The 57671-nt window shown below is 39.8% G+C and carries 61 protein-coding genes and 2 riboswitches (1 of these 63 running past the window's edge); of the genes, 20 read left to right on the forward strand and 41 right to left on the reverse strand.

Annotation, left to right across the window (positions count from 1 at the left end; translation table 11 throughout):
- Positions 1-323: 323 nt before the first annotated feature.
- Complete coding sequence (locus tag AS180_RS06460) at positions 324-617, forward strand: WXG100 family type VII secretion target (RefSeq protein WP_025909237.1); 294 nt, start codon at positions 324-326, stop codon at positions 615-617.
- Positions 618-805: 188 nt separating this feature from the next.
- Positions 806-2266 (forward strand): catalase KatA, encoded by a 1461-nt coding sequence (gene katA, locus AS180_RS06465; RefSeq protein WP_025909238.1) that lies wholly within the window; start codon positions 806-808, stop codon positions 2264-2266.
- A gap of 386 nt (positions 2267-2652) precedes the next feature.
- Here the strand turns inward: katA and AS180_RS21560 are convergent, their stop codons facing one another.
- From AS180_RS21560 to AS180_RS06475, 3 genes are all read right to left on the reverse strand, one after another.
- On the reverse strand, positions 2653-2787 hold the full coding sequence (locus tag AS180_RS21560; protein WP_076512530.1) for a YjcZ family sporulation protein: 135 nt from the start codon (positions 2785-2787) through the stop codon (positions 2653-2655).
- A 174-nt stretch (positions 2788-2961) separates the two neighbouring features.
- Positions 2962-3897, reverse strand: coding sequence for a nucleoside hydrolase (locus tag AS180_RS06470; RefSeq protein ID WP_025909239.1), 936 nt, complete (start codon positions 3895-3897; stop codon positions 2962-2964).
- Between the two features lie 45 nt (positions 3898-3942).
- Positions 3943-4042, reverse strand: a riboswitch (purine riboswitch).
- A 68-nt stretch (positions 4043-4110) separates the two neighbouring features.
- Positions 4111-5652: a histidine kinase N-terminal 7TM domain-containing diguanylate cyclase gene (locus AS180_RS06475; RefSeq protein WP_062686568.1), complete on the reverse strand. Its 1542-nt coding sequence runs from the start codon at positions 5650-5652 to the stop codon at positions 4111-4113.
- Between the two features lie 242 nt (positions 5653-5894).
- Positions 5895-5981: riboswitch (cyclic di-GMP riboswitch) on the forward strand.
- Positions 5982-6007: 26 nt separating this feature from the next.
- On the opposite strand from AS180_RS06475, the gene sinI reads away from it, so the two are divergent.
- The 4 genes from sinI (at position 6008) to ftsZ (ending at position 7962) form a co-directional block, all read left to right on the forward strand.
- The gene (sinI, locus tag AS180_RS22345; RefSeq protein WP_139109160.1) at positions 6008-6139 is read left to right on the forward strand and encodes a DNA-binding anti-repressor SinI; all 132 of its coding nucleotides are present in this window, start codon (positions 6008-6010) and stop codon (positions 6137-6139) included.
- A gap of 141 nt (positions 6140-6280) precedes the next feature.
- The gene (locus tag AS180_RS22350; protein WP_156413441.1) at positions 6281-6424 is read left to right on the forward strand and encodes a hypothetical protein; all 144 of its coding nucleotides are present in this window, start codon (positions 6281-6283) and stop codon (positions 6422-6424) included.
- A 127-nt stretch (positions 6425-6551) separates the two neighbouring features.
- On the forward strand, positions 6552-6806 hold the full coding sequence (locus AS180_RS06480) for a hypothetical protein (protein ID WP_062686569.1): 255 nt from the start codon (positions 6552-6554) through the stop codon (positions 6804-6806).
- Between the two features lie 202 nt (positions 6807-7008).
- On the forward strand, positions 7009-7962 hold the full coding sequence (ftsZ, locus tag AS180_RS06485; RefSeq protein ID WP_062686570.1) for a cell division protein FtsZ: 954 nt from the start codon (positions 7009-7011) through the stop codon (positions 7960-7962).
- Positions 7963-7997: 35 nt separating this feature from the next.
- On the opposite strand, the gene AS180_RS06490 is transcribed toward ftsZ, so the two are convergent.
- The 13 genes from AS180_RS06490 to iolG all read right to left on the reverse strand — a co-directional run bounded on the left by AS180_RS06490 (position 7998) and on the right by iolG (position 23713).
- Entirely contained in the window at positions 7998-10475 is a 2478-nt protein-coding gene (locus AS180_RS06490; RefSeq protein WP_226372936.1) for a GGDEF domain-containing phosphodiesterase, read from the reverse strand.
- A gap of 141 nt (positions 10476-10616) precedes the next feature.
- Complete coding sequence (locus AS180_RS06495; RefSeq protein ID WP_062686571.1) at positions 10617-11225, reverse strand: ABC-2 transporter permease; 609 nt, start codon at positions 11223-11225, stop codon at positions 10617-10619.
- Positions 11206-12087 carry an ABC transporter ATP-binding protein gene (locus tag AS180_RS06500; RefSeq protein ID WP_061785303.1) on the reverse strand — a complete coding sequence of 294 codons (882 nt, stop codon included), beginning with the start codon at positions 12085-12087 and terminating at the stop codon, positions 11206-11208. Before AS180_RS06500 ends, AS180_RS06495 begins: the two co-directional genes overlap by 20 nt.
- Positions 12087-12464 (reverse strand): GntR family transcriptional regulator, encoded by a 378-nt coding sequence (locus tag AS180_RS06505; RefSeq protein WP_025909247.1) that lies wholly within the window; start codon positions 12462-12464, stop codon positions 12087-12089. The genes AS180_RS06500 and AS180_RS06505 overlap by 1 nt, the downstream gene beginning before the upstream one ends.
- Positions 12465-12614: 150 nt before the next feature.
- Positions 12615-12758 (reverse strand): hypothetical protein, encoded by a 144-nt coding sequence (locus AS180_RS22355; RefSeq protein ID WP_156413455.1) that lies wholly within the window; start codon positions 12756-12758, stop codon positions 12615-12617.
- 121 nt (positions 12759-12879) lie between these two features.
- Complete coding sequence (locus AS180_RS06510) at positions 12880-15219, reverse strand: immune inhibitor A domain-containing protein (protein ID WP_062686572.1); 2340 nt, start codon at positions 15217-15219, stop codon at positions 12880-12882.
- A 515-nt stretch (positions 15220-15734) separates the two neighbouring features.
- Entirely contained in the window at positions 15735-16256 is a 522-nt protein-coding gene (locus AS180_RS06515; RefSeq protein ID WP_062686573.1) for a hypothetical protein, read from the reverse strand.
- Positions 16257-16363: 107 nt separating this feature from the next.
- Entirely contained in the window at positions 16364-17155 is a 792-nt protein-coding gene (locus tag AS180_RS06520) for a 5-deoxy-glucuronate isomerase (protein WP_062686574.1), read from the reverse strand.
- 27 nt (positions 17156-17182) lie between these two features.
- A complete protein-coding gene (gene iolE, locus AS180_RS06525; RefSeq protein WP_025909251.1) occupies positions 17183-18079 on the reverse strand; it encodes a myo-inosose-2 dehydratase in 897 nt (298 codons plus the stop codon).
- A 36-nt stretch (positions 18080-18115) separates the two neighbouring features.
- Positions 18116-20050: a 3D-(3,5/4)-trihydroxycyclohexane-1,2-dione acylhydrolase (decyclizing) gene (iolD, locus tag AS180_RS06530; RefSeq protein WP_025909252.1), complete on the reverse strand. Its 1935-nt coding sequence runs from the start codon at positions 20048-20050 to the stop codon at positions 18116-18118.
- Between the two features lie 81 nt (positions 20051-20131).
- Complete coding sequence (locus AS180_RS06535; RefSeq protein ID WP_025909253.1) at positions 20132-21589, reverse strand: CoA-acylating methylmalonate-semialdehyde dehydrogenase; 1458 nt, start codon at positions 21587-21589, stop codon at positions 20132-20134.
- A 21-nt stretch (positions 21590-21610) separates the two neighbouring features.
- A complete protein-coding gene (gene iolC / locus AS180_RS06540) occupies positions 21611-22621 on the reverse strand; it encodes a 5-dehydro-2-deoxygluconokinase (RefSeq protein WP_025909254.1) in 1011 nt (336 codons plus the stop codon).
- Positions 22622-22687: 66 nt separating this feature from the next.
- Positions 22688-23713 carry an inositol 2-dehydrogenase gene (iolG, locus tag AS180_RS06545; protein WP_025909255.1) on the reverse strand — a complete coding sequence of 342 codons (1026 nt, stop codon included), beginning with the start codon at positions 23711-23713 and terminating at the stop codon, positions 22688-22690.
- Positions 23714-24052: 339 nt separating this feature from the next.
- On the opposite strand from iolG, the gene AS180_RS06550 reads away from it, so the two are divergent.
- Positions 24053-25327 (forward strand): MFS transporter, encoded by a 1275-nt coding sequence (locus AS180_RS06550; protein WP_025909256.1) that lies wholly within the window; start codon positions 24053-24055, stop codon positions 25325-25327.
- A 50-nt stretch (positions 25328-25377) separates the two neighbouring features.
- Here the strand turns inward: AS180_RS06550 and AS180_RS06555 are convergent, their stop codons facing one another.
- The 8 genes from AS180_RS06555 to AS180_RS06590 form a co-directional block, all read right to left on the reverse strand.
- Positions 25378-26418 carry a Gfo/Idh/MocA family oxidoreductase gene (locus tag AS180_RS06555; protein WP_025909257.1) on the reverse strand — a complete coding sequence of 347 codons (1041 nt, stop codon included), beginning with the start codon at positions 26416-26418 and terminating at the stop codon, positions 25378-25380.
- Positions 26419-26433: 15 nt separating this feature from the next.
- Positions 26434-27438, reverse strand: a complete 1005-nt coding sequence (locus tag AS180_RS06560; RefSeq protein ID WP_025909258.1) for a LacI family DNA-binding transcriptional regulator — start codon at positions 27436-27438, stop codon at positions 26434-26436.
- Between the two features lie 144 nt (positions 27439-27582).
- Positions 27583-28536, reverse strand: a complete 954-nt coding sequence (locus tag AS180_RS06565) for a sugar ABC transporter substrate-binding protein (RefSeq protein WP_025909259.1) — start codon at positions 28534-28536, stop codon at positions 27583-27585.
- A gap of 51 nt (positions 28537-28587) precedes the next feature.
- Positions 28588-29583, reverse strand: a complete 996-nt coding sequence (locus tag AS180_RS06570) for an ABC transporter permease (protein ID WP_061785308.1) — start codon at positions 29581-29583, stop codon at positions 28588-28590.
- A gap of 5 nt (positions 29584-29588) precedes the next feature.
- Complete coding sequence (locus AS180_RS06575; RefSeq protein ID WP_035320431.1) at positions 29589-31097, reverse strand: sugar ABC transporter ATP-binding protein; 1509 nt, start codon at positions 31095-31097, stop codon at positions 29589-29591.
- 215 nt (positions 31098-31312) lie between these two features.
- Entirely contained in the window at positions 31313-31636 is a 324-nt protein-coding gene (locus AS180_RS06580) for a hypothetical protein (protein WP_139109161.1), read from the reverse strand.
- Positions 31637-31733: 97 nt separating this feature from the next.
- Positions 31734-32504 (reverse strand): EAL domain-containing protein, encoded by a 771-nt coding sequence (locus AS180_RS06585; RefSeq protein WP_025909263.1) that lies wholly within the window; start codon positions 32502-32504, stop codon positions 31734-31736.
- A 173-nt stretch (positions 32505-32677) separates the two neighbouring features.
- Positions 32678-33859, reverse strand: a complete 1182-nt coding sequence (locus AS180_RS06590; protein WP_062686575.1) for an amidase — start codon at positions 33857-33859, stop codon at positions 32678-32680.
- A gap of 192 nt (positions 33860-34051) precedes the next feature.
- On the opposite strand from AS180_RS06590, the gene AS180_RS06595 reads away from it, so the two are divergent.
- From AS180_RS06595 to AS180_RS06610, 4 genes are all read left to right on the forward strand, one after another.
- Positions 34052-34762: a M50 family metallopeptidase gene (locus tag AS180_RS06595; protein ID WP_062686576.1), complete on the forward strand. Its 711-nt coding sequence runs from the start codon at positions 34052-34054 to the stop codon at positions 34760-34762.
- A gap of 791 nt (positions 34763-35553) precedes the next feature.
- Positions 35554-36564: a L,D-transpeptidase family protein gene (locus AS180_RS06600; protein ID WP_062686577.1), complete on the forward strand. Its 1011-nt coding sequence runs from the start codon at positions 35554-35556 to the stop codon at positions 36562-36564.
- A gap of 49 nt (positions 36565-36613) precedes the next feature.
- Positions 36614-36811, forward strand: a complete 198-nt coding sequence (locus tag AS180_RS06605) for a peptidoglycan-binding domain-containing protein (RefSeq protein ID WP_062686578.1) — start codon at positions 36614-36616, stop codon at positions 36809-36811.
- Between the two features lie 313 nt (positions 36812-37124).
- Positions 37125-37313, forward strand: coding sequence for a hypothetical protein (locus AS180_RS06610; RefSeq protein WP_025909267.1), 189 nt, complete (start codon positions 37125-37127; stop codon positions 37311-37313).
- 30 nt (positions 37314-37343) lie between these two features.
- On the opposite strand, the gene AS180_RS06615 is transcribed toward AS180_RS06610, so the two are convergent.
- Entirely contained in the window at positions 37344-38246 is a 903-nt protein-coding gene (locus AS180_RS06615; protein WP_062686579.1) for an NAD(P)/FAD-dependent oxidoreductase, read from the reverse strand.
- A 100-nt stretch (positions 38247-38346) separates the two neighbouring features.
- Positions 38347-40233 (reverse strand): hypothetical protein, encoded by a 1887-nt coding sequence (locus AS180_RS06620; protein ID WP_025909269.1) that lies wholly within the window; start codon positions 40231-40233, stop codon positions 38347-38349.
- Between the two features lie 139 nt (positions 40234-40372).
- On the opposite strand from AS180_RS06620, the gene AS180_RS06625 reads away from it, so the two are divergent.
- On the forward strand, positions 40373-40966 hold the full coding sequence (locus tag AS180_RS06625; RefSeq protein ID WP_025909270.1) for a YdbC family protein: 594 nt from the start codon (positions 40373-40375) through the stop codon (positions 40964-40966).
- Between the two features lie 32 nt (positions 40967-40998).
- Here AS180_RS06625 and rpiA read toward each other — a convergent pair whose 3' ends face one another.
- Positions 40999-41667, reverse strand: coding sequence for a ribose-5-phosphate isomerase RpiA (rpiA, locus tag AS180_RS06630; RefSeq protein ID WP_062686580.1), 669 nt, complete (start codon positions 41665-41667; stop codon positions 40999-41001).
- A 15-nt stretch (positions 41668-41682) separates the two neighbouring features.
- Positions 41683-43191, reverse strand: a complete 1509-nt coding sequence (gene cls / locus AS180_RS06635; protein WP_061786236.1) for a cardiolipin synthase — start codon at positions 43189-43191, stop codon at positions 41683-41685.
- 254 nt (positions 43192-43445) lie between these two features.
- Here cls and AS180_RS06640 point away from each other — a divergent pair, with 254 nt between their 5' ends.
- Both AS180_RS06640 and AS180_RS06645 read left to right on the forward strand, forming a co-directional pair.
- Positions 43446-43979 carry an NUDIX hydrolase gene (locus AS180_RS06640; RefSeq protein ID WP_226372937.1) on the forward strand — a complete coding sequence of 178 codons (534 nt, stop codon included), beginning with the start codon at positions 43446-43448 and terminating at the stop codon, positions 43977-43979.
- Between the two features lie 55 nt (positions 43980-44034).
- Positions 44035-45144 carry an AI-2E family transporter gene (locus AS180_RS06645; RefSeq protein WP_062686582.1) on the forward strand — a complete coding sequence of 370 codons (1110 nt, stop codon included), beginning with the start codon at positions 44035-44037 and terminating at the stop codon, positions 45142-45144.
- Positions 45145-45175: 31 nt separating this feature from the next.
- On the opposite strand, the gene AS180_RS06650 is transcribed toward AS180_RS06645, so the two are convergent.
- From AS180_RS06650 to AS180_RS23145, 3 genes are all read right to left on the reverse strand, one after another.
- Positions 45176-45835, reverse strand: a complete 660-nt coding sequence (locus AS180_RS06650) for a haloacid dehalogenase type II (protein WP_062686583.1) — start codon at positions 45833-45835, stop codon at positions 45176-45178.
- Positions 45836-45926: 91 nt separating this feature from the next.
- Positions 45927-46400, reverse strand: a complete 474-nt coding sequence (locus AS180_RS06655) for a hypothetical protein (RefSeq protein WP_025909276.1) — start codon at positions 46398-46400, stop codon at positions 45927-45929.
- 452 nt (positions 46401-46852) lie between these two features.
- The gene (locus AS180_RS23145; RefSeq protein WP_165932531.1) at positions 46853-47020 is read right to left on the reverse strand and encodes a hypothetical protein; all 168 of its coding nucleotides are present in this window, start codon (positions 47018-47020) and stop codon (positions 46853-46855) included.
- Between the two features lie 159 nt (positions 47021-47179).
- On the opposite strand from AS180_RS23145, the gene AS180_RS06660 reads away from it, so the two are divergent.
- Positions 47180-47641, forward strand: a complete 462-nt coding sequence (locus AS180_RS06660; protein WP_062686584.1) for a staygreen family protein — start codon at positions 47180-47182, stop codon at positions 47639-47641.
- Between the two features lie 16 nt (positions 47642-47657).
- On the opposite strand, the gene AS180_RS06665 is transcribed toward AS180_RS06660, so the two are convergent.
- The 7 genes from AS180_RS06665 to pgsB all read right to left on the reverse strand — a co-directional run bounded on the left by AS180_RS06665 (position 47658) and on the right by pgsB (position 54308).
- Positions 47658-49217 carry a gamma-glutamyltransferase family protein gene (locus AS180_RS06665; protein ID WP_062686585.1) on the reverse strand — a complete coding sequence of 520 codons (1560 nt, stop codon included), beginning with the start codon at positions 49215-49217 and terminating at the stop codon, positions 47658-47660.
- On the reverse strand, positions 49207-49455 hold the full coding sequence (locus AS180_RS06670) for a hypothetical protein (RefSeq protein WP_062686586.1): 249 nt from the start codon (positions 49453-49455) through the stop codon (positions 49207-49209). The genes AS180_RS06665 and AS180_RS06670 overlap by 11 nt, the downstream gene beginning before the upstream one ends.
- A gap of 145 nt (positions 49456-49600) precedes the next feature.
- On the reverse strand, positions 49601-49798 hold the full coding sequence (locus AS180_RS06675) for a CapE family protein (RefSeq protein ID WP_025908231.1): 198 nt from the start codon (positions 49796-49798) through the stop codon (positions 49601-49603).
- A 16-nt stretch (positions 49799-49814) separates the two neighbouring features.
- Positions 49815-51377 carry a gamma-glutamyltransferase family protein gene (locus tag AS180_RS06680; protein ID WP_062686587.1) on the reverse strand — a complete coding sequence of 521 codons (1563 nt, stop codon included), beginning with the start codon at positions 51375-51377 and terminating at the stop codon, positions 49815-49817.
- Positions 51378-51398: 21 nt separating this feature from the next.
- Positions 51399-52628, reverse strand: a complete 1230-nt coding sequence (locus AS180_RS06685) for a CapA family protein (protein ID WP_025908233.1) — start codon at positions 52626-52628, stop codon at positions 51399-51401.
- A 32-nt stretch (positions 52629-52660) separates the two neighbouring features.
- Complete coding sequence (gene pgsC / locus AS180_RS06690; protein ID WP_025908234.1) at positions 52661-53110, reverse strand: poly-gamma-glutamate biosynthesis protein PgsC; 450 nt, start codon at positions 53108-53110, stop codon at positions 52661-52663.
- Positions 53111-53126: 16 nt separating this feature from the next.
- Positions 53127-54308, reverse strand: coding sequence for a poly-gamma-glutamate synthase PgsB (gene pgsB / locus AS180_RS06695; RefSeq protein ID WP_025908235.1), 1182 nt, complete (start codon positions 54306-54308; stop codon positions 53127-53129).
- A 751-nt stretch (positions 54309-55059) separates the two neighbouring features.
- On the opposite strand from pgsB, the gene AS180_RS06700 reads away from it, so the two are divergent.
- From AS180_RS06700 to AS180_RS06715, 5 genes are all read left to right on the forward strand, one after another.
- Positions 55060-55659, forward strand: a complete 600-nt coding sequence (locus tag AS180_RS06700) for a hypothetical protein (RefSeq protein WP_224840043.1) — start codon at positions 55060-55062, stop codon at positions 55657-55659.
- A gap of 118 nt (positions 55660-55777) precedes the next feature.
- Entirely contained in the window at positions 55778-55930 is a 153-nt protein-coding gene (locus AS180_RS22360) for a hypothetical protein (protein WP_156413456.1), read from the forward strand.
- A 24-nt stretch (positions 55931-55954) separates the two neighbouring features.
- Positions 55955-56293, forward strand: a complete 339-nt coding sequence (locus AS180_RS06705) for a DMT family transporter (protein WP_025908237.1) — start codon at positions 55955-55957, stop codon at positions 56291-56293.
- 1 nt (position 56294) lies between these two features.
- On the forward strand, positions 56295-56609 hold the full coding sequence (locus tag AS180_RS06710) for a DMT family transporter (RefSeq protein WP_025908238.1): 315 nt from the start codon (positions 56295-56297) through the stop codon (positions 56607-56609).
- A gap of 58 nt (positions 56610-56667) precedes the next feature.
- A complete protein-coding gene (locus tag AS180_RS06715; RefSeq protein WP_025908239.1) occupies positions 56668-56853 on the forward strand; it encodes a twin-arginine translocase TatA/TatE family subunit in 186 nt (61 codons plus the stop codon).
- Positions 56854-56915: 62 nt separating this feature from the next.
- On the opposite strand, the gene AS180_RS06720 is transcribed toward AS180_RS06715, so the two are convergent.
- The 3 genes in view from AS180_RS06720 to AS180_RS06725 are tightly spaced (at most 6 nt apart) and all read right to left on the reverse strand, a layout consistent with a single transcriptional unit that may run on beyond the window.
- Positions 56916-57158 (reverse strand): helix-turn-helix domain-containing protein, encoded by a 243-nt coding sequence (locus tag AS180_RS06720; RefSeq protein WP_025908240.1) that lies wholly within the window; start codon positions 57156-57158, stop codon positions 56916-56918.
- A gap of 6 nt (positions 57159-57164) precedes the next feature.
- Positions 57165-57305 carry a YvrJ family protein gene (locus AS180_RS21565; RefSeq protein ID WP_224840046.1) on the reverse strand — a complete coding sequence of 47 codons (141 nt, stop codon included), beginning with the start codon at positions 57303-57305 and terminating at the stop codon, positions 57165-57167.
- Positions 57298-57671 carry the 3' portion of a sigma factor-like helix-turn-helix DNA-binding protein gene (locus AS180_RS06725; RefSeq protein WP_025908241.1) on the reverse strand. It continues 235 nt past the right edge of the window, so only the last 374 of its 609 coding nucleotides appear in the window; the start codon falls outside the window, past its right edge — the gene reads right to left on this strand; its stop codon occupies positions 57298-57300. Before AS180_RS06725 ends, AS180_RS21565 begins: the two co-directional genes overlap by 8 nt.

Genomic DNA, 57671 nt, shown 5'->3' on the forward strand with positions numbered 1-57671 from the left:
CTGAGATCCCGCAGTTTACGAGGAAGCTCAGGCCGAGCCCTGCGGAAAGCGAGCAAGCCGGAGTGAAAATCATGACCCGTTGCGTGCGTTCTCCCTTACTTCCTGCACACACTTCTTCCAATCTAAGAATCATTAGACCTACTTTACCGGTGGGAATAAAGACCAAAACACCCAGGTTTAATCGTTCTTTATAAGCATAAAAACTTCTATTATCTAGAACTATTGATTCGTTTTTGCTAATTTTTTCAAATTTCTTTTGACTGTTACTGGAATTTTTTTTTAAAATAGTAAATGAAAATACATATTAAAGGAGATGTTTTTCCATGTCAGGAATCATTCGCGTAACGCCTGCTGAACTTCGTGAAATGGCAGCTCGCTACAATAACGAAAGTGGTCAAGTACAAGATCTAGTAGGTCGCCTTGACACTATGAGAAACCAATTACAAGATATGTGGGAAGGTTCTTCTAGCCAAGCATTCATCGCTCAATACGAAGAATTAAAACCATCATTCGTTGAAATGTCAAACCTGCTTAACAAAATCGCTAAGCAACTTGACGACTCTGCGAACGTTCTTGAAGACACAGACAACCAAATCGCTAGCCAAATCCGTGGCTAATAAAAAAATGCTCTATCTTTTGATAGGGCGTTTTTTTTGTTAATGTTTTTCCCTCTTTGCCCATACCCATGAAAATAGGAAACACATTGCAAAATTTCAGTTATTTATAATTATTATAAAAAAATATTGATTTTTATCTGATATATGGTATTATCAAACTATCAACTAAAACTTTACGAGGTGATCTTATGACTGAAAATAACAAAAAATTGACGACTAGCTGGGGTGCTCCTGTTGGTGATAACCAAAACTCGATGACAGCGGGATACCGTGGCCCTACGTTAATTCAAGACGTTCATCTATTAGAAAAACTAGCTCACTTTAATCGCGAACGCGTACCAGAGCGTGTTGTTCATGCCAAAGGTGCTGGTGCACACGGTTATTTCGAAGTAACAAACGACGTTTCAGCTTATACAAAAGCAGACTTCTTATCTGAAGTTGGAAAACGTACACCCATGTTCATTCGCTTCTCAACAGTAGCTGGCGAAAGTGGCTCAGCTGACACGGTTCGTGACCCACGCGGCTTTGCAGTAAAGTTTTATACCGAAGAAGGAAACTACGACTTAGTTGGTAACAACACGCCGGTATTTTTCATCCGTGACGCAATTAAGTTCCCTGATTTTATTCATACCCAAAAAAGAGACCCACAAACGCATTTAAAAAATCCTAATGCAGTTTGGGACTTCTGGTCTTTATCACCTGAGTCTCTTCATCAAGTAACAATCCTTATGTCCGACCGCGGAATCCCTGCAACATTCCGTCACATGCATGGGTTCGGTAGCCATACATTTAAATGGGTAAATAAAGAAGGAGAAGCTGTTTGGGTGAAATATCACTTCAAGACAGAGCAAGGTGTGAAAAACTTGCCAACAGATCTTGCGGCAAAATTGGCTGGTGAAAATCCAGATTATCATACAGAAGATTTATTTAATGCGATTGAAAAAGGCGACTTCCCTGCTTGGAAGCTATATGTACAAATCATGCCTGTTGAAGATGCGGATACATACCGCTTCGATCCGTTCGACGTAACAAAAGTATGGTCTCAAAAAGACTATCCATTAATTGAAGTTGGTCGCATGGTGTTGAATCGCAACCCAGAAAATTATTTTGCAGAAGTTGAACAAGCAACGTTCTCACCTGGCGCATTCGTTCCTGGTATCGAGGCATCTCCAGATAAAATGCTTCAAGGGCGTCTATTTGCTTATGCAGATGCACATCGTTACCGCGTAGGTGTAAACCATAATCACCTGCCAATCAACCGTCCAAAATCAGACGTTCACCACTATCAGCGTGATGGACAAATGCGCTTTGATGGCAACGGTGGTGGATCAGTTTACTACGAGCCAAACAGCTATGGTGGTCCAACTGAAACGCCTGAGCATAAGCAAACAGCTTTCCCTGTTAGCGGCGTAGCAGAAAATGCACCGTATGACCATAATGACCACTACACGCAAGCTGGTGACTTGTACCGTTTAATGTCAACAGAAGAGCGTGAACGCTTAGTAAACAACATCGTAGAAGCGATGAAGCCCGTTGAAAAAGACGAAATTAAGCTTCGTCAAATCGCTCACTTCTACAAAGCTGACCCAGAATACGGCTTGGGCGTGGCAAAGGGCTTAGGGCTTGAAGTCCCTAACCTAAAAGCGTAAGCGACTGGTAGTTCATGAAAGGCATTAGAGCTTTTAACTTAAAAAAGTAAATAGGAAAATTCAGATTATCTATTCTCAACTATTATTTTCATTTCTCAATTAATCTATTTCTCTACTGCCCACGTCAAATTGGCGTGGGCAGTCATTTTCAGCTTTAGAAAGGATGAAAAAACAATGGCCAAACAGTGCCCTGTATGTATGACTGAAATCAAACAATTAAAACATACGTTATTATGCAGCTGCGGTGTACGATTAAAAAAGAAAAAAAACAGCTTATTCAAACAGGAAAAAAGCTAGCGGTGCGCTAGCTTCTTTAAGGCCTTTACAATAGGAGAATGAAGAGGAGCATACTCTTAACTGTTGAAGTACTAATCATTTACTTGCTATTAGCAATCGCCTTTGTATCCCCAACAAGCGCAACCGATAATAACTAATAGAATGAAAAGGACGATGATTAAAGCGAAGCCGCTTCCGCCGCCGTAACCACCACAACCGTAACCGCAGTTTCCGTAACCGTACATATTGTCTCACCTCCTCTTGTTGATACTCTCATCATATGTACCGATAAAAAAAATGCTCCTAAAAAATCCAAAGTAAACTTTTGCTTTTACACGAACATCTTTTAGGTTGATAGGCTTGTGCATATAAGAAAAAGCCCAAACCAGACGGCTTGGACTTCTCAATCTTGCATGTATTTATTGCTTTTTAGACAGCTCTGTTATGTAGTGGAAAAACGCTTCTGAATCAACGTCATACACGACATGAACCCGTCTTCCTCCTACTGTTTCATACGTTCTTCCTTGGCTTGGAACTTTCGTTTCTACCTCGCTGCAAACTGTTTTCATCTTCACAAGATCTGGCTTACCAACGGAAGCGGTTGTTAACACATCCCACAAATAGTACGTGGAATTGGTTTCAAAATGTTCAAGTGGTGGGCACGCAGCGTAGCACTGACCCACGAAATCCACTCCCGTATAGCGGCGAAGGGATGCCCAATAGTTGCGAACTGAAATCGTTAATGGTACTTGACTGGTACTTTCAAGAGCCACCATTTCAATCGTTAATCCGCTTTTCCACACGCGAGCTACAGCTTCAGGATCCCAAAATGCATTCCACTCCGCCGTTCCATCGTGCTCAGGCTCTTGAACGTTTCCTACTTCTTGGAATGTTCCGCCCATCCACACTAACTTTTCAATTTTCTCTTCAATATCAGGTGCTTCATCAAGCGCTCTGGAAAGGTCTGTCAGTGGGCCTGTAAATAGGAGCGTTGTTTTTTCTTGTTCTGCGCGCACTTTTTCAATTAAATGACGATGAGCAGGCTGATTGCTGACCGGCGCTTTCATTTGACCTGACTCATTTAAAATCGGAAGCGCGTCAACAAAAAACGTATGCATGCGCCATTCTTTTGGAAATGGATACATTCCTCTTGACGTCGAACGCGCGACTTCAACTCGCTGGTTGCTGAAGCGATCGATGATTTTTCTACTTGCGCTAATACCAGGCTCGAGATAGCCGTCCGCTGGGATAACCGATACACCCGTTAGCTCCACATCATCCATTTGGAGCAGTAAAAATAAAGATACTAAATCATCAATTCCTGCATCATGGTTAAAATATACTTTCTTTTTCATCGCTTTTTCATCCCCCTAGGTACACTAAAAACTGCGAAAAATATGCTAAAGAAGCATATTTTTCGCAGTAAGAAATTTGTGGTTTCTATGTATTGCCCTTAAACCATATCATTAAGGATATACGAAAAATAATTTTTTTTTGTGTGTAATTGTTCGTATTTAAAGTCTATTTTACCTTAAAAATTCACCTAAAACAACCTTTTATAATTAGAATCAAACCTCCACACGATTTCGACCGTTTCGTTTTGCAGTGTATAGCGCTTGATCTGCCTTGCGCACAAATTCATCTAACGTACACGCTGCGTTTCCTAGTTGTATATCAAGAGCAGCAACACCAAAACTTGCCGTTACACGAATTTTCACTCCATCAGCTTCAACGGCTGTGTTCTGAATAGCTTCCCTAAGTTGAGCTGCTAGGCTATGAGCCTCATAAAGAGCAGTTGCTGGAAGGTAAACAATAAACTCTTCTCCTCCGTAGCGTCCAATGATATCGGCTGGTCGTACGTTTTTCTGAACAACTTCACTGATTTTTCTTAACACGGCGTCTCCCATTTCATGCCCGTACGTATCATTGACTGTTTTGAAGTAGTCAATGTCAAACATAATAATTCCGGCTACCCCGCCGCGTTTCATGAGCGATATGAACATTTCTTCTGCTTGTCGAACAAAGAACGTTCGATTATACACTCCTGTTAAACCATCGATGCTTGCAAGCTTGCGAAGATCTTCCTGCATATTGACTCGTTCTGTTACATCACTGAACGTAATCATTTGGCCTACGTATACTTGACTCGTGTTGTATACTTCAGAAAATCGAACGTGAAAATGCTGAATGACTCCAGCTTCGTGACGATAATCACATTCTTTCCTTTCTTGAATAATAGTTACTAGTGCTTTATTTTCTTTCACAATGGATAGGATATGTTCACCAACCATTCTGTGATGCAGCATGGGAATAACTTGACGAACGGCGTTATTAAAGTCTACCACTATGCCCTTTTGATTTAGCACAATGACGCCTTCTTGCATCGTTTCAAAGACCGTATCACGAGCGATGGGCACCACATTAAACGACCGGAACATGAAGATGGACAGCCCGTGAAACAAGCAGGTTAACCCAATGGAAACAGGGACTAAATCAATTCCATATGGGCTGAGCTTATTTAAGTAAAAGTAGCTAGCAATAATCGGCGTTAATAAACCAGATACCATTAATAGAATCTGCATTTGAAATTGAAAAACTGATTTCCGAAGCTCCATCAATAGCACAATGATACTCAGCATAATGCAGACAAACAAATAAAATGAATGGAGGTAATGAAACGGACCTGCTACTAAATCAGCCACGGGAAATGGCGTATCGTTTCGAAACCCTATTTTTTTATAGTACATATCGTGCCAATTATTTGTATTGTGGGTGAAAATTGTAATAATTGGAACAGTAAATAGAAGATAATAAAAAGCTGGATAAATCTTTTTCCCAACGTAGTTAAAGCACATTAATACGATGAATGCTGGGATAAATGGCAGAGGAAGATACTCTACGCTTAGCCAAAACTTAACTTCTTCAATCGATGTACTCATCATTTCAAACATGTATCCAAAAGCAAAAACAGAGGACAGAAAGGTTAATATGACATAGTGCTTAACCCGAGGACTGTCTCGAATTTTAAACGCACCGTATAAACTTAAAGATAAACTAAGGACACCCGAACTTCCAACAATCACTACATATTTGAGTAGTTCACTATGCATGAGCCACGACTCCATTTTCATTAAGGTTAGCGTACGCTACATTATTATATAGCAGCGCGTTTCTATTAGACTATATATTTTCGTTCATCTAGCCTATTTGTCCTCCATAAAACTCAATTACTTCACATTTAATAAGTATATATTCATATAAATCCGATAATTTTTTAAAGATAAACAACACTTTTCGACATCTTTTTCATTTTGTTTAGCATATACTTTTAATACTACTAAAAATAATTCTCTTCAGAAAAAGGCAAATCTTTCGAAAGAAAGCGACGCAAAGCTACAGATCTAAGGTGCAACGGCACTATGATGGCTGAGCTCCCTGGGATGGGTCGAGGGGGATATTAAAGTAATGAAAAATCAAATAACAGTAAAAGCAGAAGAAGATGTACAAGAATGGATTTCACTCATGCAGCACGCAAAAGATCTCGGTCTCACCATTGAAGAAATACAGCATTTTTTACTTCAGAACGAAACTACATAAACAGTCCTCAAGCTGAAATAAGGCACCGTAAGAGACTGAGACATAAGTAGTTCAGTCCTTACCATACCTGAACGATTGAGAGTTTCTCACTTTTAATCGTTCAGGTTTTTTGTTGATTGTGAAAACAATGTTGGAAACAGGGTGGAATGGAGCGTAGGACACTCGACTCCTGCGGGAAAGAGAGGGAAAACGGAGATCCCGCAGCGCAGCGAGGAAGCTCAGGTTCCTCCCCGCGGAAAGCGAGTGGCCGTAGCGCAATGGAATGAACGTGTTGAGACAAACTAAAGAGTTGGGAACAGCTAGTGTTCGTCTTTTAGAAGCAATCATTTTGTTATGTCCCAAACTCTTTTTCGTGCTTGCTTTTCTTGTATACTAGTAATAGGTAAAAACTAGAAAGGATTGTGAAGAAACATTGAATATAGCATCGTTTATCATAATCGCTGCCCTAGTCGTCTACATTTTTACACTACATTCAAAAATACGGGCGCTTGAAAAGCAGATTAAAACAACACCGCTTACGGAAAACCAACAAGAAGCGCTCGCAATAAAAGTCTCAGCCATGCTTGAAAAAGGGTATACAAATGTAGAAGTTATAAAAGCCGTTCGACAAGATACAGGATGGGGCTTACTTCAAGCAAAACAGTACGTTGATACGTTCAAAAGATGACCAAAATCGAGTTCTTTGGTCATCTTTTTTGCGATTTGATAACGTTTTTCGTCAAATACAGACAGATAACCTTAATTAATGGTACAATGGCGATAAAACAGTGAATTTAACATCATTATGTCAACGGCGATAAAGATGATGATTATTTAAACAATCACTTACCTTTTTTGAACAATCGAATGAGAGAAAGTAGGCTGAACATATGATTGATTTTGATACAGGATCTCCACTAGTGAAAATTAAAGTAGTTGGTGTGGGAGGCGGTGGAAACAATACCGTTAACCGCATGATTGAACACAGCGTGCAAGGCGTTGAATTTATGGCTGTAAACACCGACGCTCAGGCTCTTAATCTATCAAAAGCAGAAAAACGCATGCAAATTGGTGCTGCCTTAACGCGTGGACTGGGTGCGGGTGCAAACCCTGAAGTCGGACGCGCTGCTGCTGAAGAGAGCAAAGAGGAAATTCAAGACGCCCTTCAAGGTGCGGACATGGTGTTTGTAACAGCAGGTATGGGCGGCGGAACAGGGACAGGTGCTGCACCTGTTGTTGCGGAGATGGCTCGTGAGCTCGGTGCGCTAACAATTGGTGTCGTAACAAAGCCGTTTCGTTTTGAAGGAACAAAACGTACTCGTCAAGCAACAGGCGGTGTTGACGAAATGATGAACGCAGTTGATACGCTAATTGTCATTCCAAATGACCGCTTATTAGAAATTGGTGATAAGCGCACGACAATGCTGGATGCTTTCCGCGAAGCTGATAACGTACTGCGTCAAGGGATTCAAGGGATTTCCGACTTGATTTCTATCCCAGGCTTCATTAACCTTGATTTTGCTGATGTAAAAACCATTATGTCAGACCAAGGCTACGCGCTGATGGGAATTGGGATTGCAAGCGGTCCTGAACGCGCTGCTGAGGCGGCGAAAAAAGCAATTTCTAGTCCACTGTTAGATCGTTCAATTGACGGTGCACAAGGAATTCTAATGAATATTACAAGCGGCTCTAACCTCAGTTTATTTGAAGTACAGGAAGCTGCAGATATCGTAACGTCTGCTTCTGACCAAGAATTGAACATGATTTTCGGTTCTGTTATTAATGAAGATCTTCAAGATAAAGTAATGGTAACCGTTATCGCAACTGGCTTTTCAGAAAGCTAACAAAAAAAACACTTGGATGATCCAAGTGTTTTTATTTATACAACAGGTTCCAAATATTTCGCCTTTAAATAAATAATAGCCTGCTCAATACACACGGGCTTGCTAAAAATATAGCCTTGAATAAACGGACAGTCATTCTCCTCTAAGAACGAAAGCTGCGCACGCGTTTCCACACCTTCAGCAATCACCTTCATATTCAACCCCCGTGCTAAGTAAAGAAGGCTCTTTGTAATGGTTTGATGTTTTTCGTTTTCAACAACGGACTGAATAAACGTTTTATCGATTTTCAACACGTCAAAATCAAGCTTTTGCAAGTGAGACAGTGAACTAAATCCTGTTCCAAAATCATCTAAAGCGAACGTCACGCCCTGCTTTTTTAAAACGGTCATCATCTTTTTTACCTGCTCTTCATGATGAATGATGGAGTTTTCCGTAATCTCAAGTTCAATAAGCGATGAATCGATGTCATAGCGTTCTAAAAGCTCCATGACAAATTCAACAAAGTTAGGTTTTAATAAGCGTTTTGACGATAAATTAACCGACATAGGAACGACTGTTAATCCTAACTGCTTCCACTCTTGCAGCTGTTGACATACTCTCTCTAGTACCCAATCTCCAATTTTCACAATTAAATTAGACTCTTCTGCTAGAGGAATAAATTCTCCTGGTGATACAAATCCCCATTCAGGATGATCCCAGCGAATTAACGCTTCAAAGCTATCAAGCTCTCTCGTTTGCGTATTGATCTTCGGCTGATAATGAAGAAAAAACTCATTTTGTTCAATCGCATTTCGCAGCCCTTTTTCTAAATGAAAACTTTTGTACGTTCGGCTATCCATATGAGGTGAATAAAGCTGCCAGTCATTTTTTCCAAGCTCTTTTGCTCGATATAAAGCAAGACTTGCATTTTTCAACAGCGTTTTTGCGTCTTTTCCGTCATGCGGATAAATTGTAATCCCCATGCTGGTGGTTGTGTGAAGATGAAATTCATCAATTTCAACTTCTCTTTCTACTTGTTCAAAAAGCGATTTGGCAATTTGCGTACATTCTTCTAAACGGTCTAATGACTCAAAAAATATCGCAAATTCATCGCCGCCCACTCGTGATAAAGACCCTTTACCTTGTACCGTTTTCTCCAGACGATGCGCTAACTTTTGCAGCATGAGATCACCGATATCATGACCTAAAGTATCGTTTAAATATTTAAAGCGGTCAAGGCCGAGATAAAAAACAGCAATGAACGAATGATTCTTTTTAACGCGTGCAATTGCATTAGTTAAATCTCGTTCAAACTTACGGCGGTTTGGCAAATTCGTTAGATAATCGTAATTTGCTAGATATTCAATTTCATCCGTATAGCGCTTTTGCTCCGTAACGTCTTCTACAATTCCGTCGAGACGAATGACTTTTCCTGAATCATCTAAAACTGGAATCACTTGATCTTTTAGCCATTTAGTAATTCCTTTCTTTGTCACGATGCGATAATAGTGACAAATTGGCTCACCGCCCATCAGCTTTACTTGTTCTGCCTCTACTTTTTCAAGGTCATCTGGATGAACACACTCTTTCCACAATGAGCGACTTTGAATAAATTTCATTGCCGCTTCCTCATAGATATTTGCCACTCCGTCGGAACAAAACGTCACTTTGTTTGTGCGAACATCCGCTGACCATATCCCAACATCTAAGCTGTTATAAACCATGGAAAACTGACGCTCAACTTGCTTAAGCTGCTTTTTTATTTGATGTATTTCAGTTACATCAAACACGACGCCAAGAAGCTGCACAACTTGATTTTTCTCATCTATAACAGGATCTGCTTGTTCAAATACGATGCGTGAATGACCGCTGGGCTGAACTAAACGATATTTAATACTGTAGCTATCTCCCTTTTCAATGGCACGCTTTATAGTTTGATTCACTCGCTGCCGATCACCAGGGTGCACAAACGTCAGCACTTCATCGTATGAAGGAATAAAATCTGATGTTTCTTCCATACCAAAAATGACGTACATCTGTCGGGACCAGTACGATTCATTTTCCAATACGTCATAATACCAACTTCCAATATTCGCTAGCTTTTGCTCCATATTCAATTGGGTTTGAAGCGTCATTACATTCAGCTGTTCTTCCGACTTCTTTTTACAGATGGCATACACTGCCTGTAGCTGTCCCTCAATAAGAATAGGAACATAGCTCAGCATCACTCTAGTACTCTTTCCAAACTTTGTTTTTAGAATGGTAGTAAACCGAACGACTTCACCTTTCAGCGCTTCTGTAAAATACTTTTGATGATCTAACCCGTACTCTACAAGTTGAAAAAAAGAGAATTGATCTTGCACTTCAGTACATACAAAAGCCCAAGCCTGCTTGTTATAAAAAAGCAAATCACCTTTTTCATCGAGCAAAAAAATAGCGTGTGAACTGGCTTCTATGAGTGCTGTATTAAAAGTATGAACACTCATCGCATCTTGTGTAGTAGATGCGATGTGATTAAAAAATGAGTCATGCATCTGGTTCTCTTTTCTCCTCGCTCTATCAGTCTTATCTTTAATTGTAAAGGTTCAGTTTGATTTTGCAAGCCTATCCTTACAAAACTGTCATTATTTTCTTAAGGATAATATTTTCATTGAGCTCTGGAAAAGAATAACCGTTTAACGTGTTTTTTGTTTATAGATAAAAATTGACGTTAGCCACGATAAAAGATAGAGAAGTAAAGCAGGTAAAAAAACAAGCATATAAAGGTTTGAGACCTCTAAAGACATGATTGTGCGTGCCGTGTTAATTACCCGCTCCTGCACGTTATGCACAAAGGTATTAGCAATGATCATATAGATAACGAACAGCCCAATAAAAGCTATTCCTAAATACTTACTGTGAAAAATATACGAAACCGGAAAGGCAATGGAAACAAAAGTTAAAACAACGCTGATACTAAACACTAATTGCGCCCACTGCATCCTTTCGCTGTGAATAATCCAGTTTGAAGCAGCGATAACAAAAAGCGTAATGACTGCAAACAGGAGCGCACCGAGGTATTTAGCGGTTACAAGCTCTTTGCGTGTATATGGAAGTGAATTTAGTAAAAGGTGCACAGCCGATTTCTCATCTTCTGAAAAAGCATTCATGATGAGTGCAATGCTAAAGATAATACCTATCCAAGTAGTCGACGTATCAAGCAGCAAGTATATAAACAAAATCGGTAGTAGAATGAAAAATACATTTCTTTGCAATAAAAAGTCTTTACGAATAAGCTGTAGCATGTTCACGCTCCCCCTTTTTTGTATAGAACATAATGTCCTCAAGCGTCGGCTTTTCAATGAGCACCTCTGCACCAAAGATATCGTGTACTCGGTCCTTTTTATTGGTCAGCGCTTCAAACCCATGATTAGATGTTTGAATGGCTAGAAATTCTTTTTTCGTGTCACGATCTAGTAAATCAACTGTCCCTTTTACGAGGGCATATTCTTCAAAAATTTGATGGTGCTCTTTTGTAAACATATGCTGTCCGTTATGGATAAAGGTAATGTAGTCTGCGATTTTATCTAAGTCTGTGGTGATATGCGTCGAGAAGAAGATCGTTTTCTCATGATTGAGCATGAGCTCCTGTAGAATCTCTAATAGCTCTCTTCGAAAAATGGGATCTAAGCCAGATGTTGGCTCATCCATCACAATTAAATCCGCGTGATGAGACAATGCCATCGTTAACGAAGCCTTCATCAGCATCCCTTTTGAAAACGTTTTGATTTTTTTACGTAAAGGGAGTTCAAATCGTTCAACATACTGTGTAAACAACGTATCATCCCAGTTTCTGTACATCGGCTTAATAATACGTTGAAGGTCTCGTAGCGTAATGTTTTCGTAGTACATATTTTCATCACATACAAATCCAATCCGTTGCTTGATCTCTTTCTCGTGCTGAGTGTAGTTTAAGCCAAATACAGAGACGCTCCCGCTATCAGGCTGTAAGAGATTCATAATTATTTTAATAACCGTTGATTTCCCTACTCCGTTTCCACCGATTAATCCCGTCACAAAACCTTTTTTTACTGACAGAGATACATCCTTTAGTTGAAATCCGCTAAACGACTTGGTCACATTGTTCAGTTCAATCACGCTACTCATTACCTTTCCTCCTCATACAAAATGATTAAAAGCTCCTGGAGCTCCTGCAAGCTAACTCCAATTTCTTTGCTGTTTTGAATGGCTGCTACTAATTGTTCTTCGATGACTCTTCGCTTTCGCTCACGAATCATCTCGTGATTTTGTTCTGAAATGAATGAACCTTTCCCTACAATTGAAAAGATAAACCCGTCTTTTTCAAGCTCTTCATAAGCTCGTTTGGTTGTAATGACGCTAATACCTAAATCCTTAGCAAGCTGACGCATCGAAGGTAACGAAGCTCCTGGTTTTAATTCATCCGCTAAGACCTGCTTTTGAATTTGATGGTAAATCTGTTCATATATAGGCTCTTTTGACTGATTTGAAATCACAATATGCATATTCATACCTCTTTTAAATAATGTATATATACTTTATATACATTATTTACACATTGTGTTCCTTATTTCAATATTTCCCATAGAAAAAAGAGTTTGGGACATAACAAAATGATTGCTTCTAAGAGACGAACACTAGCTGTTTCCATCTCTTTAGTTTGTCTCAATACGTTCGTTCCATTGCGCTACGGCCACTCGCTTTCCGCGGGGAGGAACCTGAGCTTCCTCGCTGCGCTGCGGGATCTCAGTTTTCCCTCTCTTTCCCGCAGGAGTCGAGTGTCCTACGCTCCATTCCACCCTGTTTCCAACATTGTTTTCACAATCAACAAAAAACCTGAACGATTAAAAGTGAGAAACTCTCAATCGTTCAGGTTTATCATTGGCTGAATTACTTATGTCCCAGCCTCTTTCTGCCTTCTTATTTATGAATCCAAACTGCTCCAGCTGAATTATCATTTGCTTCGCCAATCACATCGATTTTTAAACCGTATTTTGGAAGAATGCGGCCGGCATCTTTAATGCGATCATCGATATAAGAACGACGGTCGTTAAAGCTTGTCACCCCTTTTGCTTCTTTGGAAGAAATTGTTCCCCATGTTGAATGCGTATATGTCCATGGAAGCGTTGAATCAAATGAGAACGCAGCGTCTGCGATTTGATAACGAGTTGAGTTTGCCGTTGTGCTAATTCCGTTTCCGTTAAAGTATAGAACTTTTTTCGGATGTGAATCAACAACGCCTAAGAAACCTTCACCAGGGTGCTCTCCAACCCAGTTATCTAAGTAGCTATCGTCAGCGTACCATAACAGCATTCCCGTATTGTACTTCGCTCCGCGTGCAAATTGCAGCGCCTTGTCACTTCCAGCGTAGTTTCTCCACTCAACGTAGTAGTAGTTATCCTTGTACATTAAGCCGTCCGTTTGCTCAAATCCATCTAGCGTAAACGTTGGTTGACCTTCAGCATCATCTGTAAATACAACGTTACCATCCACTACAAGCGATGCGTTATCCAGCCCAAACCCTTCAAGTGCTAATCCGCCGTCCGTTACGTATTCAAACTGAAGCTTGATTTTCTTGCCTTTAAACTGACTTAAATCATAGCTTACATCTACCCATTTTCCATTTGTTGTTTCGGCAGAGTTATCAGCATTATTTGCTTTATCACCAATTGTATCTAAAAGAACTTTAGAGCCATCTGGGAGAATAGCATTTACATATAGGTAATCATATTCTGCTTCCACTTCATAGTTTGCTTTAAAGTTAAATGAAGCTTTTGTTGCACTTGTTAAATCTACCTCTTTTGTCGTCATTGCTGTGCGCAGGTCGTCACCTTTTTGACTGTAATAAAACTTCTTACCGAAGTCTGTTTTCATCCCTTGCACGGCTTTTTGAGGAAGGTTAATCTTCACAATGCCTGGGTTTTTAGATTTCGTTACGCTTTGGTCAATGATGCTTACAGCGCCCGTCTTTTTAATATCTTTTAAATCCATTTCTTTAATGTTTGCCCAGTTTCCTCCCATTACCTTTTGGAAGAACTCTTTGTTTTGTGGTGAAAAGCTTGTTGGCTCTGTTCCAGCAATTTCTCCAGCCCAGCTTCCGCCACTCATAATAGACCAAACACCAACCGGCTCACCTTGACCTGTATATTGCGTATCATACTCATCTGGAAGACCTAAGTCATGACCGTATTCATGAGCGAAAACCCCAACAGCTCCGTCTTCCGGCTGAATTGTGTAATCATATGCGGACACATCAGAACCAGGTACTTTATAAGGCTGTCCTAACGTCCAGCGGTGTGACCAAATTGCATCATCGCCTAACTTACCTCCACCTGCTTCTTGACCTGTACCAGCGTGGATAATCATTAAGTGATCCACTAATCCGTCCGGCTCGTTTAAGTTGCCGTCACCATCTAAATCATATTGATCAAATTGATCAAATTCTTTTAAATCAATACCGCTTTTAACAGCTTCTTGAAGTGCTTCTTTTACAAGGTCACGAGGGCCTTTGGGTCCGCGATTGTCATTTCCACCGTTTGGATTATCAGCACCGTAATCTGCCGCGTTACCTTTAACGGTTAACCATTCAGAAACCGTACCATCTATTGTATAGCTTCCACCTGATTGCTCTTCGTAATATTGTTTAAATGTTTTAACTTTTTTACCGTTAAACAGCTTGAATTCTTTATCTCCAAACATTAACTTTTCATAATGCTTCCGGTTAAAATCATCAGCATACATATAACCAGGCTCTTGAACCACGTTATTATGTTTAAAGTCTGCATATTCAACTAACAGTACAAGCACTTTATCTGTACGAACATTTCCATTGTATTTTGCTTCTTTAGCTGGCTTAACTTTCACGCCATTTCCGCTTCCTTTTGTTACAGCGTTCATGTTAACGTTCTTTGCTTCCTTTACTTTCTTTTCATTTTTAGCACGGGCTTGTTTTGCTTTTACATCAATTTTATTTGGCTTTTGCCCTTTCACACTTTCTTTATGGCTGTCTTTCTTCTCTATGTATGCATTAACAGCCTTCTTTACCTCTTGAGATGTTGCCTTTTTTGAAATGACCCCTTGCTGCTGCAAAGCTTTCCCTAATCGTTCTTCTGGAACAATATTCATATCCAGCGGTGGACTTTCAAGCTGATCAGCTGTTTTCGCTGATGCACTCGTCGCATTAAACAGAGGAAGTCCTCCACCGATTGCAACGGTTGTTGCTAGCAACGAGGTTCCTAGTACTTTTTTCCATGTAACCAAAGATAATACCCCCTTCTAAAATATCACACTATTAGCAAAATTTATTTTAATCTGAAGTTTCTTGTCGGTCAATAGGTTTTGCTTTTGTAATAAAGCATTACATACCGCTAAAATCCTACATACTCCTCTATTTAGATCGTCTCACAATTCGACATTATAGGCTAAAAAGAGGATAAAAAATGTAAAAAAAACTGTAAATATATAACTATAGGAATAATATGTAATCTTATATACCTATCGGCTGTTTTGTTATGGGTATATATTACTATTTTCAAAATTTTCGTATTTCGTAGCGTTCTATAAAGAAAGAAGCTAAGACACAGCTAAATGATTCCTTTTCAAAGACGAAGCATGACTTTTCTACAATAACAAGTTCGTTCCATTACGCTGCAGACACTAGGTCTCTAAAATTGATTTCAAATCAACAAAAAATCCGAACTATAAAAGAGTCCTTAACTCTTAATAGTTCGGATAGATCATTAACTGAAATACTTATGTCCCAACCTCTTTTTGGTTTATTGATATCGATTTGGTTGACTCGGTACGGTTTCCGGCTGAGGAGCTGGATATTTTTCAAGTTCAGGATTTGCCTTAGTTGCAACTTCTTCACCAGCTTGCTTTACTTTATCACCAATGTCTTGCAGGTCTTCTTGTACACCTTGCGCAGACTCTACTAGTTGAGAAGACTCTTCTTTAATTGACTGTACGGGACCATTTAGTTCATTGTTCACTTTCTCATATAAACTTTTAAGATCTGACGTTACTTCTTTAATAACACCTGAAGCTACTTTAATACGATGTTGCCAATCATCTTTTACTTCAGATGGGTTCTCTCGTAGGCGCGTGACAAAACCTGTTGTCGAATTCTTAGCACACTGTGCACTGTTTATGACCTTTGTTCGCGTGCGTTTATCAACAAGCGCTACCACCCCTCCAACCGCTGCTCCTACCGCAATGCCTGTTAAAAGCTTATTTCCCTTTTGAGAAGGGTCTTGTCCTTGGACCGCTTGTGTTTCATGAGTCGTTGCCTGCTTCATCTTATCCACTCTCCCTTTGTGATTAAAATAGTTGTTAGTGTAGATATTCCCCTTTTCTTTCCTCCTAAACTGTGAAAAAACGCCCAACTTTTGTTAGGCGCTTTTCACTACTCTTTCTCTGGCCAAATTTTTGCTCCTGGCTCAAGTAACCATTCGTGATCTCTTTCCATAATGCGCGCATTCCACGGATTATCATCAAGGTGACGAATCATCCAGCAAAAGTACATAGCATACCCTGGAGCCGTCGCTTGAGGATGATCTAGCTCTCCCGGGATGGTGATAAAGCTGTTGTGCACAACGCGATGAGCATCTTCTCCAACCATTGCACAGCCAAATCCTTGAGGCTTATTAAAGCGATAGTAATATACTTCAGGCTGGTCGTGATGATGCGGAGGATAGCTGGACCATCTGCCTGGATAGGAAATCACTTCACCAATGACCATGTTCGAATAAGGGGCGTTCTCGTAATCAAAAATAGTTCGGATCACGCGCTGAGCTGTTCCGTCCCATACACCTTCTCCTGCTACTTCACTTTGGCAATCCGAAGGCATATAAAGTTTAGAAGGAAAATTGCGATCATTGTCTGTTTTTTGAACAAGGACTTCGCTTTTTCCAAGCGACGTAATCTTTACTTCATTATTGCTAGCAACGTGAAGACACCATGGATCTTCTTCAAACACGCTTTCACGCTCTATCTCCTGGACGTTGCCATCCCACTCGATGCGAACTTTTCCTTCTAATAAAAGTACTGCCGTTTCTTTTTCGGAATCTCGCAATACTTGCTCCGCACCCTCTCTTAAATTATAAATCCCAATATCAAGCATCATATCTTCGTGCTTGCTTGCCATATTCGTTAATTCATTGTACCCTTCTTTTAATTGTCCAAGCTTTTCAAACATTTCTTTCAGCTCCTTACGTTACCTACTTTATAGTCCACTTTTTTCTCTAATAAATTGACGTGCTTTTAGCGCGTATTCAAACGGATTAGCAACAGCAGGGTCCTGTTCGGCTTCGACTACAAACCATCCGGTATAATCAGAATCAGCAAGCTGTTCAAAGATTGGTTCAAAGTTGATGCTACCGTCTCCTGGCACGGTAAATACTCCTTGCCGAACCGCTTGTAAAAAGCTCCATTTCTTCGCTTTCACAGCTTCGACTACGTCCCGTCGCACATCTTTCAAATGCACATGCTTAATGCGCGGTAAATACTTCTTTAAAATATACAAAGGATTTTCACCTGAAAACACTAGATGTCCCGTATCAAACAAAAGGTGAACCAACTCTGGATCGGTCATCTCCATCAGTCGATCAATCTCAGACGTCGTTTGAACACCCGTTCCCATATGATGGTGATACACGATATGCATATCCTTTTCTTTGGCAAGCATCCCTAAGTGATTTAGGCCTAGAGCAAGTCGCTGCCACTCATCTTCTGTAAACTGCGGCTTTTCATCAAAAAGCGGAGTATCCATAAGCCCTTGAATGCTGCGTCCTTGCTCTGACACAACAATCACGCTTGCACCCATCGCGTGTAAAAAGTCGCGGTGATTAATAAAAGCACTCACCGTTTCCTCCAGTGGCTTTGTCGTTAAATATGTGCTAAACCAAGCGCTTGCAATCTCTAATCTGCGATGAGACAGCGCTTTTTTTAAAACCTTCACATCACGTGGATACTTATTGCCAACTTCGCTTCCTTTAAAACCAGCAAGCGCCATCTCGCTAATACACTGTTCAAACGTATTTTCTCCACCAAGCTCCGGCATATCATCGTTCGTCCATGCAATTGGCGCGATGCCAAGCTTAATTACACCTTCTTTAAACATAGCTCCTTCTCCCCTTCAAGCTCTTATTCAATCGTATTAATACAATCTTGCTTTTGTTAGATGCGCTTTTTTCTCTTCAAACGCTTCTTGCGTTTTTCCATTTTCAGATACTTCAGCAACCCCAACATGCCACCATGAGTCGTATCCACTTGTCATGGTCTTCGGCAGCACCTTAATATCAATGAGCGTAGACACATCTTGTTTCTTCGCATCTTCAAGCGCAAATCTAAGCTCTTCTAAAGTCTGTGCTTCGTACGTTTTCACTCCGTATCCAGCTGCGCTTTGTGCAAAGTTAATTCGGAGAATCTCACCATCTAACTTGTTAGACTGTTCGTTTCTGTAGCGAAACTCCGTACCAAAGCTACCCATTCCGTTGCCCATCTGCAAGTTATTAATACAGCCAAACCCTGAATTGTCAAACAATAAAACGTTAATTTTCTTTTTCTCCTGCAAGCTTGTCACTAGCTCTGAATGAAGCATTTGATAGCTTCCGTCTCCAACCATCGCGTATACTTCTTTATCTGGCTCAGCTAACTTAGCGCCAAATGCTCCGGCGATTTCATAACCCATGCATGAATAGCCGTACTCCATGTGATACGTATTGGGCGTGCGAGACGTCCACATCCGCTGAAGATCACCCGGCAAGCTTCCTGCTGCGCCTACGATAATCGCATCTTCATCAAGTAGATGGTTCACTTGACCAATGACGCTTGTTTGCGTTAATGATGTTCCGAGCGCTTCTTTATACTCAGAAAGTACATCATCAAGCTGTCCGCTTACTTCTGGTACAAATGCTCCCTCTTCGTAACGCACGTGATGCAAGCGTTCAAGCTCTGCTTGCCACTTCCGTTTAGCCTCAGCAATCTCCGTTCCGTAACCTGATTGATATCCGCTCTGTGTCAATTCAGCTGTTAGCGTTCGAAGCGCTTCTTTTGCATCAGCCACCACCTTTACGGCATCCAATTTATTGGCATGAAATTCAGAAATATTTAAGGTTAAAAACTCAACGGCTGGGTGCTGAAACAATTCTTTTGACCCCGTCGTAAAATCGGTGAACCTCGTCCCAATTCCAATGACTAGGTCTGCTTCACGAGCAATTGAGTTCGCAGCGAGATTACCGGTTACACCTACTCCGCCTAGGTTATAAAAGAAATCGCTTTCAACAGCACTTTTACCAGCTTGTGTTTCACCAAAAGGAATATGGAATGCTTCTGAAAAAGCTTTTAATTCAGCTGCTGCTTCCGAATAGCGAACACCGCCGCCGCAAATAATAATAGGCTTTTTCTTGCTTTGAATAAGCCGAACGGCATCTCTCACACTCTCTCGCGTAGGCAAACGTCTTTCCATTCGATGCACGCGCTTTTTAAAGAAGTAGCTAGGAAAATCAAAGGCTTCTCCTTGTACATCTTGCGGCAGCGAAATTGTCACCGCTCCCGTATCAGCAGGATTGGTCAATACGCGCATAGCATTGATCATTGCCGTCATGAGCTGTTCCGGTCGATTAACTCGGTCCCAATACTTACTCACCGCTCGAAAGGCATCGTTTGTTGAAATGGATAAGTCATGAGTTTGTTCAATTTGTTGAAGAACAGGATCAGGCTGACGAGTAGCAAACACATCACCTGGAAGCAATAAAATAGGAATGTTATTAGCTGAAGCAGTAGCGGCTGTTGTTACCATATTGGCAGAACCAGGTCCTACTGAAGAAGTGCACGCCATGATTTGTTTTCTGTGCTTTTGTTTTGCAAATGCCATCGCAGCATTTGCCATACCTTGTTCGTTTCTTCCTTGATAGACCTCCAATTCTCCTGCATCTTGTTCAAGAGCTTGCCCAAGCCCCACCACGTTACCATGGCCGAAGATTGTAAAGATTCCTTTGATAAACTTTGTTTCGTTTCCATCAACTTCTACGTACTGGTGATTTAAAAACTTTACAAGCGCTTGTGCCGTTGTCATTCTTTCCGTTGTCATTTCTTTTTCCCCTTTCATAAAAAAGGGAAGTCTTCAGAACAAGCTGCTCCTACTACTTCCCTCTCCTTTTTTGTTTACAACTTACCAGCGAGCCGTTACCATTTTCTTTCTTGTATAGAACTCTACACCGTCTGTTCCATTCGCATGCAAATCACCATAGAATGAGTCCTTCCATCCTGAAAATGGGAAGAATGCCATTGGAGCTGGAACACCTACGTTTACCCCTAACATACCCGATTCAATTTTTTCACGAAACTCACGAACGCTTGAACCGCTGTCTGTATAGATGCACGCACCGTTTGCAAAGCGTGAGGCATTCGCAATATCAATGGCTTCGCCAAGGTCATTAACTCGAATAATAGATAGCACCGGAGCAAAGATTTCATCTTGCCAAATTTTCATTTCTTGCGTAACGTTATCAAAAATGGTGGGGCCAACGAAATATCCGTTCCCTTGAACCTCAGCATCACTACGGCCATCACGAACAAGCTTAGCACCTTGCTCAACGCCTGATTCAATATAGCCAAGCGTGCGTTCTTTATGCCCTTCACGAATAACTGGACCTAAGAAAACATTTTCTTCAAGACCATTTCCAATCACAATACGATTTGCTTCTTCTACCAATCGAGTGATAAGTTCATCCGCTACGTCTTCTTGCACCGTAACAACAGATGCAGCCATACAGCGCTCACCAGCAGAGCCAAATGCAGCCCCTACAATTTGCTTTGTCGCTACGTCTAAATCAGCATCGTTTAACACGATTGAGTGATTTTTTGCACCGGCTAAAGCCTGAACTCTTTTTAGATTTTCCGTTCCTTTTTTATACACGTATTCCGCTACTGGCTGTGAACCAACAAACGAAATTGCTTTCACGTGCTTATGTTCCAATAGTCCATTTACGACATCATGAGCACCGTTTACGATATTTAGCACACCTTTTGGCAAACCAGCTTCTTCAAATAACTCTACTAAGCGCGCTGCTAACAGCGGTGTACGCTCAGATGGCTTCAACACAAACGTATTTCCACAAGCGATGGCTAATGGGAACATCCAGCATGGCACCATCATCGGGAAGTTAAACGGCGTAATTCCACCAATGACGCCGATTGGATAGCGGTACATCCCCGATTCAATTCCCGTTGCGATATCAGGCAGCTGTTTGCCCATCATAAGCGTCGGTGCACCTGCAGCGAACTCAACGCACTCAATTCCACGCTGAACTTCACCGTATGCTTCGTTATAAGACTTACCGTTTTCAAGCGTTACAAGCTTTGCTAGCTCATCCCAATGATCAACAAGAAGCTGCTGGTACTTAAACAAAATGCGCGCACGCTTTGGAACAGCTACTTGTGACCAAGTTTGAAACGCTTCATTTGCGGTTTCTACTGCGTGATCTACATCTTCTTTTGTCGATAATGGAACATTAGCAATCACTTCGCCTGTTGCAGGATTGTAAACAGGCTCCGTTTTCGAAGTAGAAGCTTCTACCCATTGTCCACCAATATAATTTTTAACGTCTTTGACGGCTGTTTGTGTCATCGTGAAATCTCCCCTTTGTTATTAATAAGTTTCCTGTAAAATTTCTTCTGCTGAGCTCATAAACTCTTTAATTTCGGCAACGGTTGGCATCGCATCAGAACAGCTATGACGTGAGATAACAATCGAGGCTGATGCACTTCCAAACCTCATGGCTTCTTTTACACTCATCCCGGTCATCACGCCGTAAATAAAAGCTGATGCATATGAATCGCCAGCACCAAAAGTTTTCAGTACCTTTGTTTTAAAAATGCCGCCGCGATAGGAGTTGCCATCTTTCGTATAGGCGATTGATCCTTCACCACCGTGCTTGATAATCACGATTTTGGCATTATAAGAAAACCATCTATTTGCCGTTACCTCATCACTAGAAGCTTCTAAGTTTAATAGCTTTTCCATCATGTCAAATTCTTCACGCGTACCGATAATCACATCGCATTTCTCTGCGGCCAAATTATAGTAAGTTGACGTTTCTTCTTCTGAAGCCCACGTATACGGACGATAATCGATATCAAAAAACACTACTACTTCATGTTTTCGTGCATATTCTAACGCTAAAAAAACAGCTTCACGAGATGGACTTTGTGCGAGTGCTGTACCAGAAATTAAAAGTGCTTTTGATTGCTTGATATAGCCTTCTGATACGTTGTGGACATCAAGCTTTAAATCTGCAACATTGTCACGATACATCAATATGCTACAATCCGTCGGGCTTTTAATTTCTGTAAAAGCTAATCCTGTTACCGCACCTGTGCGATCAATTGCAACATGATCCGTATCGATATTGGTTTCTGTGAGATAAGATGTAATAAAACGCCCCATTTGATCATCGGAAACTTTACCGATGAATCCTGTGTTCAAACCAAGGCGAGATACACCAATTGCAATGTTCGCTGGAGAGCCTCCAACGTATTTCGTAAACGTCTTTGTTTCTTCCATCGGACGCTGCGTTTCATTGGCATTTAAATCGATACACAATCGTCCTAGGGCAATAAAATCAAGGGGACGGTCTTGCTTAAATTGTAGTTTGTTCATTATCTATCCTCCTGCTTTTTATCAATCGAGTTAAGCACTTACTCATTTTGCATGATAAAACGTAATTCATCCATTAGTTACGTATGATTCTTCTAGACGTACAGGTCTTCCTGATAACAGTGATTCTTTTGCTGCTTTCGCAATTCGTTCTGCTTGAAACCCATCATTTCCGCTGCAAGTTACAGGTTGGTCTGTTAAGCACGCTGTCGCGAATTCTTTTACTTCTTCAACGTAAGCTTGCGTATAGCGCTCTAAGAAGAAGTATAATGGTTTTTCTTTTACCACATGTTCACTTGTTGATACCTGAACCGTTGTTGGAATGCAGTTATCAGCTGTCGCTACACCTTTATTTCCAAAAACTTCGAGGCGTTGATCATAGCCGTATACCGCTTGTCGGCTGTTATCAATGACACCAAGCGCTCCGTTTTCAAACTTTAGCGTTACAATCGCCGTGTCAATGTCTCCTGCTTCTCCGATTGCCGGATCCACTAGTACCGTTCCCTGAGCTGAAACCTCAACGACTTCGCTATCCATTATGTAGCGAGCCATATCAAAATCATGAATCATCATATCCATAAATAAGCCGCCAGATGCTCTCACATAATCGATGCTTGGAGGCTGTGGATCACGAGACGTTATCTTTAAGACGTGAGGCTGACCAATTTCGTTCGTTTGTACAAGTTCTCGTACCTTTTTAAAGTTTGGATCAAAGCGGCGATTAAACCCTACTTGAAGCTTCACTCCAGCTGCTTCTACCGCTTTTAACGCATCATGTGTTTCTTCAACAGAGAAGCTGACCGGCTTTTCACAAAAAATATGTTTTTTAGCTTGAGCAGCTTCTTTAATAATAGCTGCGTGCGTATTGGTTGGTGAACAAATAAACACTGCATCAATTTCACCATCATTTAAGAGGTCGCTATAGTTTGTTGTTAACACATCAATTTCGTTTGTTGTAGCCCAGTCATGCAGATGATCTACCACCACGTCTGAAACCGCTTTAATTTTAATTTGTGGAATTAACTTTAGATTGTCAACATGAAGCTTTCCAATTCTTCCTGCTCCTATTACCCCAACCGTTAAAACATTACTCATTGTTTTAAATCCTCCCATCCATACTGTTGATTCTAGTACGCATTGCTTAATTTGCAATTAAGTTAAGCGCTTTCTTAATTTCTATTATACACACATTCTATAAAACCTCAATATTTTTTTAATTTTTACATAATTTATTTTAAAGAAAAATTGAATTCTCTTTATCTAACCTTATTATATAGACATTTATTCTTCCTTCACCAACAATAAACAGGGTTTTAAAGAGTCTAAAAACCCCATAAATTTAATTGACTTTTCAGAAATGTAACCGTATACTTCTATTATGAATGAAGTTAAGCGCTTTCCTTTTAAAAACTTTGAAAGTGGTGGATGGGACAAATGAATATGCTTGGAACGAAGAACTCATGGATCGACAAGATTGGCATTCCTTCTAATCTATTTTGGGGGTACATAGGTATCGTTGTATTTATGATTGGGGATGGCCTTGAGCACGGTTGGCTATCACCTTACCTAGTAGAACGTGGTTTATCAATGGAACAAGCTGGTTTTTTATTCTCGCTTTACGGTATTACCGTTGCCATTAGCGCATGGTTTTCTGGTGTTCTTGTTCAAATGTGGGGGCCGAGAAAGACAATGGTTATTGGCGTTATTTCATTTATTATCGGTTCTATTGTTTTTATTGGCATAGCTATTCCAAGCTTGAATTATCCTTTAATTCTCTTATCTTATGGACTTCGCGGATTAGGCTATCCACTTTTTGCTTATTCATTTTTAGTTTGGGTTTCTTACAATACCCCTCAGCAATCATTAGCTAGAGCTGTTGGCTGGTTTTGGTTTGTCTTTGAGCTTGGTCTTAGCGTTATCGGCGCTTTATACTCCAGCGTAATGGTAAGCCGAATTGGGGAAATTGCGACGCTATGGACTGCTTTAGTGTTCGTAGCAATTGGTGCTATTTTATCTATCGTCATTAACAAGGATCGATTTAACGGCAAAATTGTAAGCGATAACAAATCTAAAGAGCTGCTAAAAGGTTTAACTATCATGGCTGAGAAGCCGAAAGTAGCCATCGGTGGCGTAGTAAAAATTATTAATTCCGCTGCAAAATTTGGCTTCGTAGTCTTTTTACCAACTTATATGGTTGGCTTTAACTTTACCATTACAGAATGGCTCCAAATATGGGGCACCTTATTTTTTGTGAACATTGTGTTTAACCTCATCTTTGGTGTTGTTGGCGATAAATTCGGCTGGGTTAACACCGTGACGTGGTTCGGCGGTGTTGGATGCGGACTAGCTACGTTGGCGCTTTACTATACGCCCCAGATTTTTGGCCATAATTACTGGGCACTGATGCTAGTTGCTTGCTTCTATGGAGCTACTTTAGCTGGGTACGTGCCGTTAACTGCTCTTGTCCCATCTCTTGCTCCTGATAATAAAGGAGCTGCAATGTCCGTTTTAAATCTTGGATCTGGTCTTGCAGCATTTGTTGGTCCAGCTATTGTCGCACTATTTATCGGTCCTGTCGGTGTCGGTGGCTTAATGTGGATCTTTGCTATCCTTTATTTTGTAGGCGCTTTCTTAACGAGATTTTTAGCGTTACCTGAGCAAACCACGAGTTATCAATCCACAGACCAACAGCAAAAACTGTCTGTTTAACTGAATAAAATATGCAGAGAACGCCTCACACGATGTGAGGCGTCTTATTGTTACTTTGTACTAGAGTAAGCTTTAACGTGAACCAGCTCACCCGTTTCAAATGATTCTTTACAAGCATATCCTAATAGTGAAGCCTGCACGCCATCTTTAGCAGTGATAGCTGGCTTGCTACCAGTTTGAATACAATGAATAAATTCTTCAACCTCTGACAAATATGCCTGTGCGAATCGTTCATTAAAATTAGATACGCACTCTTTCAGAGCACCCGCGTCGTTGAAAATGGTTACTGCATTCTTTTCAGGAACAGTACCAATTCGCAGACTTCCTTTTGTACCGATAATCTCTGTTTCAATATGATATCCGTGACGGCTATTTCTCCCTGCTGCAAAAAGACCCATCGTACCATTTGAAAACTTTACAAGAGCAGCTCCTGTTTCTGCATCATTTAACTCCGTGAATGCTGGGACTGAATAGGCTCCACCGATTGCCCACACTTGCTCCGCTTCAGCTCCAAGATACCATCTGGCAAGGTCAAAATCATGCACAGCCATATCTAAGAATATGCCCCCGCTATAGTTTTTTTGAGCAAACTTTAAAAATGATTCCAAACCTTCCGTAGGATCAAATCCGTAGCAACGAACCATCACAGGTTCACCTATTGCACCTTGTTCAATTTGCTTTTTGGCATATGCATATGAATCATCATACCTTCTCATGAACCCAAGCATAAATACTTTGTCTTGGTGGCGATTAATAATTGTCTCAATCTTTTCCACCTCTTCTAGGTAAAGGCCTAATGGCTTTTCACTAAATACGTGATATCCCGCTTCTAATGCTTGCTGAATTTGATCACAGTGGAAGTTAGAAGGTGAAGCAATAAAAATGGCATCAAGCTCACTGTTCTGTAGCATTTCTTCATAGGATGTATACGTATATGGAATGTTCCACTTATCACTTAGTTCGGCTAACTGTTCCTTATTTAAACCACAAATTGCTTTTAATTCACAGTTTGGAATGCGAAAAGCTAAATTCTCAGCATGCTGAATTCCAAGCCTGCCTAACCCTACAATTCCTACCTTTACTTTGTTCACAGAACCTCTCCCCTTTTACTCCAGTATGTTTTTAACAGACCCCCGCTCGACAAGCTCAGGAGTTAGCATAACCCTTTGTTTAATCGACTCACTTCCGTTAATTGTCTTTAAGAGCTGCGCAAACGTATATTCAGCCATTTGCGTAATCGGTTGCTCAATGGTTGTTAATCCCGGATCAGCCATTTCAGCATAGATCGTATTGTCAAATCCAATAACTGATAAATCACCAGGAATAGCTAACCCCTGTTTTCGAGCCTCATTCATAACTGCTACGGCAATTAAGTCCGTACAGGCAAAGACAGCAGTAGGTTTTTTAGGACCTGATAAGAGTTCACGCGCCGCTCTTTTGGCATCTTCAATAACTGAACGACAGCTAATTACATCACCGTCTTTTAAAAAAACCTGCTCTTCGTTTAATGCTTGTGTAAACCCATTTAGACGTGCTTTACTACTGCTACGATCTTGTTCCATAATAATAGCTATTTGACGGTGCCCTTTACTTGTTAAGTGGTCCCCCGCTAAATAGCCACCTCTTACATCATCTGTGGTAACCACATGAGTAGAGACTGATGGATGATCCACAGAAAACAGAACAAGCGGTAGTTCTCTGCTTACAATTTTATTTACTAGCTTAAAATTATTTAGCTCAGTGGCAACTACAATGCCATCTACCTGCTTTTTCAACAAGAGCTCTACATATTCATTTTCACGTTCTGGCTGATTATCAGTACTGCAAAGAAACAGCGTATACCCTGCAGATCGCGCGCTATTTTCAAAAGCACGCGCTACCTCTGCAAAAAATGGGTTTGAAATATCGGGTACCAGCACGCCGATTGTATACGTTTTCTTTCCAGTTAAAGCTGCCGCTACGCTACTTGGCTGATAATCGAGCTCTTCCATCACCTTGTGAACTTTTTTTCGCGTTTTTTCACCGATACGACCTGTTTCGTTAATAACTTTTGATACAGTGGCGATAGAAACTCCAGCTTTTTTTGCTACATCATAAATTGTTGTTTTCATTCTAGCTCTTCTCCTCTTAATCTTCTCTTTTAATTATCTTATCACGAATGAGTTGTTCATATCCTTTACAAGGCGCTTTCTATATGGATTCTTAACACGCCTGATTAAGAGTTTCTATCGCACATCAAGAGCTTAATACTGCTATTATTTTGAAATACTTTGTAAGAACTCTAGCTTTTCCTGAGCATTTTCTTTTGTGATAATATCGATCCCACTATCAATACGTTTTTCAATTTTTTCACCCTTAATTGTTTTCAGCGCATTTTCTACACCTTGATATCCCATATCATATGGACTTTGTGCAATCGTACCGGCCATTTTACCAGCAATGATTGATTCAACAGCTTCAACGGTTCCATCTGTACCAATTACAGGAATATCCCCTTTACCTTCAAGAGCACGTAAAGCCCCGAGTGCCATATCATCATTTGCAGAAAATACACCTTTTACATCTTTGTTTTTTTGCATAATGTTTTCCATAACAGACATCGCTTTTGTTTTATCACTATCAGCTGGCTGTTCAGCAACAATCTTCATGCCTGCCTTTTCAAGTTCTTCTTTCGCTCCTTTAATACGAGCATCCATTGCTGAGTTCCCAAGTGCTCCCGCAATTAAAGCAACGCTATCTCCTTTTTCTAGCATAGATGCAAGAAGTTTTCCTCCTTCTTGACCAGCCGTATAGTTATCTGTTCCAATAAACGCTGTTTTTTCATCAAAATCAGCATCTGTATCAATTAATAGTACCGGTAAATCACCTTGAGTTGCTTGCTTTAAGACAGGTACAACCGTTGAAGGCTGAGATGGTGACACTACAATTGCTCCCGGCATCTGATTGATGGAATCTTCAATCATATTTACCTGTTCAATAACTTGAGATTCAGATGCTGGCCCAACAATATTTACATCCACGCCTAGATCTTTTCCCGCTTCTTTCGCTCCCGCTTCAACGTACTTCCAATATGGACTACTCAGCGTTTTTAAAACGACCGTTACGCTTTCTTCTCCTCCTCCAGACGCTTTATCACTGCTGCACCCTGCTGCAACTAGTAACCCGGCTGCCATTGTTAACATCCCTAACTTTTTTAACCCTTTTTTCATCATCATTTCCCCCTTTAGAATAGATAACCAAAAATGTAAACGCTTAATTTTTTATGAACCCTTTTTGCTTTTTCTCTGTCTAAGTACGTCCACATATACGGCTGCGATAATGACGACTCCAATAACTGCCATTTGAAAATCAGCTGAAACATTGAGTAAGTTCAGGCCATTTCTTAACACAGCAATGATCATGGCTCCAATTAGCGTTCCCCATACAGTACCTACGCCTCCAAAGAAGCTTGCACCTCCGATAATAACGGCTGCAATTGCATCTAACTCGTAAGATAAACCAGCGAGCGGGAACGCAGAATTGACGCGTCCAACCATAACAAGTCCAGCCAGCGCTGCCATAAAGCCGCTGATTGTATAAACAATAATGAGAACGCGATCTACATTAATCCCTGATAAGTGGGCTGCTTCTTTATTGCCCCCAATTGCATAAATGTATCGGCCTGTTTGTGTTCTTGTTAAAAAGATGTGAAAAATAATGTACATCACAATGACAAGTAAAAAGCTGATTGGAATTGGGCCAATAAATTCTCCACCTAAAAATTGAATCATAAAAGGAAAGCCTGCAATAGGTGCTGCAGCGGTAATGATTAACGCAATACCACGAGCAATGTTCATGGTGCCAAGCGTTGAGATAAATGGATGAGGCAAGCGAAGTTTTGTAAGTAAAATTCCGTTTAACCATCCAAAGAATATACCAACTAATAAGCAAACAAGAATACCTAGAATTGGATTGAATCCCATCGTAACAGAGACAATACCCATGACCATAATTGAAACAGCTAATATTGACCCAACAGATAAATCAATACCTGCTGTTAAAATAGGTAAAAGCATTCCCAGTGCTAATAAAGCATTGATAGAAGACTGACGAGCGATATTCATAATATTATTTACAGTAAGGAATTTGTCAGATAGCAGTGTAAGAATACCGCTTAATATAATAAGACCGATTAAGGCACCAAACTTACCTAAAAAATGCTTAAATGACTTCTTTTCGCTGGGCGCTGGCTTTTTTTGAATAATAACTTCACTCATTACGTTCAGCCTCCTGTCGCTGCTTTCATAATTATTTCTTGATTTGCTTCTTGAATTTCTAAATCAGCCGTAAATTTACCTTCATTCATTACGAGTACGCGATCACACATACCAAGAATTTCTGGTAAATCAGATGAAATCATAAGAACAATCGCACCATTCTCTACAAGCTGATTCATTAAACGATATACCTCGACTTTGGCACCTACATCAATTCCTCGAGTCGGCTCATCAAAAATGAACACCTTTGCTTGTGTACAAAGCCATTTGGCAATAACTACTTTTTGCTGATTACCACCGCTTAGCTTACGAGCATGAAGCTCAATATTATCAGGACGTACCCGCAGTTCTTTAATATAGTTGTCTGCTGTTTTCTTAATGGTGTTTAAATTGATAAGATTATTTTTTTGTTTAAACATTTTTGTATTAGCTAAGGAGATGTTAAAATCTAGAGGTTGATCCAACAGGAGGCCCTCATTCTTTCGATCTTCAGTAATGAATGCAATACCTGCATTGATGGCGTCTTTAGGTGATTTAATATGAACTTCTTTCTTATCGATATATACGCTTCCGCTTTCTTTTTGGTCAGCTCCAAAAATCGCTCTAGCTAACTCTGTTCTTCCTGCTCCAACCAATCCGGAAATACCGACAATCTCGCCGTATCTCAGGGTAAAGTTCAGCTTTTCTTTAAAGCCTTTGACATGGAAATCTTTGATGCGAAACCCTTCATCTCCAAGTACAAACGACTGCTTTGGATATTTTTCATCTAACGTTCTTCCAACCATAAGCTCAATCCACTTGTCCGTTGTTGTTGTGCGAACTGGTAGCGTATCGATTTGAAAGCCATCTCGTAAAATGGTTATTCGATCACCCATCCGCTTAATCTCATCCAACCGATGAGAGATAAAAACAATTGCAATACCTTTTTTCGTAAGGCCTTCTACTGTTGAATATAGCTGTTCAACTTCTGTAGAACTTAGGCTGGCAGTTGGCTCATCCATAATGATTAACTTCGCATCTAAGGTAAGCGCTTTAGCAATTTCCACTAATTGTTGCTGACCAATCCCTAATTCACTGAGCTGCTTATCAGCAAGATCTGGGCTTTGTCCTAACATGGTCAAGTAGCGCTTTGCTTCTTCTCTCATTTGTTTATGGTTTAAAAAAGAAGCCTTTCCACGTTGCTTTAATTCCCTTCCAAGGAAGATGTTTTCATAGACTTTCAGCTGTGGAATAACGTTGAGTTCTTGATAAATTGTTGCGATGCCAAGCTTCATAGAATCCACAGGATTATTAATCTGCACATGCTTTCCTTCCCAGTAAATCTCACCTTCATCCTTTTCATAAGCCCCTGTTAAAATTTTAATGAGAGTTGATTTTCCAGCTCCATTTTCTCCTAACAGAACATGTACTTCTCCAGCTTTAACATTTAAATCAATGCCCTTTAAAACATGGTTGTTGGAAAAACTCTTTTTAATCCCTTTCATTATAAGCAACGCTTGATTGTCACCTATCATGTAAAGACCCCTTTCATCTCCTAAGTAAAGAAAGCGCTTTCCTAATTGATTTGAATTATAAATAGTTTTGTAGAGATTGGCAACAACTTTTTTCAGAAAATTTTATCTTTTTATAATTATAGGCATGCTCTCTCCTAATCAAATCTATATTCTAAGATATTAATTATTTTTTCACATACTATCCAAGGAGTTATGTATTAAAACATTCCTCATGCTTATCTATCGAAAACAAAAAGGCTATTCATTGTATAAAATAATAGTTTGTGAAAGAAAAGATATAAAAAAGCCACATGAAATTTTTTCATGTGGCTTTTCCAGATTGACGAGAACCTTACAGGTTTCTCGTCAATCTGCTCTTTTTTATATTGAGGTATTCTCTTAATTACATCGACAATTGTTTTTGCAATGGTCATAACCGTAAATAGTCTCGTGTCATTCTCCACTTCCATTTCTTTTTGGCTGCTTCCTGCTTTTACTGTCCAAGCTGTTGTTGCAGATTCTTTCTTTTCCACTTCCGTTCGCTTGAAAAAACTGCCCATCTCCCTCGCCTCACTTTTGTAAGTCCTCTTTCTATTTATTATAGCAAGGTTTTGTCCCTTCAACAGCTACCAAGCCACTTAATAAAGCTCATATTCCTCAACGAATACCCCCAAAGCTCAACGATTCCCTAAGCTGGTGGTTCTTTAAAAATGTATCGATTGCTGCAGGACGATCTAGTAAATAGCCTTGTACTACCTTAATATCTAGCGCAAGTGCAATAGCCAAATCCTTTTCACACTCAATTCCTTCTAAAATGAGCGTGGTGTTTCCTTTATTATATTGTGATAAGCATTTCACCATTTCTTGCTTTTCTTTTGAATCAGCTAAACCCCTTGAAAAATAGCGATCTAGCTTAATAATGTCTGGCCGATGCTCCACAACGTGCTGAAGACTCCCCATCCCTGTTCCTACATCGTCTATAGCGATTTGAAACCCACATTGACGCAAATAGTTCAGCCCTTCTTTAAACAGTGGAGATGACCAGACACTGTGCTCAAATGGACTTTCATTTAGTTCGAATACCACGCGCTTGAAGATGCTTGGATACATAACTAATAAGTGCTGAATAAAAAAGTGAAACTGTTTATCTATTAAAGTAGATGGAAAAATATTCACAAACAGCTTTTCACCTTGTAAAATTTCAAATGGAAAACAATCAATGGCTCCTTCAATCGCCATCATGTCAAGCTGAGTCAGCTTTTTTTCTTCGTGCGCCTGTAAAAATACATCCATAATGGGTGCATGAGAATAATGTAATCTTAACAGTGCTTCAAACCCTACTTTACTCCATCTATTCACACTATAAATTGGTTGATAAACAAACGTAAATTGTTCTTTGTCAAATTGTTTTGAAAAATAATCTTCCATATTGCCCCCTCAGTTCTCTGCATAATTATTGCGTTTCGTACATTTTCTATCCTATATGTTAGTTAACTGTTTAATTAGCTATTATCTTATAAATCGGCAAAGCACTTGATTATTTTAACACAAAAAAACACCCATTTTTTGGTAATGAGCGTTTTTTTTATCATTTTTATATTTTACTCTTTCAAGGAGACTCTTTCTTTACTTCCCATCCATGCTTGCACCCATTTCACTAATTGCTGATCTTGATTTCTTCCTGCAATAACGGATAAACCAACAGGGAGTTGATTAACATAACCAGCTGGAATCGTAAGCTGTGGTAACCCGGCTAAACCAGCTAAGCACGTCATCTGCAGCGTATACAACCTTCGATTTTGAAGTTCTGGACCAACGGCATTCTTCAGAGGAGCTACTCCAGGAGCTGTTGGTAGCACTAAGATTGTTTGACCATCTAAAAGATGAGTAAGCTCTTTAGTAATCGTGTCACGAATTTGTTTAGCATCTGACATATCTTCTTCTTTTAATGTGCTGGCCCATTCAAAACGTTCGGCTACATCAGGACCAAATGTCGGGTTATATCGTTTAATCCATTCTCCGTGAGCACGCCAAATTTCAATTCCCTGCAGCGTGCGAAATGCTTCCATACATTCACTTAGCTTGTAAGAAAGCTGTAAATTCTTGTAGCTAACAGCGTGATCTTCTAATAGAATTTCTACTTTCTTACAAGCTTCCTCATCCGTTAGTTCAAACAAATTGTTTACTCCAACGACGTTCTCAAAAGAAGGTGCTGTAGCTTGAAACGCAAACAACACGGATGCAACATCAACCATCGTGTTTATATCTTTTGCCATAAACCCTACCGTATCAAAACTGGGTGCTAACGGTATTAATCCTTTAACCGATAAGCTACCGTGCGTCGGTCTAAATCCATAAACCCCGCAATAGCTAGCTGGAATTCGTATCGATCCCCCTGTGTCCGTTCCAATTGCAAAATCGACGAGCCCAGCAGCTACTGCCACCGCTGAGCCGCTTGATGAACCTCCTGGAATTCGGTTGTGATTAATTGGATGAAGTGGCGTTCCATAATGAAAGTTTTCACCATTTAATCCATACATTAGCTCATCTGTATGCGTTACGCCCGTCAGCTTAGCACCTGAAGCTAACAAACTTTTAACAGCTTCAGCATGATCACTCGCTTGTTCATGGGTATGTAGCCAGTAAGGGTTTCCCGCACTAGCCGTATGTCCTTTTACATCAAATACATCTTTTAAAGCAAATGTTTTTCCACTTAACACTCCGTGATTCGTTGGCTCTGCGATTATTTCTTTATTAAGAAATGCATTCCATTTATCGTTCATCCTCACCGCTCCCTTTTCACTTATGTCTCTTTTAAGCGTAATAACTAGAAGGATGATTGGTCAACGAATGTGTAATAACTTCTGACAAATGTTAAAACACTGTAAGGATAACGATTAAAAATTGCTCTTTCTGTTTTAAACAAGGTAAAGTAATAGTAGCTTTTGATTTTATACGCAAAGGAATAGAATACTATGTCACAACACACCATTTTGTATGCGTTTATCGTTCTTGCCGTTATTTTAACAAGAGGCATTCCGTTAGCAGGCCGGCAAATGCACGGCCTTAACCAAGGTCTCACACACATAGGGCGCTATTTTTCTAATTTAAATACGCTTTTGCACGAGGATGGTCATGCCCTTATGGGGCTGATTTTCGGAAAAGGTGTAAAGCGAATCGAGCTATACACAAACACAGAAGGAGTAGCCATTACGTCGACCTATGCTGGTGCTCGCGGCTGGCTTCCTCGCGTTATTATTGCACTAGCCGGTTATCCTTTTAGTTCGGCCATGACGTATTTATTCTTTTATCTGCTTATACAACATCGCTACGACTTACTGTTTTATGGATTAGGGGGCATTTTATTATTCAATCTTCTTTTCTTAGTAAGAAATCGCTACGGAGTACTTTGGCTTGCGTCCATCCTTGTTATTTTAGGAGGGATTTACTACCTAAATTCCCCCGCTCTCGTTATGTATAGTATGATGTTTGTTGGAGCCATTTTGTTGGTTGAGTCTGTTTTATCAGCAGCTGTTATTTTTGTATTAAGCGTCAAGCAACCTTATCATGCCGGTGATGCAACCAGCTTAAAAGAGCTTACGATGATTTCAAGTCGCATTTGGGGACTTTTGTTTTTCGCTCAAGCTTTATACATCGCTTATTTAAGTATTACACTACTACACTAGAAAGGCTGGGGCATAAGTAATTCGGCTCATGATAAACCTGAACAATTGAGAGTTCCTCACTTTTAATGGTTCAGGTTTTTTGCTGATTGCGAAAACGATTTCATAAACAGAGTAGAATGGAGCGTAGGACACTCGACTCCTGCGGGAAAGAGAGGGAAAACTGAGATCCCACAGCGAGGAAGCTCAGGTTCCTCTCCGCGGAAAGAGAGTGGCCGTAGCGCAATGAAACGTGTTCTGACAACGTAAAGAAGTGAAAAAAGGGATTGTTCGTCGTTTTGAAAATTTGTTTTGTTATGTCGCACCCTCTTTTAACATTGATAAAAAGAAAAAAAAGCACCTTCCTCTTTTCTTTTTAGACTTTCTGTCAACTTCCCCTGTCGAACGCTTATCAAAAACCGATGTTAAAAATCTAGTTATTTTGACATACCCTCAAGAGAAAGGTGTCGAAAATAGGGGGTTCATACAGAGAATTAGAGATAGATACTTCCTCCTATTTTGTATATATCTGGTATAATAATAGTTATTAAAAACTATTATAGTTTAGAGTTTTTTATGAAGGGACGTGATTACTTACACAAATACCTTAGTCCACTCTACTCCTAGAAATGGAGTGAACGTGATTTGTAAACATTCTCACCCTATACTCCTCACTTTATACACTTACGTTCATTCTCGCACTATTTTTACGCAACATATCACCTAGATATCGAAAAAAGCAAGCGCTATCTTTTTTTGAATTACTTTTAATTCAAAACGTGTAAACGGCCAAAAAATAAAAGGGGGATGGTCCGTTGGCAAAGCAAAGCACAAAGGTAAGTGTCTTATTTTTAGCGGTAATTTTAGTAGTGGGAACTCTCTTCTTCAGCGTAAATAAAACAGAAGCTGCAGGCGGTACAACTCATTTCATCGTCATCAACAAAGCAAACAATCAATTAGCTTATTACAAGAACAACAAGCTCGTTCGTACGTTTTCAGTTGCAACTGGACGAACGAATTCACTTACACCAGAAGGTAAGTTCCGCATTGTTAATAAGATTGTAAATCGTCCTTATTATACGGGCAAAATACCGGGAGGAGATCCACGAAATCCATTAGGAAATCGCTGGTTGGGAATTAACGCTCGTGGTACAAATGGTACAACGTATGCTATTCACGGTAACAACAATCCTAGTTCCATCGGAAAGTACATAAGCAGCGGATGCGTTCGTATGTACGATAACGAAGTGGAATGGTTATTCAGTCAAGTAACAGTGGGAACTCCAGTCGTCATTACGAATTCATCAAAATCATTTGACGCAATTGCGGCAGCTAATGGATACAAAGTATCTGGCAGCAGTCAGCCTTCCCAGCCGGCTGTTAGCGGTCTTAAAAAAGGAAGCCGTGGCAATGAAGTGCGCACGCTTCAGCAAAAGCTCACTTCTCTTGGTTATGATACAAAAGGCGTGGATGGAATCTTTGGAAACAATACAGACACGGCTTTAAGAAGATTCCAAAAAGATCGCGGCTTATCTGTTAACGGCGTGGTTGACTCAGCTACCCAAAAAGCGCTAAACGGAGCAAAACCAGGCGTCAAACCACCAGCAACAAGCACTGGTTTAAAGAAAGGAAGCCGTGGTAACGAAGTGCGTGCTCTTCAACAAAAGCTTACCTCTCTTGGCTTTAGCACAAAAGGAATTGACGGCGTATTTGGAAATAATACGGATGCTGCTTTGCGTCAGTTTCAAAAAGCTCGCGGACTATCTGTCACTGGAGTCGTTGATGCTGCTACGCAAAAAGCGTTAAACGGAACAACAGCTAGCTAGCAAGCCTTCTTCACCCAGCAAAGGCCCTAGTTTAACGTCAGGGCCAATTTTGAAGCTTGGTAGCAAAGGAGATGCAGTTAAAGCACTTCAACAAAAGCTTACTTCTCTTGGCTTTAACACTCAAGGTGTGGATGGTATGTTTGGTTCTAATACCAGCGCTGCTGTTCGAAAGTTTCAAAGCGCAAACGGCTTAGCTGCTGATGGAATTGTTGGTCCAAACACATATAAACCTCTTTCTTCTAAATAATACGATTAATCAAAGCAGAGTCTTTAAAGGCTCTGCTTTTTCGTGTTCTCTATGTATAAACCTTTACTGTAACTAGCATAATACAAGTGAATATGGAAGTTTACAAGTGCTACTCATTCCACATAACGAAGGTGTTGTTTATCGCCTGCAAAGTCTTGACATACTCTTTTTTCAATTGTGACAAAAGACACCTAGATTCACGAAACAAGTCGAAACTGTTTATGGTTAAGTCTTTTTTTCTAAAGCTTTATTTTCACAATTTCTTCAAATGTCTGCACCGAACGCTGGCGAACTTTCAAAAAGGAGAAGAACAATGGAGAATTTACGAAAAAGCTTAGGTTTTAACACGATGCTTGTCATTATCTCTCTGAGCATCCCGCTTATTTTAACGCAAATTTATGTGTCTCCCTTAACCGGTTGGACACTGCTTATCTTTAGTCCATTTGGAACGATTATTGGTGCGGTTAATCTATTCAAGCACCATATCTATACAAGCCAATAACAACCTCCTTGAAAAAGAAGGTTGTTATTTTTATACTAGCAAACGCTTATGAATCCAAATGGCTGCTTGAACCCCTTCTCCCATAGCTACTGCTGCTTGTTCTGAATGAGCAACTAAATCTCCAGCCGCCCACACGTTTTCTACGTTCGTTTCTTTCGTTCGATGATTCGTTAATACATGGTTATTCTCTGTCGTATAAACACCTAGCTGTTCTGCTAAATGACTTTGCACTTTGTTGCCACCTAATGCTAAAAAACAATGATTGGCATAAACCACTTCTCCGCTTTGTAATTCTATGCCTTTAAACTGACTTTTTTCTTCAACGAACACTTTTTCAATTTGTTCGTTTTTATACGTTAACTCTAGCTCCTGAAGTTTTCGCTTTGTCTTAGTAGGCAAGACCTTCATTTCTTCATCAACATAAACAACATCCTTTGTCCAATGAATTAATGTACAGGCAAGGTTGGCTCCCGCTTCTCCTCTACCAATTACAATTACTCGACTGTCTTTTACTTCATAGCCATCGCAGTCTGGACAAATATAAACGCTAATGCCAAGACAACCAATCAACTCTGGAAAGCTTGGCAAGTGATCTTTAATACCCGTGGCTAACAAAACTGTTTTACATTGATAGCATTCACCAGATTTTGTGTTTAAAATGATACCTTGGTCTTGCTTAGCTGCTGATATCACGTAGTCTGCTACAAACTGCACGTCATAACGCATAGCTTGCTTCTTCCCACTCAACCTTAATTCTTCTCCACTTACACCTTCTGGCCATCCTAATAAATTATGATATCTGTTACATAAATTTGAACGACCGTCATTGGAATCAATCACTAAGGTTTGATGACAGTACCTGCCAAGCTGAATCGCTGCTTGGAGACCAGCAATTCCGCCTCCAATAATAATGCAATCATAATAGTTCTCCAATGCTATTCGCCCACCTTAAAATTTTTTACCAGTAGTAATATGCACTTTTACGACTGAAATTATGAACCCACGAAAAAAAAGCAGCGTCGATTCGCTGCTTTTAATGAATAAAAATCCCCCCATGACTTTCTACCGCGTGCTTTACCACATAATATAAGCCTCGCTCGAACTCTTTGTTCATTTTTGTTTGAAGAAACCTTTTTACATAGTAACCCCATTCTTCACCTTTTGTACGTTGAACCGCTATCCACTCCTTCATGTCTTTACTCGTTACCTCATCTGAGACGTACGCTTGAACCGCTGAGAAAAGAGAAGTCGCTACAGCTTGGAACGTCCGCTGACGATCGGTGGCTGAATGATAAGAAGTCGACCATCCTGAAGGCTGGGTGACAAATCCGTAATAAAGCGCGGTCGCTAGTTGGCTGGTCAGCTCCTCATGAAATGTCTTATCGCTATCGTCAGGAAGACTTGAATGCAAATGGTTAATGGCCTGCGTTATGATTGGAGGAGCTAATATACTAAGATAAATAGGATTAAGCTCTGCACCAACTTGTGTTTGTGCGGTCCGAGCTTGATTTACATAAACCATTTCGGACAACTTATGATCATCTTCATCGCTTCGATTTAGATTGGAAACCAAATCTACATCGGCAGCCGTGAGGTAATAAGAAAGTTGAGTAGCAACTACTTGTTCTTCTCGCTGAATACATCCTTGGATTGCTGCAGATAAACGGTGCTTTTTCGCTCGTTCTTCGGCGTACCTTTCACCTTGTAAACGCTCAGCATGGGTAAAGAGCAGCTGTAGCTTATTTCCGTACCCATATGCAATTAGATGTTTTAACGTATCAATCTTTATTTCGCGTGAGGCATCGTGAGTATATATAATATGATCCGCTTCTTTCACTTGATCATAAAGACTGGTTCCTCTTCTACTATCTTGGATGACAATAAGCTGTTCTTTTACTGAAGGAATAGTGGCATGGATAGACGTAATAAGAGGATAGCAGCTCGCTCCATCTGCTTTTTCCGCTTCCGTCGTTAAGCGATGTAAGGCCGTAAAGTAATGAGCCCGACTTTCCGTTGAAATGAATGCAAACTGAGGCCAGTCATCAATTCCATATGACCAAGTAAAATCACACTTTTCTTTAAATGATCTTTCAATACATGTTAAAAGCGTTTCAATTAGCTGCCGGCACTCTGCTTTTTGTAAAAACAGCTGTTCAAAATCCTCTGTTACTTCCTTGCTTTCTTCTAAAACCGCACTTGCGATACTTTTAATGGATTCAACATACTGAAAAACTCGCTTTGTGCTTTTGGCAGTGGAAGCTTGTTCTGTAAAATAGCGAGGACCATACGGAACCTCTCCAAATAAAGCTTCAAAGTGTAGCTCGGGGTTTCCGTGCACAAGTGCAAATGCAAGGTCGTAGTCCGTGCCTCCATTTGCATAAACCAAAGCACTTTCAATTAAAGATTTTTCAAGGTTTTCATATACTTCTTGGCGTGATCGGAACGACACCCTTGCTTCATAGGCAGCACTATGCGTCATCTCATACACCGCATCGTAACTTGCTTTTCGGAAACGAATGGGAAACTTTTCGCGCGCAGGGTGAATACCAAAAACAGCACGAACGATGGATGTTTTCCCACTTTGCGCTTCTCCGATTAGTGAAATCTGATAAGCATCCGGACTTTTGTTCACTGTTGGAGTATCTGGCTCGTCCACTTCATCATAAAATGCGTTCACCACGCGCTGGTCGTAGCGTGCTTTCGCTCGTCCTTTTACAGTGCTTGTCCAATACTCTTCTATACGTAACAGTTCATTCAGCTCTTCAACAAGCACATCTACTTCTTCTTGTTCATCACATAGATAACGCTTGACAATCGGATATTTCTGTCCGTTTTTATCTGTCTGAAACGGATGTTGAAATAGTACACACCATCCTTTTCGACTAACGGATGGGAATGCTTTTGCTCGAAAAAACTTCATTCTATCTCCCCACTTTCTATCGAAAGACCTTATAGTTGAAATGTATGGGACGATAGAAGTATGTATGTCTGTAATTTTCCGAATAAAGGAAGGATTTTTCTAACAAAGAGCGAACCTTTGTTAAAGAGGTGATGAGAGCATGTTAACAAAAATTATAAAAGGCAGCATACCGATGGATAAAAAGGGGTCATTTTCCTATGCTCAACAGCATTGGGCAGCGCTTGCCCATGTCGATGGTTTTATTGGACAGCTAGGGGGATGGAATGTTGAAGATGAAACAGATACGTGCATTATTGCATTATGGAAAGATGAAGACTCTTACCAAGAGTTTATGAAATATACGCACGACTCTATTTTCTACAGCAGCAACCAAGATCAAACCTATACGGCGCTTGATGTATCCATTTCAAACCCTTCACAGTTTATCGGCGGTCGCTACAATTATTATCGAAGCAGCGCGATGGAAACACGCTATTTAATGAAGACGGAAATTGAAGTGGACTTTTATGATCAAAAAGATGTAGAAATGTTAGTGCAAAGCTTAGTAAATCCTTCATACAGGTGCTTATCTCATATCGTTGCTCCGCTAAAACATAATGACATAACTATTTTTACGCTTTACAGCGCAGCGTGTCCTACGAAAACAGTTGATACGCTTGTCCATCCTAACGTTTTGCAAGCTCGCCAGTACATATACAAATTAGAACAGAATTGGAACGTTCTATCTCGTTAAAAACTAAAAGCTATGGCATCTGCCATAGCTTTTTATGGTGTTATCATATGGACTTGCTGATTACGGATTGTAATGACTCGACTTGTCATATGATTAAACAAACCATTTTCAACTACTCCTGGTATCATATTAAGGGCTACTTCTAGCTCATGAGGTCGTTTGATCTCTTGAAAGTGACAGTCAATTATATAGTTTCCATTATCCGTAATAAAAGGCGTATGGTCTTCTAACAATCGAAGACGTGGCACACACCCAAGGTCTCTCATATGTTTAGCCGTCATTTCCCAACCAAAACGAACTACTTCTACCGGTAAAGGAAACGCACCAAGCGTTTGAACTAGTTTTGTTGAGTCTGCCACGACAATAAATTGTTCAGATGCTTTGGCGATCATCTTTTCACGTAGAAGCGCCCCACCTCCACCTTTTATGAGTGCAAATTGATTGTCCACTTCGTCTGCTCCGTCAATGGCAAGGTCAAGCTTGTTAACGTCTTCCAGCGTCACGAGAGGAATACCGATTTGACGGGCAAGCTTCTCTGTTTCTTTTGAAGTGGGTACTCCTTGTATACGAAGGCCGTTTTTCACTCGTTCACCAAGCTTTAAAATTGTGTAATAAACAGTTGAGCCTGTTCCTAGACCAACAATCATATCGTCTTTTACAAACTCAGTAGCTTTTTCACCGACGGCTTGTTTTTCAACCATAAACGTACCTCTCCTTTATAATATTCCTGAAAATAAGCGCGCGAAGGATTCTTTTGATCGCTCAATAAGGCCTCGCTTATAGAAAGCAACGGGCTTAATGAGTTCGCTGTCTTCCATATCTTCTTCAAAATGTTTGATTAAATCTTGAATAGCTTTTGAATTCATTAAAAAAGCATTTACTTCAAAGTTTAAGTGAAAGCTTCTCATGTCCATATTAGCTGTTCCCACAGAAGCAAAATCATCATCAATAATGACAATTTTTTGATGCATAAAGCCTTTTTGATAAGAGTAAATCTCAATTCCAGAGCGAATGAGTTCTCCAAAGTAAGACCTTGTTGCGTACTGAGTCAGAAAACCATCATTGATTTCTGGCACCATAATTCGAACGTCAATCCCCTTTTTAGCAGCAACTCGAAGCGCTGTTCGAATCGTTTCATTTGGAACTAAGTAAGGAGTTGAAATCCAAATCGATTTTGTGGCACATGCAATCATAGCGTAATAGTATTCGCTCATATTTTCATGGGTATCAGGCCCAGTCGCAATAATTTGTGTAAAACCATCTCCTGAAGTGGAAACCGTCTTTGTGTAGCGCTCTTCAATAATTAAATTTTCTCCGGAAACGTACTCCCAGTCAAATAAAAAAACTGCATGGAGAGTTTGTACGGATTCTCCTACTAGTTTTAAATGTGTATCGCGCCAAAAACCAATTTCTTTGTTTTCTCCCAAGTATTCCATACCGATGTTTAAACCACCGACAAAGCCAACTTCACCGTCAATGACAATGATTTTACGATGATTGCGGAAGTTAAACTTTTGATTAAAAAAGCCGCTTTTAATCGGTGAAAAGGCATAAACTTTAACCCCACTGTCTCTTAGCTCTTTAACATCCGAGCCTGATAGTGAGATGCTTCCAACGGTGTCAAAGGTAAAGCGAACTTCGACACCTTCTTTTGCCTTTTCAATCAGCAAGCTCATGATTTCTTTTCCAAGCTTATCAGAGTGAATCATATAATATTCCATATGTATAAAGTGTTTTGCATTCTTTAAACTTGCCGTTATTTCTGAGAAAGTTTCCTGTCCATTTTTTAGAACTCGTGCTTTTGTGCCGTTGTTTACTTTTGTAAACGAAACTCGCTCCGAATACTCAGCAAATGAACGTTGATGAGGGCTTAGGGAAGACAAGTCTATCTTTGCTTCTTTTTCCTTTTCCGTCATGCGCTTGAGCGTTTCACGGTTGTTCATTCTCTTTGATTTAAATAAGTAGCCTTTAAGGTACAGCTGACCTGAGTATAGATAAAAGATGTAGCCCACAACAGGGAAGAAAAAGAGAACATACATCCAAAGTAGCGTACTATGAGGCGTCCGATTTTCGAGCATTAAGGAATAGATGCTGATGAAGATGAGCACTGCATATAAAGTAACTAGCGCGATTTTCCATTCTTTCGATAAATCTGTAAAGAAAAAAAGATAGGAAGATACGAGCATAATAAATAAAAAGATAAAGTCGACTCTTCTTTTTTTCATTGTGTATTCTCCAAACTATTGATTAGTTACTTTTGTATTCCCTTTTATGCATATGTTTAACCCTTGTAGAATCAGCATTTCCATCTGAGCATAAAAATACTCTTAACAAGAACCGTTCTTTCTTAATTAGCAATTAAAAAAATACTCTCTGCTTGGCATGGTTGCCACTGAGGACTGTTTAATGAGACTTCCTATACTCAACTCGTCAGGAATCTTCTTTTTTACTAGAAAGCTAAGTTGAAACATATGTTAAAATGAGAATTATGCAATTGGAGAAAGTTGGTGAATATAGAATGGATCGATATGATCGTGCCTTTGGAGTATATGGCATTTGTATACAAGATGGAGAGATTCTCGTCATTCGCAAAAATCGCGGACCTTATATTCATCGTTTTGATTTACCCGGTGGTCAGCTTGAGCATGGCGAGACGCTAGTAGATGCGATGCAGCGAGAGTTTTTGGAGGAAACAGGTTTTGAAGTGAACATTACGAAACAAGCAGGTACAGCTGATTTTCAATATCCTTGCCTCTGGAAAGAGTTTACTCATGTTCACCACATTGCGGTCTTTTATTATGTAGTGATTAAAGGCGGAGAGCTAATACATATGCCGAGTCAGTTCGAAGGACAAGATGCAGCTGAAGCACTGTGGATTCCCATGGAAAAGTTGGATAAAAACAACGCTTCTCCTCTCGCCTTAAAAGCCATTGAAGCTCATTCTCTTTCAGCTTGGCCACATCAGCCAGAAGTCTATGATAGCTGGAAGCTAAAGAAAACGTTTGAAGAGTAATTAGATAAGGGTATGATAGTGATATTGTTTGACTTATTTATTTGGAGGTAATGAAGTGTCAAAAGCAAAGAAGTTTCAATTTTGGACGATTCAGCTTGTGCTAATCGCATTGTTCATTTACATTTGTACGAAAATTTCATTTGTATTTGAACCAATCGTTGTCTTTTTCACAACGCTCTTTTTCCCTATTTTAGTATCTGGATTTTTATATTTCTTATTTAGTCCTATTGTCTTTTTCCTTGAAAAAAGGAAAGTACCAAAAACGATTGGGATTCTCGTATTGTACGCCGTTTTTATTGGCGTGATTTCGCTCGCGGTTGGAACATTAGGCCCAGCTCTTTCAAAAGAAGCTAATCAGTTTGCCGATAAAGTCCCAACTTACGTAGAAAAGAGCCAGGAAGCGATTAATAATTTATCAGAAACAAAAGGATTCCAGTGGATTGTTGAGCAAGAATATGTATCAATTGAAAAGATTGAGGATTCCCTTGCAAACTTTTCATCTACGCTTACCACTGGTGTCACGAGCAGCTTATCAACTATTTTTAGCGTTTTGACTAACATCACGCTTACAGTTGTGACCGTGCCGTTTATTTTGTTTTATATGTTAAAGGACGGACATAGCTTACCTAAGTACATCGTTAAGCTTTTCCCACCATCTTATCGTGATGAAGGTCTAAAGATTTTAGAAGAAACGAAAGAAACGGTGGCTACTTATATTCAAGGTCAAATGCTTGTTGCACTGTTCGTTGGTGTGTGTGCATCCATTGGTTACTTAATTATTGGATTGCCGTTCGCACTCGTACTGGGCTTAATTGGTGCCGTAACAAATATCATTCCATACTTAGGTCCATTTTTCGGAGCTGCTCCGGCTGTTGTTATCGGAATCTTAGACTCTCCTACAAAAGCACTTTTAGTTATTCTTGTTATGGTGATTGTTCAGCAGCTGGAAGGAAACGTTATTTCACCTCTTATTATGGGTAGAAAGCTAAACATCCACCCGCTGACCATCATTTTACTGCTCTTGGTAGCTGGAAACTTAGCAGGAATTTTAGGAATGATTTTAGCCGTACCGTTCTATGCGGTTGTTAAGACATTAGTGCTTAATATCGTTCGTTTAATCAAGTTACGATCAAGGTCCAAAACAGACCCCGAGGCCTATAGCTAGAGCAAAAAAACAGGACGCGTGTTCTGTTTTTTTATTTGACTAAATTTGTTAAGTCATGAATTACACGATTAGGCGTTAATTCACGATGCTCCGGCACTTGATGATCACGGTTTACCCACACAGTTGAAAATCCGTAATTCTTTGCTCCAGCAATATCCCACGGATTTGATGATAAGAAAAGCACTTCGTCACGTTCCACTTCTAGCTTATTCGCTACGTAGTGATAACTAGCCATGGACGGCTTGTACTGTTTGATTTCGTCAATAGAAATGACATCATCAAATAAAGGTGCTAACCTGTGGTGAGCTACGAGTGGATCAATCATATGCTTAGGTCCATTTGTAAAGATGGCAAGCAGATGTCCTTTTTCTTTTAAATACGCCAGTACTTGTTTCACTTCAGAGTACAGGTTAAGCTTGAAATAAGCATGAAGTAACGCTTCTTCACTTTCAGGTGTTACTTTCTCATCCACAGCATCTATAGCATAGCGTAATGATTTTTTTGTGAGTTCATAAAAGTCAACATAGCGGTCCATAATTTGGCTTTGCATCGCATATTCGATTTGTTTTTGGCGCCACAACTGACTTATTTTTGTTCCTTTATCAGGATAGTATTCTTCACATGCTTTAATCACGGTATGTACATCAAATAATGTTCCGTACGCATCAAATAAAATGGCTTTAAACTTCATTATCAGACCTCCTCCCTTATTCATTGTACCCCCTCTTTAAAAAACATAACGGAGTTTCAATAAAAAAAAGCACATGAGTTCATATGCTTTTTCACTGATTATAATCCCATGCAACGGTCCATTCTCCTTCATTTTTAACTGCGAATACATATTGGTCAATGGAGAAGTTCCCATATTTCCCTTTATAAACTTGAATCACTTTCATTTGATAAACGTCTGTTAACTCTTCGCCATCCGCTGTCATTTTCCATGTATCTAGTTTTTCCACTTCCGTAATGTCATAGGAAAATGTTTCGACACCAAAGTGATTAAAAAAAACATGAGCACGGTCCTGAATATAGGCACCCTTCTCGAAACGAACTTTCATAGCGGGATGAAAGGATTCCCACGAATCTGAGAAGTTTCCTTTTTGTTCAAGGTCATAGAATTCTTCAATCGTATTTTTAGCATGATATGTGGAAGAGAAAAAGGTAAATTGAAATCCCAAAGCACCTATAGTCAATACGGCTACGAGCCCTACAATGACGAGCATTAGTTTAATGAATCGCCTTCGCTTGTTATACAAACCCTCTGCTCCTTCGCAAATTGTAGTTTTATTTTCTACTATAAAGCTTATTCATTAGAACAAGCATTTAGCACATTTAATAAACGTAGAGTAATACGAGACTTCGTTTGATAATTTCTCTCTGCTTAGCATGATTTCCATTCCAGATTGCTCCCTTTCCGCAGGGCGAGCGCTGAGCCTCCTCGTATACTGCGGGGTCTCATCTCGCTTATTAGTCCCGTAGAAGTCTCGCATCTTCCATTCCAATCATGGGCTTTTGATAAGAACTGGTCTATCTTCTAATACTTTAAAAAGCACTCTTCTCAACTAGTACAAAGAGTACCTCTTTTCTATCTAACTTTCATCATTTCTGACGTCCTAAGCTTTATTTTCTTCAAATGTTGGAACAAATTTATTTAATCAATAAAAGAGAAACACAAAACTAAAAAAAAACCACTTGTCAGTGGTCTTTTCTACACAATTTGAAACGCCATCTGCATGGCTGCCAGAAATCCAATAAATACGAGAAACGTCACAAGGCCTTCTTTCCAGTCAGGTCTATCTCCTCGAACAAATTTTGCGATGTCGTATGAAAGCATCGCGGCTAAGAATATGGATAGAACAATATAAAACGGCTCCATTTTCTTCCCCCTTTTCCACTTTGTTTTTAGCGTTCGTTAGTCGCCTACACTTTTATAGATTAGCTGTTTTAGATAGGCGTTGTAAAGAATAGGGGTTTGAATGACTTTTTTTCCTAGTGCGGGCATAGACTACTTAAAAGCATGAAAGGATGACGCAGGATGGTTGCATTTAATCCTGAAGAGTTTAGCGTTACATACCGACACGGCGCAACTCCTACCCAGCCTTTTTTAAAAAGGCGCTATACGCTGACTTATGTCTCTGAAACGGATTCCCTGTATTTAATTATTGGAGCTTCATTTGCTAAAGACATGCTCAACGAACAGCGAAACGAACTTTTTGGGGAATGGGTTCATTACAAAGATACAACCGCTCTTTACGTATACGTTTTCATTGGTGATCACCATACTGATAAATCGATTCAAGCCATTCGATACGCTATTTTCAATAAAGAAATGCCGGTGCTTTTAACTGCTTTACGATACGGAGATCATTTCTTCTTTAGGCAAATGCTTGACTTGGACCACGCTCCGATTTACGTTCATTATCATTCAAATTATTCAGAGTTTCATACGATCCGCTACATGGAAACTCCATCCGTCTACGAAACGATAAAAAGGTAGCCCCTGCTACCTTTTCTTAGCTATGCTTCCACACACCGTTTCGGCGAGAATCACCGACACCTGTTATCCTGCCGTTACCAAGATCTTTCACAAGCAGCTGAATGCCTCCGTAATAGACGTCGCTTGTTTTGCTTTGTACGTCAAAAGCACTCATCTGCTCAATTACTTCTTCAGGCGTAGTTGGCTCGATATAAAGAGTATCTTGATCAAAGATAAAGCGAGGCGTTTCAACCGCTTTTTCCAACCCTTCTCCTCCTTGAAAATGGCGGGCTAATACTTGATTTAACACCTGTGGAATACGAGTTCCCCCCGGCGTTCCTACTCCCATTACCCATTCTCCTTCCTTGCGGATAATTAAAGGAGATGTAAACGTTCGGGCTCTTTTCCCAGGCTCAGGGTTATTTACGCCGATTGAGCCATACGTATCAGCATTATTATTAAGAAAAAAGCCATCTACTTGCTTACCTAACCCAAAAAAATTGCTTAGCGTATTGGTCGTGGATACGGTCGTACCTTCCTTATCAATAACGACAAAATGAGTCGTACTTTCATGTTCTTGGTCTGCACCTTCCACTTCACGTTTTTCTGAGTTTTCTAATAAACTTTCAATGTATTCATCGCTAAGGAAACGCTCTACATCCTGCGGGTAAAAAGCAGGATCGCTAATCTCTTTTACTCGGTCAGCGTACGCTATTTCTTTAATTTTCTTAATAGCCTTATAGTCGACTTCTTGCTCGTTTATGTTAACGTTTTCTTTCTCCATCATTTTTAACATTTGAATAACCGTAATACCTGAAAATGGAGGTGGAGCCGCAATGATTTCATTTCCTTTGTATGTTGAAACAACCGGCTGTCTTTCTTCCACTTCATATTCTTGCAAATCTTCTAGTGAAATGCTTGTTTCTTCTGCTAGACGATTGGCAATGTCCTTTTGATAAAAGCCAGCCGCTCCGTTTTGTTTAATATACGTTAACTGTTCAGCAAGCTCAGGCTGCTTTAGCTCCTGTCCTGCTTTTATAGCTTCCCCCTTCGGAAAGAAGCTTGATAAATTGCTGACGTCCATCCGTCCACTTGCGTAAAATAATCGGCTCGCTAAGAGTTCGTCTACTTTAAATCCTTTTTCGGCATACTCAATAGCAGGATCAATCAACTTTGTCATAGACGTTGTTCCATATTTTTTATTCACATATTCCATTCCTGCTACAAAGCCAGGAACTCCCGTTTTTCCTTCCAAAGAGCTAGGTGCTACTTCGCGGTAATCAATGAAGGTCGGTTCTTCACCTTCTTTGGCAATAAGCATGCCGCCACCGCCACCAATTCCAGAACCGTATGGTTCGACAACGCCTAGCGCGTAAGATACAGCAATTGCTGCATCTACAGCATTACCTCCATCTTTTAGTACCTTCATACCTACATCAACTGCAATGGGGTTGGAAGAGCTAACTCCATAAGATGAATCTCCATTGCTAAATAACGGCGTGTTATTTTCATCGTGATTACGAACAAACCATACTGAAGTCGCAATTAATACACATAAAGAAACTCCTCCTATAAGAGCTCTCCGTTTATTCCACATGCTGTTCACTTCTTTCTTTGTTGTGTGTAGTATAAAAAAGAGTTTGGGACATAACAAAATGATTGCTTCTAAAAGACGAACAATAGCTGTTCCCATCTCTTTGGTTTGTCTCAACACGTTCGTTCCATTGCGCTACGGCCACTCGCTTTCCGCGGGGAGGAACCTGAGCTTCCTCGCTGCGCTGCGGGATCTCAGTTTTCCTCTCTTTCCCGCAGGAGTCGAGTGTCCTACGCTCCATTCCACCCTGTTTCCAACATTGTTTTCACAATCAACAAAAAACCTGAACGATTAAAAGTTATGAACTCTCAATCGTTCAGGTATAGTAAGGACTGAACTACTTATGTCCCAGCCTCTTTTAATCACGCTAACCGACGATGATTTACTTACTTGTTTAAAGATAATGAAGGTTGCTCAGTCGTTGTTTGCTGTTCAGTTTGCTCCATCATTTTTAAGTTCTTTTCAATTTTTTGTTCTTCAATTGTCGATAAAGTTGTTGGATGCTTTAAAGCTCCTAACGTAACCACAACTCCTGCTACGATAACAACTGGGGCTACTACTCCTACAATACGTTTAACTACCATGATTATTCCTCCTCAATTATTCTGTACTTTTATCCCACAAACCATGCCTTCTTTTATCTGCGCTTCCTGAAATCGTATACTCATTTCTATCTTGAATGAGGGCTTGTACCCCTCCGTAAAACATCGGATTATCGGTTTGTTTCACATCATATCCGTACGTTTTCAATCGATCTTTCACATCATTTTCAAGTTCTTTTTCAGAATATAGCTTGTCAGAATCAAAGATGACGCGGCTTGACTGCACTGCTTTATCAATCGATTGACCACTGTCAAAATAGTTGCCTAGCACCTGCGTTAACACCTGTGGAATTCGGTTCCCTCCAGGTGTCCCGATTCCCATTACCCACTCATCTTCACCGCGGATAATAGTGGGCGCTGTGAATGTACGTGGTCGTTTACCTTCTTCAATTTTATTAATGCCTTCACCAAAAGTACCAAGCGTGTTGTTTAAAAAGAAGCCTTCGATGTTTTTTCCACTTCCGAAGAAATTACTTAGCGTATTGGTTGTGGAAACAACCGTTCCTTCTTTATCTATTACAACAAAATGCGTTGTACTTTCGTGCTCTTCTACATCGCTAACTTTCGTTTTTTTCGTACGCGTTTCATTAATTTTATTTCCTAATAAATGAACGTAACGATCATCGATCCAGTCTTCAGGAGCTTGCTTAATGAAAGATGGATCAGCTACTTTATCTAATCGATCTTGATAAGACACTTTCGATATTTCACCTAGGTAGTGGTTAAACAAGCTTGTCTTTTCATTCTTTAGTTCCCAAATTTGTTCTTCATCAGCAAGCTTTAGCATTTGAATAAGCGTGACGCCTGAAAACGGCGGTGGAGCACTAATGATGCGATTACCTTTATAGTTCGTTTCTAAAGGCTTTCGCTCTACTGCTTCATAATCGCGCAAGTCTTTTTTTGAAATCTCCGTCCCATCAGCGATTTCATCACCAATATCTCCGCGATAAAAAGCAGAAGCACCTTCTTCTTTAATCGTTGTAAGAGTCTTAGCTAAATCTTTTTGCTTTAAGACTTCTCCCGCTTCAATTGCTTCTTCATTCGGATAAAACTGCTCAAGCTCATCTTCATCTAAGTTTTTTTGATACGAAATCAACCTATCATGAAGATCTTGGTCCACTTTAAAGCCATCTTTTGCGTAAGAAATCGCAGGGTTTATTAACTCACTCATTGATTTTGTTGCATAGTTTTGGTGAATGTATTCCATCCCAGCGACAAAGCCTGGAACACCTTCTTGCTCATCTTTATCTGAATTCGGAGCGACTTCGCGGTAATCAATAAAGGTAGAATCTCCATCAGCTGGATCAATCAGCATGCCACCACCTCCACCGACACCGGAGCCATATGGCTCAACAACGCCTAGTGCATAGGAAATCGCAATCGCTGCATCAACAGCAGTACCGCCATTTTTCAGTACATTCATCCCCACTTTTGTTGCATAAGGGTCGGATGTACTAACGGCATACTCTTTTTTGGGAAATAAAAATTGATACGCTACGACGCTAATAATGAGAGAAAAGATGATAATGGCTACAAAAAGCAATTTTCGTCTTTTCATCATCTTTCATCTCCTTTAGCTGAATTATTGTTGTGTGTATGCTTCTTCTGTATTGTTAGCAGGAGCATCATCACTTTGGTTTTGACGTTCCTGCGATCTCTTCATTACGTGTGTGTGATCAAGTTTAATTTGAAACTTCTTATCCTCTTTTTCTAAACGACCTTCATTTGATGCGTACTTTGTTAAGTCGTTGTAAATTCGTTTCATGCGCCATGGATTATCTGTTGGCGTAGGACTACCTTCTTTAATAATCATCGGAATGACATCTACCGTAGCTTGGCCCTCTTTATTTAAGTTGTACTGAACCATCGCCGTATTTTTTGTACTTGACCAACCTTGGTCAAAGACAAAGTTTCCTAGACTATAGAAGATAATTGAACCATTATAAACATCAAATGACTGTAAAACGTGAGGGTGATGCCCGATGATGATATCCGCACCTGCATCAACCATTGCTTTTGCTAAGCCCTGTTGACGCTCACTAGGCTCTACATCGTACTCTGCACCCCAGTGCGCGTTTACAACAACTAAATCCGCATTTTCTTTCGCTTCTTGAATTGTTTCAAAAATAACATCTGGATCTGCATCTAAAATGCCTGGGTTATTCTTACCGGCCTTCATTCCTGCAACATATACGTCTGTGAAACCAACGGATGCAATCTTCACACCGTCTACTTCTTTATATGAAATATGTTTCGCTTCTTCTTTATTACGACCAGCACCGACATAGTTCATACGGTTTTTTTCAAAAGATGCAAGCGTATCTTCTAGACCTTTTGTACCGTAATCCATCGCGTGGTTATTCGCTAGGTTTAATACATCAAATCCTGCATTTTTCATTGTTTTTAAATCTTCTTCTTCACTGTATAAGTGAATGCTTTTATCAATCTTCTCGTAAGAATCTTCGTCGTTTGTTAAAATAGGAGACTCATAGTTTCCACTCACATAGTCAGACTCATCAAAGAAAGGCTGAACATTTCGAAAAACAAAATCTTCTCCGTGACGGCTCGTCACTTCTTTGATATGTCGACCCATCATAATATCCCCAACCATCGTTAAGGTGATATCATCACTTGACTCTTTTTTTGCAAGATTAGGATCTTGAAGCGCATCCGAACGCTGAACCCAACCTGCTAGTGCCAAAACAAGGATTAAAATAGGTGTAAGGATAAGTGCTTGTTTTCCACTGCTTGGCTTCGTTCGTTTTATGAACATCAATACTTTTTCCTGAAAGTTTAGCTGCTTTTTCTTCACTGATGTTTGGCCTCCTTTCTTTTAACTTTTTATTAAAATAGGTAATAAATTTGCATTACACCAAACGTGATTCCACTTAGCAATACTGTTGTTCCAACCGTTAATGGTACACCTTGCTTTTGCATTGAGTTGGCGATTAATCCTGGTACGATAACTCCAATACCACGTAGCTCAAATACTTCAAATGGTAGGACAGGATAGAAATAATCAAAAATGACTTTAATTGCAATTCCTGTAATTAACATTGCGGTGAACTTACGACGTCCATATAAAATAACTACTTTTGAAATACCATAAACAACAATTACATATGTTAGTAAACTGATAACAAATACAACGACAATCATCATTGGCTGATCAAAGATAAGTGCCAAGTACCCTGGAACAATTAACCCTGCAGGTAGTACACCTGTTTTTTCCGTAAAAATTAAGCTGAGAGTTATCCCTAATACAAGGGCAATATATAAATCTGATCCGAACATGAAATGGCCTCCTAGATTAAACTGCTTTTTTCATCGTTTTCATTTCAATAATCGCTTCTACAAGTGGCTCTGCTGAACCATGAATATTTCCGACACCATAGACAATGCGATCTTTTAAATATGGTTTCATGCGCTCAAGAATTTCTTCTGTTGATGCACCTTCCATATCCCAGAACTCTTTCGTTGGTAACGTTCCTTTTGCATACGCATCCGCAATCGGTGAGGTTGTCTGACCAATTGCAATCATCACATCTGCTTCTATATAAGGCATTACGTCAACCGCGAATTGTTCTGTGCGATCGACACGGTCTGGACGGCAGTTCATGATAACAATCGGAAGCTTAGGGCTATAGTTCATAGAATCTACACGCTCCCAAATACGAAGTGTTGATGAAGCATCATTGGCTGCAAATCCATTTACTAAGAAAGCTGGATTACTTGTATCTCCAAACTTCGTAATTCTCATTGCACCTGGATCTGGCTGAGCGTTTAGCATTCCTCTCATTGCCGTTTCTTCATCAATGCCTAGTGCTTCAGCAACAGCTAAACCAATTGAAGCATTATCTGGGAATACCATGTAATCAAACTTACGTAAATACTCTTCAGAAATACGATCATTATCAGCAACGATTACTTTTGTATTTCGCTCCGCTGCAACCTTTTTGTAATACTCTAAATAAGGACCTTCAATTGTAACAAGGTGTCCATTATAAGGAATTGTCGCTAGGAAAGCTTGGGCAACTTCATCTAAAGTTGGCCCCATTACATCCATGTGATCCTCAAGTACGTTTACAATAACGCCCACTTTGGCTTGAATAAGCTGGTTTTGAAATGTAATTTGATAATCTGGCTGAACGGCCATACATTCACAAATAAGTGCTTCGGCTCCCATATCGGCAACTTCATTTACAACGCGTCGTTGCTCTCCAATATTTGGCCCTTCTTTACGACGGATAATTGGTTCTTCTTCTGATGTGTGCCAATAAATCATTCGCGCTTGGGTACCTGTTGTTTTTCCAACTGTTTTGTAACCTGCTTCTTTTACAATTCCTGTTATTAAACGCGTAACAGTTGATTTTCCTCGAATACCGTTAACATTTACTCGAACTGGAATTGAATGCAGTTTACGCAAATGTCTACGATACTCCCAAATGCCATAGCCTAGTAAAAATAAGCAGCATAGGACTATTAAGATCATCTCTTATCCTTCTCCTTCCAAAATAGCGCTGACCGCTGAAATTGTTAGCGTTCATCTGCGATTTCGCTTCTCTTCTCTTTATCTAATTTCATTTTTACGTTTGGGCTCGAGCACCAAATTCAACAGGTCTAAACCTACCACTCGCACGAAGAAACGGTCAATAGCTCAAACGATACATGTTTTTTGTATTGGTTATAAAAGGTCAAGGAGCTTTCACAACGCTGTCGTTTCCAAGCATTTTCTCTAGCATTCGTGACCATTCGCCTAATAGAAGCTCTTTAATCCTTTATTTTTTTTTATATTTTTTACACATTCACATTACGAAGATGCAATATCTTTAATACATGAAACATTCCTGTAATGTAAAACCCTTAAAAAGATTACAAATGAATTTAATTTTACTTTTCACTCCATAATCTTTCTAATGTGATTGTTAAAATACTGATTTTTCACTAAAATGAGCATGTTCCTATAGTCATTAAAGAAAAAGTAAGATATATAATTTGATAGACTCATAAAGAGAGTAGTCAGAAAGGTTACACTGACTACCAAATTCACATACATAGACAAACTTTATAACCATTTCTGTTTTAGGAAGATAGATGTTCTTTTTCACGATTGAATTTTAAATATTTTGGGTATAAAGCTCGTAGACAAATATAAATTGCATGACAGAGGTGAATAAATAATAATCGACACGGTGCTTTATTTTTCTTTTACTGCTTTATATATTGCCTTGTTAGGTTGGGGCTTGTTTCTTTATAGAACGCGAACAAGTCATTCTTTTACATATTTTTTATTAGTCGTGATGCTAGGGCTCATTTATGACAATGGTTTATTAGCGATCGGCTTGTTTATTGGTGAAGGATCCACTCTTGAAACGCTAAACCTATGGAGATTTCTAGGTCATGCTTTCTTCACTCCTACTCTTGTACTTTTTGCTTTGGGTATTGGGAGGCATGCGAAACTGCAATGGGCTAAGAAAAACGTTACTCTTTATAGCTTTCTCCTTATTACCATTACCTTAATCGTGTATGAAATCACAGAGATTATGCATCAAACCCTTCAACCAGTCGTCGAATATGGCATACTTCGTTATACGCTAGTTGGCGCGCACAGTGGACCACCAATTATGGTTTTAATCGTGACGTTTATTTTACTTTTAGTAAGCATTTCACTTTTTCGCCATACTAAATGGAATGTGATGCTGATTGGAGTTGTTTTAATGATTGCAGGAAGTGCTATTCCACTTCCGATCGAGAGCGGTGCCGTAACAAATACATTCGAACTTATTTTTATGACAGCACTAATGATGACAATGTCAAAATTCCTTCTAAAAGAAGCAGGATAACTCTTGCTTCTTTTTTTCTAGTTTGATATAGTTTCCCCTACCGAACGTTAGGTAAATTGAAGAGTTATCTGATCGATTATTAACATCCATCTTTGAACAAGGAATTGCAGAAGGAACAATGCGAGACGAGAAAATTGACCGCTATATTAACAGCTTTTATTGCTTAGCGGATGGGTTATTTATTCAGCGCTTTTACTACGATCAAGAGCGCTATTCTACCAAAATAAAAGATGCTTGGAACGTTTTTTGGTTAGGAATTAAAAAGGAATAAAAGAATGTTAAAGGAGTTTTATCCATGGCTTGGATTTATTTAATTATTGCAGGTTTGTTTGAAATTGTGTGGGCAATGGGCCTAAAGTATTCAGAAGGCTTCACTCAGCTTTGGCCTTCTGTTGTAACCTTAATCGCAATTGTCATTAGCTTTTTCTTTTTTTCAAAAGCATTAAAAGACATTGCAGTTGGGACTTCTTATGCCATTTTTACAGGTATAGGCGCAGCAGGAACAGCCATCATTGGCATGGTTGCTTTAAATGAAGATGCGAGCTTAACCAGAATCTTTTTCTTAGTGTTAATGCTTGTTGGTATTGTTGGTATTAAGCTGGTATCGAGTGATGATGTAAAGGAGGAAGGCTAATATGGCTTGGATTGCTTTAATTGGAGCAGGAATATGTGAGGTTGGGTTTGTTATTTTTTTAAAACTGTCAGATGGTTTTAAGCGCCTGCTTCCTTCTATTGGGTTTAGCGCATTTAGCCTTGCCAGCTTTTATTTACTTTCCTTAGCTCTACGAGACATTCCAATCGGGACTGCGTATAGCATTTGGACTGGTGTTGGGGCAGTAGGAAGCGTATTATTAGGGATGTTTCTCTTTAATGAAAAGAAAGATTGGAAGCGTCTTTTATTTATCTCCTTTATTGTCATTGGCGTAATTGGGTTAAAATTCACTTCTTAACAACATAATCCATGCTATAATGAACTTGTATTGATTCTTTGACTAGGAGACGATGACCATGAACCTTGGTTTTGGAGAAATTGCGCTGATTGTCTTTGTTGCTTTGCTTTTATTCGGCCCAAAAAAGCTTCCTGAGCTTGGAAAAGCAGCAGGAAAAACGCTGCGAGAGTTTAAGCTTGCTACCAAAGGAATGATGGAAGACGATGAAGATGATAAGACAAAGAAAACACAAAAGCAAGTATAACCCTACTTCTTAGTCATAACGCATAAACAAAGCAGATGCCCATGTAGACATCTGCTTTTTATTTACTGCTTTTGCTGACCTTCTTTTAAGACAGTTTCCCAAAATCCTGGTGTATACTCAAAGCTAAATTTCTTTGCTGCTTGTACAATTTTAACATTCAGCTCTTGCTTAATATCTTCACGTTCTGAGGCGCATGCGGCTTGAGCTGCGCTCTTCACTTTCGGAGATAGCCTTTGCAGAAGCTCTTCAACAGCTTTTTCATCATCTTTTTTCACTCGTTCAATTAATTTATAAAGAGTTGTCATGTAACATCACTTCTTTCTTAAGTCACTTGAAAGATTTTCTATAGTTTCTTCCAGCTGTTTAATATTCGTTTCAACCCTCACTAACAAATAAAACGAGACCACAACAGGAAAGCCAACTTGATTAATAACGGATAACCATTCAACCATGTGCATCCCTTCCTTCTAATTGTTGTTTTAATCGCATAAGTGAGCTCCGATACTTAAATGAAATGGCCTGTGGAGAGACGTGAAAAAAAGAAGCAATTTCACCGTTCGTCCATCCTTCAACAATACGAAAATGCAGAATAAGCTGCTGCTTCCACGGTAAGGATACGAGCGCTTTATAAAGCGCTTCATCTTCGATTTGATTGCTTAAAAATGATCTATTCCACCAGTCCCGATCCACTACACCAAGCGTTTCGCCGTATGTTCGCTGTTCCTCTTTCACAACCGGCTGATCCAAGCTTTTTACATAGTGTGTCTTCTGATAAAGCTGCACTTTATCCCGTACAAAGTGCTTACACAACGTTGAAA

It is taken from the genome of Priestia veravalensis (assembly GCF_001457055.1).
GTDB lineage: Bacteria > Bacillota > Bacilli > Bacillales > Bacillaceae_H > Priestia > Priestia flexa.

Coding starts and splice junctions, on each gene's coding strand:
- AS180_RS06460 (WP_025909237.1), top strand. CDS start 324: ATGTCAGGAATCATTCGCGTAACGCCTGCTGAACTTCGTGAAATGGCA.
- katA (WP_025909238.1), top strand. CDS start 806: ATGACTGAAAATAACAAAAAATTGACGACTAGCTGGGGTGCTCCTGTT.
- AS180_RS21560 (WP_076512530.1), bottom strand. CDS start 2,787: ATGTACGGTTACGGAAACTGCGGTTACGGTTGTGGTGGTTACGGCGGC.
- AS180_RS06470 (WP_025909239.1), bottom strand. CDS start 3,897: ATGAAAAAGAAAGTATATTTTAACCATGATGCAGGAATTGATGATTTA.
- AS180_RS06475 (WP_062686568.1), bottom strand. CDS start 5,652: ATGCATAGTGAACTACTCAAATATGTAGTGATTGTTGGAAGTTCGGGT.
- sinI (WP_139109160.1), top strand. CDS start 6,008: ATGAAAAATCAAATAACAGTAAAAGCAGAAGAAGATGTACAAGAATGG.
- ftsZ (WP_062686570.1), top strand. CDS start 7,009: ATGATTGATTTTGATACAGGATCTCCACTAGTGAAAATTAAAGTAGTT.
- AS180_RS06490 (WP_226372936.1), bottom strand. CDS start 10,475: ATGCATGACTCATTTTTTAATCACATCGCATCTACTACACAAGATGCG.
- AS180_RS06495 (WP_062686571.1), bottom strand. CDS start 11,225: ATGCTACAGCTTATTCGTAAAGACTTTTTATTGCAAAGAAATGTATTT.
- AS180_RS06500 (WP_061785303.1), bottom strand. CDS start 12,087: ATGAGTAGCGTGATTGAACTGAACAATGTGACCAAGTCGTTTAGCGGA.
- AS180_RS06505 (WP_025909247.1), bottom strand. CDS start 12,464: ATGCATATTGTGATTTCAAATCAGTCAAAAGAGCCTATATATGAACAG.
- AS180_RS06515 (WP_062686573.1), bottom strand. CDS start 16,256: ATGAAGCAGGCAACGACTCATGAAACACAAGCGGTCCAAGGACAAGAC.
- AS180_RS06520 (WP_062686574.1), bottom strand. CDS start 17,155: ATGTTTGAAAAGCTTGGACAATTAAAAGAAGGGTACAATGAATTAACG.
- iolE (WP_025909251.1), bottom strand. CDS start 18,079: ATGTTTAAAGAAGGTGTAATTAAGCTTGGCATCGCGCCAATTGCATGG.
- iolD (WP_025909252.1), bottom strand. CDS start 20,050: ATGACAACGGAAAGAATGACAACGGCACAAGCGCTTGTAAAGTTTTTA.
- AS180_RS06535 (WP_025909253.1), bottom strand. CDS start 21,589: ATGACACAAACAGCCGTCAAAGACGTTAAAAATTATATTGGTGGACAA.
- iolC (WP_025909254.1), bottom strand. CDS start 22,621: ATGAACAAACTACAATTTAAGCAAGACCGTCCCCTTGATTTTATTGCC.
- iolG (WP_025909255.1), bottom strand. CDS start 23,713: ATGAGTAATGTTTTAACGGTTGGGGTAATAGGAGCAGGAAGAATTGGA.
- AS180_RS06550 (WP_025909256.1), top strand. CDS start 24,053: ATGAATATGCTTGGAACGAAGAACTCATGGATCGACAAGATTGGCATT.
- AS180_RS06560 (WP_025909258.1), bottom strand. CDS start 27,438: ATGAAAACAACAATTTATGATGTAGCAAAAAAAGCTGGAGTTTCTATC.
- AS180_RS06565 (WP_025909259.1), bottom strand. CDS start 28,536: ATGAAAAAAGGGTTAAAAAAGTTAGGGATGTTAACAATGGCAGCCGGG.
- AS180_RS06570 (WP_061785308.1), bottom strand. CDS start 29,583: ATGAGTGAAGTTATTATTCAAAAAAAGCCAGCGCCCAGCGAAAAGAAG.
- AS180_RS06575 (WP_035320431.1), bottom strand. CDS start 31,097: ATGATAGGTGACAATCAAGCGTTGCTTATAATGAAAGGGATTAAAAAG.
- AS180_RS06580 (WP_139109161.1), bottom strand. CDS start 31,636: ATGGGCAGTTTTTTCAAGCGAACGGAAGTGGAAAAGAAAGAATCTGCA.
- AS180_RS06585 (WP_025909263.1), bottom strand. CDS start 32,504: ATGGAAGATTATTTTTCAAAACAATTTGACAAAGAACAATTTACGTTT.
- AS180_RS06590 (WP_062686575.1), bottom strand. CDS start 33,859: ATGAACGATAAATGGAATGCATTTCTTAATAAAGAAATAATCGCAGAG.
- AS180_RS06595 (WP_062686576.1), top strand. CDS start 34,052: ATGTCACAACACACCATTTTGTATGCGTTTATCGTTCTTGCCGTTATT.
- AS180_RS06610 (WP_025909267.1), top strand. CDS start 37,125: ATGGAGAATTTACGAAAAAGCTTAGGTTTTAACACGATGCTTGTCATT.
- AS180_RS06620 (WP_025909269.1), bottom strand. CDS start 40,233: ATGAAGTTTTTTCGAGCAAAAGCATTCCCATCCGTTAGTCGAAAAGGA.
- AS180_RS06625 (WP_025909270.1), top strand. CDS start 40,373: ATGTTAACAAAAATTATAAAAGGCAGCATACCGATGGATAAAAAGGGG.
- rpiA (WP_062686580.1), bottom strand. CDS start 41,667: ATGGTTGAAAAACAAGCCGTCGGTGAAAAAGCTACTGAGTTTGTAAAA.
- cls (WP_061786236.1), bottom strand. CDS start 43,191: ATGAAAAAAAGAAGAGTCGACTTTATCTTTTTATTTATTATGCTCGTA.
- AS180_RS06640 (WP_226372937.1), top strand. CDS start 43,446: ATGAGAATTATGCAATTGGAGAAAGTTGGTGAATATAGAATGGATCGA.
- AS180_RS06650 (WP_062686583.1), bottom strand. CDS start 45,835: ATGAAGTTTAAAGCCATTTTATTTGATGCGTACGGAACATTATTTGAT.
- AS180_RS23145 (WP_165932531.1), bottom strand. CDS start 47,020: ATGGAGCCGTTTTATATTGTTCTATCCATATTCTTAGCCGCGATGCTT.
- AS180_RS06660 (WP_062686584.1), top strand. CDS start 47,180: ATGGTTGCATTTAATCCTGAAGAGTTTAGCGTTACATACCGACACGGC.
- AS180_RS06665 (WP_062686585.1), bottom strand. CDS start 49,217: ATGTGGAATAAACGGAGAGCTCTTATAGGAGGAGTTTCTTTATGTGTA.
- AS180_RS06670 (WP_062686586.1), bottom strand. CDS start 49,455: ATGGAGCGTAGGACACTCGACTCCTGCGGGAAAGAGAGGAAAACTGAG.
- AS180_RS06675 (WP_025908231.1), bottom strand. CDS start 49,798: ATGGTAGTTAAACGTATTGTAGGAGTAGTAGCCCCAGTTGTTATCGTA.
- AS180_RS06680 (WP_062686587.1), bottom strand. CDS start 51,377: ATGATGAAAAGACGAAAATTGCTTTTTGTAGCCATTATCATCTTTTCT.
- pgsC (WP_025908234.1), bottom strand. CDS start 53,110: ATGTTCGGATCAGATTTATATATTGCCCTTGTATTAGGGATAACTCTC.
- pgsB (WP_025908235.1), bottom strand. CDS start 54,308: ATGATCTTAATAGTCCTATGCTGCTTATTTTTACTAGGCTATGGCATT.
- AS180_RS22360 (WP_156413456.1), top strand. CDS start 55,778: ATGCGAGACGAGAAAATTGACCGCTATATTAACAGCTTTTATTGCTTA.
- AS180_RS06705 (WP_025908237.1), top strand. CDS start 55,955: ATGGCTTGGATTTATTTAATTATTGCAGGTTTGTTTGAAATTGTGTGG.
- AS180_RS06710 (WP_025908238.1), top strand. CDS start 56,295: ATGGCTTGGATTGCTTTAATTGGAGCAGGAATATGTGAGGTTGGGTTT.
- AS180_RS06715 (WP_025908239.1), top strand. CDS start 56,668: ATGAACCTTGGTTTTGGAGAAATTGCGCTGATTGTCTTTGTTGCTTTG.
- AS180_RS06720 (WP_025908240.1), bottom strand. CDS start 57,158: ATGACAACTCTTTATAAATTAATTGAACGAGTGAAAAAAGATGATGAA.
- AS180_RS21565 (WP_224840046.1), bottom strand. CDS start 57,305: ATGGTTGAATGGTTATCCGTTATTAATCAAGTTGGCTTTCCTGTTGTG.